Raw genomic sequence first — 56,261 nt, forward strand, 5'->3', positions numbered from 1 at the left:
CTGTCATTCTTCGATCATATAGAATTGCGATGTTCAGCCGGAAAGAATCGGATCGGACTATGGCGGGACGGGATTCGGTGAACGGATTCGCACATTTTGCTGAAGTAATCGCCCTGGTCTCGCAGGGGCAGCCTGGTCACATCGTCGATACCCTGATTGCCGAGCGCGGGCAGCGCATCGTCAAGAGCCCCATGTGGCCGCTGGTGCGACCCTTCCTCTATGCATTGCTGAACTATCGCAAGGCACACGAGTTTGCCGATGCGGTCGCCAACATGCCCGGCTTTCAGGCCTTCGAACATCTGAGTTCGCTTCTGTCGCTGGATGTGCGGGTCGACCGGGCCGAGCGGATTCCGACCAAGGGCGGCTTCCTGCTGGTCAGCAACCATCCGACCGGAATTGCCGACGGGATCGCCGTCTTCGACCTGCTGAAAACACGACGGCCGGACATGATGTTCTTCGCCAATCGCGACGCCATCCGCGTCAATCCGCGTTTCGTCGAAATGGTCATCCCGGTCGAATGGCGCGAAGAGCACAAGAGCAAGCTGAAGGCGCGCGAGACGCTGCAGGTGACCAACCGGGCGATCGGCGAAGGCAAGGCGACGGTGCTCTTTCCGTCCGGGCGCATCGCCTTCTGGGCGGACGGCTGCCTCAACGAGCGACCATGGAAGACGTCCGCGGTGGGGTTTGCACGCAAGTACGGTCTGCCGATCCTGCCTGTGCATTTGAGCGCCCGCAATTCCGGCCTGTTCTACTGGTTCGCCAAGTGGTCGACGGAACTGCGCGACATGACCGTGTTTCATGAGTTGCTCAACAAGAAGGGCGACCACTTCGACTTCCGCATCGGCAACCTGATCTCGCCGGATGCGCTGGAAGGCGAGCCCGGCGAGGTGACGAAGGCACTCGAACGGCACACGGTCTTCGATCTGGCCATGGATGCGGACGCATCGTTCCAGCCCCGGTTGCAGGGGGCGGCCGCGCTCTGACGACCGGCCCGCCATGTCTGCCGGCTTCACGCCGGGCGGCGGATCGGCTAGGTCTTGAGCCATGCAGCTTCAATCCATGTTTGCCGAAAACTACCGTTCGTTGAAGTCGATCCGCATGGATCTGACCGGGGTCAACCTGTTCATCGGCGAGAACGGCGTCGGCAAATCCAATCTCTATCGGGCGCTTCAGCTCGTGCAATCCGCCACGCGCGGGACCTTGGCGCGCGAGATCGCCGAAGAGGGCGGCATGTCGTCGGCGCTCTGGAGTGGCCGCCGTCGCGGCGACAAGCCGGCGCGCATCCGATTGGAAACCGAACTCTTGGACGAGGAACGGGCGATCACCTTTCGCTACCGCATCGAGGCAGGGCTTCGTCCGCCATTGGCTGCCGCCGGCTTTGCCTATGAGCCTCAGGTCAAGGAAGAGGAACTGACGGTCGAAACCGGCAGGCGGCCGGTGACGATGATGAAACGATCCGGGCCAGGCATTTTCGTGCGCGGCGAGCGCGGACGGATGGAGGACTATCCGGAAACGGCGCTGACCTCGGAGACGGCGATTTCGCTGCTCGGCGACGCCGGTCACTATCCGGAGGTCGGAACCTTTCGCCGCGCGGTCGACCAATGGCGGTTCTTCCACGGCTTCCGCACGGATCGCGATTCGCCGCTTCGGCTGCCCTGTCTCGCCGTGACGGCGCCGATGCTCGACGAGACCGGCGTTAACATGGCCGCGGTCTTTGCGACGCTCAGGCACACACGTCAGGATACGGTCGACCTCGACCGTGCTATCGCCGATGCCTTCGGTGGCGCCTATCTCGATGTTCCCGAGCCCGGTCAGTTCGCCGAATTCTCGCTGGTCTTTCCGGATTTTCCCAACCGGCCGTTTTCGCCGCGCGAGCTTTCCGATGGGCAGATGCGCTTCCTGGCGCTGGCGGCCGCCTTGCTGTCCTATCGCCGGCCCCGCTTCATTGCGCTGAACGAGCCGGAGACCAGCCTGCATCCGGACATGCTGCCGGCGCTTGCCGACATGATCGCCAGCGCCTCACGCGAAAGCCAGATCTGGATCGTCACCCATTCGGAAAGGCTGGCGGAGGAAGTGCGCCAGCGCTCAGGCATCCGTCCGCGCCGGGTGATCCGCAAGGACAGTGCCACCTGGATCGACGGCATGCGGCTGACTGGGCTGATGGACGACGACGAGTAGGCAACAAAAAACCCCGCATCGCTGCGGGGTCTTCTTGTTCATTCCCGAAACAATCAGGCGATCTTCTGACCGGTCTTGGCCCAGTCGGCCAGGAAGGTTTCGAGGCCCTTGTCGGTCAGCGGGTGCTTGACCAGAGCCTTCAGCGTGGCCGGCGGCGCGGTGACGACGTCGGCGCCGATGAGGGCGGCTTCCTTGACGTGGTTCACGGTGCGGATCGAGGCAGCAAGGATCTCGGTCTCGTAGCCGTAGTTGTCGTAGATGTGGCGGATCTCGCGGATCAGGTCCATGCCGTCGAAGGCGATGTCGTCGAGACGGCCGACGAAGGGCGAGATGAAGGTGGCGCCGGCCTTGGCGGCAAGCAGCGCCTGGTTGGCCGAGAAGCACAGGGTCACGTTGGTCTCGTGGCCGTCCGAGGTCAGCGCCTTGCAGGCCTTGAGGCCGTCGAGCGTCAACGGCAGCTTGATGCAGATGTTGTCGGCGATCTTCGCGAGAACGGCCGCTTCCTTCATCATCTCGGCGTATTCGGTGGCGGTTACTTCAGCCGAAACCGGGCCGTCGACGATCGAGCAGATTTCCTTGGTGACTTCCGTGATGTCGCGGCCCGACTTCAGAATCAGCGACGGATTGGTGGTGACGCCATCGAGAAGGCCGAGATCGTTCAGCTCGCGGATTTCCTTGACGTCGGCGGTATCAACGAAAAATTTCATGGGGTCACTCCCTTGGGGCACGATTGCCGTTCGGGCGCATATCTACCGGGGAGGAATTCCGTTGGCAGAGATCGCGCGCGTTGAAACTCTGGTGGAACCGTGACAAACCCTGCGGCCTGCAAGGCTGCGGTTCGCAGCGCAGTTTTCTTTAACCGAAACACGTGGCAAGGTCACGGCAAAATGACTCGCGATTCAACCGATTTATTCGGCGATTTGCTCGGGCCCGTTTCGGCCCGTCGCGTCGTGCCGGTCCTGGTGCCCATGCCGGCGCCGAAAGCCTATTCCTATGCGGTTCCCGACACCATGGCGGTCGAGCCGGGCTCGATCGTGCAGGTGCCGCTCGGGCCGCGCCTCGTCGTCGGCGTGGTCTGGGATGGCGACGATGACGGGAGCGTCGATGCCAAGAAACTCAAGACGATCGAGAAGGCTTTCGACTGCCCGCCGCTGACGCGCGACATGCGGACCTTTCTCGATTGGGTTGCCGCCTATACCGTCACGCCGCCTGGGCTGGTTGCGCGGATGGCGCTCCGCGCACCGGCGGCCTTCGATCCGGAACCGATGGTGGAAGCCCTGCGGTTGACGGAGATGCGGCCGGAGCGCATGACGGCGGCGCGCGAGCGCGTGATCGCTGCCGCCAGCGACGGTTTTTCCTGGACGCGCTCAGGGCTGGCGCATGCCGCCGGCACGTCGTCGAGTGTGATCGAAGGGCTGACCCAGCAAGGGGTCTTCGAGACCGTCTTCATGGCGCCGCCGCCCGTCGTCGCCTTGCCCGATCCCGATTTCGTCGCGCCCCGGCTCGAAGGCCCGCAGAAGGATGCGGCGGCCGATCTGCTGGCAGCGGTAGAGGAGGGCGGTTTCTCGGTGTCGCTAATCGACGGCATCACCGGGTCCGGCAAAACCGAGGTGTATTTCGAGGCAATCGCCGCGACCCTTCGGGCGGGCAAGCAGGTGCTGATCCTGTTGCCCGAGATCGCGCTGACGTCGAGCTTTCTCGAACGCTTCCAGGATCGTTTCGGCGCCAAGCCAGCCGAGTGGCATTCGGACCTCGCGCCGCGCACCCGCGAAAAAGTCTGGCGCCAGGTGACGACCGGCACGGTCCGCGTCGTTGCAGGCGCCCGCTCGGCGCTGTTCCTGCCCTTCGAGGAGCTGGGTCTCATCATTGTCGACGAAGAGCACGACCCTGCCTACAAGCAGGAAGATCGCGTCTTCTACAATGCGCGCGACATGGCGGTTGTTCGTGGTCGCATCACCGGCTTTCCCGTCGTGCTCGTCTCGGCGACGCCGTCGCTCGAAAGCCGGGTCAATGGCGAGGTCGGACGCTACAAGCCGATCCACCTGCCGACCCGCTTCGGCGATGCGGCGCTGCCGCGGCTCGGCGTGGTCGATATGCGCCAGCATCCACCGGCGCGCGGTGGCTTCCTTTCGCCGGTTCTCATCAACCAGATCGGCAAGGCGGTCGAGCGTGGCGAACAGGCGCTGCTCTTCCTCAATCGGCGTGGCTACGCACCGCTGACGCTCTGCCGCGTCTGCGGCCATCGCTTCCAGTGCCCGGATTGCTCAAGCTGGCTGGTCGAACACCGCTTCCGCGGGCAGATCCAGTGCCACCAGTGCGGCTATTCCGAACGCACGCCGGAAGCCTGCCCGGAATGCGGCACGCTCGATCATCTGGTCGCCTGCGGCCCGGGTGTCGAGCGGATTGCCGAAGAGGTGGAGCGGCATTTCCCCGAGGCGCGCACCATCGTGCTTTCTTCCGACCTGATGGGCGTCAAACGGCTGAGGCTGGAGCTTGAGGCCATCACGCGTGGTGAAGCCGATATCGTCATCGGCACCCAGCTCGTTGCCAAGGGGCATAACTTCCCCCTGATGACACTGGTCGGCATTGTCGATGCCGACCTCGGTCTGGCGAACGGCGATCCGCGTGCGGCGGAACGGACCTTCCAGCTGCTCTCGCAGGTCACCGGCCGCGCCGGGCGAACCGGCCTCAAGAGCCTGGGGTTGCTGCAGACCTACCAGCCGCAGCACCCGGTGATGCAGGCGATCGTCTCCGGCGATGCCGACGCTTTCTACGACCGCGAGATCGCCGAGCGCGAGAAGGCATTGCTGCCGCCCTTCGGCCGGCTCGCCTCGCTGATCGTCTCGGGCGACACGCGCCAGGATGCCGAAGGCCACGCGCGCGGCCTGCGCATGGCAGCGCCCCGGACCGATGGCATCACCATTCTCGGCCCCGCGGAAGCGCCGCTGGCGCTGATCCGCGGGCGGCACCGCTTCCGCCTGCTGGTGCATGGTCGGCGCAACAGCGACATGCAGGCCTTCGTCAAGGCGATGATCGCCGCCGGCCCCAAAGAGCGCGGCTCGATCAGCGTCCAGCTCGACATCGATCCCCAGAGCTTCCTTTAGGCTCAAGTTTCCTGTGATCGTCGCATTGATGAGGCCGCGGGCGATTCACAACCGCCGCGACATGCGCTAGAGGTCAGGCACGCTTCGTCTCGGCAACAGGATGGGGCGGCATGATAACGGGCTCATCAGCGGGAACGGACATGGAATTCTACATTCCGACGGAAACCGGCGAATTCCTCGCCTTCTGCGCCGCCGCGGCTGCGGCGCTGATCGGCGTCGTCATGCTGTTTGCGCCGCGGCTCGCCTTTCGCGCGGCCGGCATCGGCCTTGCCGAGGGACGGCGCGGCGGCTACGCCGAAGCGCGCTCCACCATGGGCGGCATGCATGTCGGGTTGGGCCTTGCTGCGATCCTGCTGGCGCAGCCGATGGTCTACCTTGCCATGGGGGCAGCTTTCGCCCTTGCCGCTTTCGGCCGAATTCTCTCGATGATGAGTGACAATGGCGGCACGGTCTACAACTGGCTGGCGCTCTTCATCCAGGCGGCACTCGCCATCCTTCCGCTCGCCTACGTCTTCGGCATGATCTGATCGCGCGCGGGTCGTTTCGCGATTCACAACGCAGGAAACGAATTTACGGCAAAATTCGGCCAAAGGTGGCCGACTTATGCCGCATTCCTGCCGTTCGCGTGTTGCGAGTCCAAACATCCTATGCTAGACGAACCGCGAATTGCGGGGGAAGTGGGTCGCCAGGCCTCGATATCCTGCAAGTTATTGCAGCAAATTCAAGATGTTAAGTTGACGGCCCACCGCCAGCTCGGTTCTTGAATGAAATTGAGAGAAGCTTGTGCCCGTGGCAGACACATCCCAGCTTATTTCCGGTGTTGCAGAAAGATATGCGTCCTCGCTTTTTGAACTTGCGCTGAGCGCCGGTTCCATCGAGGCAGTCGGTGCGGATCTTACCCGCGTCCAGGCCCTGATCGATGGCAGCGACGACCTGAAGCGGCTGATCGTAAGCCCGGTCTTTTCTGCAGACGACCAGTTCAAGGCCATTTCGGCAGTTGCCGAAAAGGCCGGTATCTCCGGGCTCGTCGGCAACTTCCTCAAGGTCGTTGCCCGTAACCGCCGCCTCTTCGCGCTGCCGGGCATGATCAAGGCGTTCCGCCTGATCGCCGCGCGCCATCGTGGCGAAATCTCCGCCGACGTAACGTCGGCGCATGCGCTCACCGCAGCGCAGCAAAACGAATTGAAGGCGACGCTGAAGAGCGTCACCGGCAAAGACGTGGCGGTCAACGTCACCGTCGACCCGTCTATTCTTGGAGGTCTGATCGTCAAGGTCGGGTCCCGCCAGATTGACACTTCCCTTCGCACCAAACTCTCTACCCTTAAGCTTGCACTGAAAGAGGTCGGCTGATGGATATCCGCGCCGCGGAAATTTCCGCAATTCTCAAAGATCAGATCAAAAATTTCGGCCAGGAAGCAGAAGTCTCCGAAGTCGGTCAGGTGCTTTCCGTCGGTGACGGTATTGCCCGCGTCTACGGCCTCGACAATGTCCAGGCAGGCGAGATGGTCGAATTCCCGGGTGGAATTCGCGGCATGGCGCTGAACCTCGAAGCCGACAACGTCGGTGTCGTTATTTTCGGTTCGGACCGTGACATCAAGGAAGGCGACACCGTAAAGCGGACTGGCGCCATCGTGGACGTACCGGTTGGTCCGGAGCTGCTCGGCCGCGTCGTTGACGCGCTCGGCAACCCGATCGACGGCAAGGGTCCGATCAACGCCAAGCAGCGCTCGCGCGTTGACGTCAAGGCTCCGGGCATCATTCCGCGCAAGTCGGTGCATGAGCCGATGTCGACCGGCCTCAAGGCTATCGACGCCCTCATCCCGGTTGGCCGTGGCCAGCGCGAGCTTGTCATCGGCGACCGCCAGACCGGCAAGACCGCCATCATCCTCGACACGATCCTCAACCAGAAGGCCATTCACGACAATGGTCCGGAAGGTGACAAGCTGTATTGCGTCTACGTCGCAATTGGCCAGAAGCGTTCGACGGTTGCCCAGTTCGTGAAGGTTCTGGAAGAGCGCGGCGCTCTGCAGTACTCGATCATCGTTGCTGCGACGGCGTCCGATCCGGCTCCGATGCAGTACCTCGCGCCGTTCGCCGGTTGCGCGATGGGTGAATACTTCCGTGACAACGGCAAGCATGCCCTGATCGGCTACGACGACCTGTCCAAGCAGGCCGTTTCCTACCGTCAGATGTCGCTCCTGCTGCGCCGTCCGCCGGGCCGCGAAGCTTACCCGGGCGACGTTTTCTACCTGCACTCCCGCCTGCTCGAGCGCGCTGCAAAGCTCTCGGACGACAATGGCGCCGGTTCGCTGACGGCTCTGCCGGTCATCGAAACGCAGGGCAACGACGTTTCGGCGTTCATCCCGACCAACGTGATCTCGATCACCGACGGCCAGATCTTCCTTGAAACCGACCTGTTCTACCAGGGCATCCGTCCGGCCGTTAACGTCGGTCTGTCGGTTTCGCGCGTTGGCTCGGCCGCTCAGATCAAGGCGATGAAGCAGGTTGCCGGCTCGATCAAGGGCGAACTCGCCCAGTATCGCGAAATGGCCGCCTTCGCGCAGTTCGGCTCGGACCTCGATGCCGCTACGCAGCGCCTCCTGAACCGTGGTGCCCGCCTGACCGAACTCCTGAAGCAGCCGCAGTTCTCGCCGCTGAAGACGGAAGAGCAGGTCGCTGTGATCTTCGCTGGCGTCAACGGCTACCTCGACAAGCTTCCGGTCAACCAGGTCGGCAAGTTCGAGCAGGGCCTGCTTTCCTACATGCGTTCGGAAGGCAAGGACATCCTGGAAACCATCCGCAAGGACAAGGCGATCTCCGACGACGTCAAGGGCAAGCTGAAGGCTGCAATCGACAGCTTCGCCAAGTCTTTCGCCTGAGCGGATTTCATTTAGGACGGATAACGGATGCCTTCACTTAAGGATCTGAAGAACCGGATCGCCTCCGTCAAGGCGACGCAGAAGATCACCAAGGCGATGAAAATGGTCGCCGCGGCGAAGCTTCGGCGTGCGCAGGAGGCGGCCGAGGCCGCCCGGCCTTATTCGCAGCGCATGGCTGCCGTTCTCGCCAACATCGCCCAGGCGGTTGGCGCGGACGACGGCGCGCCGCGTCTGATGACGGGAACCGGCAAGGATGACACGCACCTTCTGGTCGTCTGCACGGCTGAACGCGGTCTTTGCGGCGGCTTCAACTCGCAGATCGCCCGGCATGCCCGCGACCACGTTCGCAAGCTGGTCGCAGCCGGCAAGACGGTCAAGATCATCTGCGTCGGCAAGAAGGGCTTCGATATTCTGCGTCGCGAATTCGCGTCGCTGATCGTCGATCGTGTCGACCTGCGTGAAGTCAAGAAGATCGGCTTTGAAAACGCCGACCAGATTGGCCACAAGATCATCGCGCTCTTCGACAAGGGCGAGTTCGATGTCTGCACGCTGTTCTACTCCGAGTTCAAGTCCGTTATCGCCCAGATTCCGACGGCACAGCAGTTGATCCCCGCCTCGGCCGGCCCGGTCGCAGCGGAAGCATCGGATGCTTCGGCCGTCTACGAATATGAGCCGGACGCGGGCGCGATCCTGAGCGACCTCATTCCGCGTAACATTTCGGTGCAGATCTTCCGGGCCCTGCTCGAGAACGTCGCCGGCGAAATGGGCGCGAAGATGAGCGCGATGGATAACGCGACGCGCAATGCTGGTGAGATGATCAACAAGCTGACGCTTAACTACAACCGTCAGCGCCAGGCTCAGATCACCAAGGAACTCATTGAAATCATCTCGGGCGCGGAAGCGCTCTAAGGTTACGAGAAGAGGGTAAGGATTATGGCTAAGGCAGCTACCCCGAAAGAAACCGTAGCGGAAAAGAAGCCCGCTGCACCGAGGAAGGCAGCTTCCGCCAAGACCGCAGCAGTTGCCGCAACCGGCGCTGTCGGTCGCGTAACGCAGGTCATCGGCGCCGTCGTCGACGTCGCGTTTGACGAAGGCCAGCTTCCGCAGATCCTGAACGCACTGGAAACCGACAACAACGGTAACCGCCTCGTTCTCGAAGTTGCACAGCACCTCGGCGAAAACTCCGTTCGCACGATCGCCATGGACTCGACCGAAGGTCTGGTTCGCGGCCAGTCGGTCACCGACACCGGTGCGCCGATCACGGTTCCGGTCGGCGACGAAACGCTCGGCCGTATCATGAACGTCATCGGCGAGCCGGTCGACGAAGCGGGTCCGCTCGTCACCTCCGGCAAGCGCGCCATCCACCAGGAAGCGCCGTCCTACGTCGAACAGTCGACGGAAGCGCAGATCCTCGTCACCGGCATCAAGGTCGTCGACCTTCTCGCCCCTTATGCAAAGGGCGGTAAGATCGGCCTCTTCGGCGGTGCAGGCGTCGGCAAGACCGTTCTCATCATGGAACTGATCAACAACGTCGCCAAGGCGCACGGTGGTTACTCAGTATTCGCCGGCGTGGGTGAGCGTACCCGCGAAGGCAACGATCTTTACCACGAAATGATCGAGTCCGGCGTTAACAAGCACGGCGGCGGCGCAGGCTCCAAGGCTGCGCTGGTTTACGGCCAGATGAACGAACCGCCGGGCGCACGCGCTCGCGTTGCTCTCACCGGTCTGACGATCGCTGAAGACTTCCGCGACAAGGGCCAGGACGTTCTGTTCTTCGTCGACAACATCTTCCGCTTCACCCAGGCAGGTTCCGAAGTGTCGGCTCTGCTCGGCCGTATTCCTTCGGCCGTGGGCTACCAGCCGACGCTGGCGACCGACATGGGTCAGATGCAGGAACGCATTACCACCACGACCAAGGGCTCGATCACCTCGGTTCAGGCCATCTACGTTCCGGCCGACGACTTGACCGACCCGGCACCGGCAACCTCGTTCGCCCACCTGGACGCAACGACCGTTCTGTCGCGCTCGATCGCTGAAAAGGGCATCTACCCGGCCGTTGACCCGCTCGACTCCACGTCGCGCATGCTCGACCCGATGATCGTTGGCGAAGAGCACTACGAAGTGTCGCGTAAGGTCCAGACGACCCTGCAGCGCTACAAGGCTCTCCAGGACATCATCGCCATCCTGGGCATGGACGAACTGTCTGAAGAAGACAAGCTGGCCGTTGCCCGCGCTCGTAAGATCGAACGCTTCCTGTCGCAGCCGTTCTTCGTCGCCGAAGTCTTCACCGGTTCGCCGGGCAAGCTCGTCGCTCTCGAAGATACGATCAAGGGCTTCAAGGGCCTGGTCAACGGCGAGTACGACCACCTGCCGGAAGCTGCCTTCTACATGGTCGGCTCGATCGAAGAAGCGATCGAAAAGGCCAAGAAGCTGGCTGCAGAAGCCGCTTGATAGCACTGTTAAGCCTCGGCGCGACCGCGCGCCGAGGCTTTCATCCTGCCTTCTGCTAAAGGCAGGGAAGACATGCACAGCCGCCTTCGGGTGGCGCGCCCACGAAGAAGTGAATGGTCATGGCCGATTTCAACTTTGAGCTTGTTTCCCCCGAGCGCCTGCTCGTTTCCGAAAAGGCGACGGAAGTCGTCATCCCGGCGACCGAGGGCGAGATGACCGTGATGGCCAATCACGCTCCGACGATGACGACGGTCAAGCCCGGCGTGGTCACGGTGAAGACGGCCGACGGCAAGATCGAGCGCTTTGCAGTGTTCGGCGGTTTTGCCGATATCCTGCCGACCGGCTGCACGCTGCTTGCCGAATCCGCCGTTCATGTCGACGAACTGGACCGCTCGATCCTCGAAAACCGCATCGACGCGGTTCGTGCCGAGCTGGATGGCGCCGGCGACGAGAAGAAGACTCGCCTGGAGCAGTTCATCGCCGAACTGACCAAGCTTGGCGAAGTCGTGAACCCGGCCTGAAAGCGACACCCGGAAGGGTGACGCGAATGAGAAAGCCCCGCCTTCGAGCGGGGTTTTTTGTTGGCCGCAAGGTCCTTGCGACGCTTGAGATCAGGGTGCTGCAATGGGATACGAGCGGAAAGCCGCGTCCGCCTTTCCTGATGCTGCCCCATCTTTCGTTTTGGCAAACTGCTTGCCCGGATCGGCGCTTTAGCTATTCTTCACGAGAAGCCCTTTAGTGTTCTCCGAAGAATCAACTCAAAGACAAGAGGCGCCGGCATGACGTCGAAGATTGTTCCGGTGATCATGGCAGGCGGACGGGGTACCCGCCTCTGGCCGCTTTCCCGCGCCGCCGCACCGAAGCAATTCCTGCAGATCCTTTCCGATCGTTCGTTGTTTCAGAAAACGCTGGAGCGCGTGCGCGACGCCGGCCAGTTCGAGCCGGCCATCATCGTCACAAACAGCGACTTTCGCTTCATCGTCGCCGAGCAGGCCCGGGCGATCGACGTTCACCTTGGTGACGTCCTGCTGGAGCCGGTAGCGCGCAACACTGCTCCTGCGCTTGCTGCCGCGGCCTTCCAGATTCTCGCCCGCTTCGGCAAGAATGCCGTCATGCAGGTGCTTGCTTCGGATCACGAGATCGATGCCGGCGATGTCTATAGCGATTGTATCCTCAGGGCGCACCAGGCCGCCCGACACGGAGAGCTGGTGACCTTCGGCATCACGCCGACCGAGCCCGCCACCGGCTACGGCTACATCGAGCGTGGCGAGGAATTGACGGCGGGCACGAACCGCGTGGCCCGTTTCGTCGAGAAGCCCGACCGCGCCAAAGCCGAAACGATGCTCGAAACCGGACGCTATCTCTGGAACTCCGGCATGTTCATGCTGCCGGTAAAACCTTTCCTTGACGAGATGAAGCGTCACGCGCCACAGGTCTGGGAAGCCACGAAGCTCTCACTCGACAGGGCGCAGAAGGACCTCGACTTCACGCGGCTGGATGCAGCGAGCTTTGCCGCTGCACCCGATATCTCGGTGGATTATGCGGTCTTTGAAAAGACCGAACGGGCCGCCGTGGTGCCGTCGTCCTTCCTCTGGTCGGATCTCGGCAGCTGGGACGCCGTCTGGAAGACGGGTGAGAAGGACGGCGACGGCAACGTCGTCACCGACAAGGCGACGGTGTCGAACACGCGCAATTCTCTGGTTCTGTCGCGCGATATCCACCTGGCTGTTCAGGGGCTCGATGATGTTGCCGTCATTGCCGGTGAGGATGCCGTCTATGTCGGCCGGCTGGCCGATAGCCAGAGCGTCGGCGCGATCGTCAAGACGCTGGCGAAATCGCCGCAGACGACGGCCCTGACGGAAATCCACCCGACGTCCTATCGCCCCTGGGGCGCGGTTGCCGCGATTTCGGACGGAGAACGCTTCGCGGTCAAGCGGCTGCGCGTGAACCCCGGCAAGAAGATCTCGCTGCAGAAGCATCATCATCGGGCAGAGCATTGGATCGTGGTACGCGGCACGGCGGAGATCACGATGTCCGGGGAAACCCGAATGCTGCACGAAAACGAGTCAGTCTACATTCCGCCGGGGATCGTTCACCGGCTTCATAACCCCGGCAAGATCCCGCTGGAACTGATCGAGGTGCGCACCGGCTCCTATCTCGGCGAAGACGATATCATCCGCATAGAGGACGAATTCGGACGAAGCTAAAGGCTGTTCCGATAGCCAAGCACCTGACGGAAAGAAAAAAGCCCGGGCCAAGACCCGGGCTTTGCTTAGGTGAGAACGGGATGTCTATCCCGCTCCAAATTCCGGCACGTTTCAGCTGACGGATCAGCCGGCGACGCGCGCGGTTTCGCCCTTCTGAGCGTAGTAATGGCCGAAGCGGTTAGCGAGGAAGGTGTCGAGGCCGATGTCTTCCTGGCGGACGAAGCCCTTCGAGGCGATCTTGCCGTCGGCGAGCAGGTCGAGCACGGCGCAGATGCTGCCTGCCGTGGTGATCTGGATACCGCTCTGCATGCGGCCAGCAACGACGCCGCTATAGACCTTGTTGGCGTAGGTTTCCTGGATCAGGCGACCGTCGCGGAAGCCCGAAACCGTTACGAAGATCACGACGACGTCCTGGGTGGTGGTCGGCAGTGCGTTCTCGAAGATGTCCTTGAGGACTTCGCGGCGGTGACGCAGGCCGAGGTCGTTGAGCAGCGCCTTCATGATGGCGGCGTGGCCCGGGTAACGGATGGTCTTGTAGTTGAGCGTCCGAACCTTGCCCTTCAGCGATTCGCAGAGGGTGCCGAGGCCGCCGGAGGTGTTGAAGGCTTCGTAGGTGACGCCGTCGAGCGAGAATTCTTCGCGCTCTTCCATGGCTGGCACTTCGATGAGGTTGCTTTCAACGATCGCTTCGCAGGGCTCGATGTATTCGTTGATKACGCCGTCGGTGCTCCAGGTCAGGTTGTAGTTCAGAGCGTTGGACGGGTACTGCGGCAGGGCGCCGACACGCATGCGCACGCTTTCCAGCGTCTCGAAGCGGCTGGCGAGATCGTTGGCGACGATCGAGATGAAGCCCGGTGCCAGGCCGCACTGCGGAATGAAGGCGGTGTTTGCCTTGGCGGCGATCGCCTTGACCTGGCGGGTGGATTCGACGTCTTCGGTGAGGTCGAGATAGTGGATGCCGGCTTCTGCGGCCGCTTCGGCGATTGCGACCGTCAGGTGGAACGGAGCGGCGCTGAGCACGGCGAACTTGCCGGAGAGAAGGGCGACGAGCGCCTTCTTGTCACCGATGTCGACGGTTGCCGTCGTGATCGCGGCGTGCTTCTCGATCTGCTCCAGCTGCTCGGCGCTGCGGTCGGCGACGCAGACGCTGTAGTCGCCGGTGTGGGCGAGCATGCGAGCGATGGTGGAGCCGATCTTGCCTGCTCCGATGACGACGATATTCTTCATTCTTTCCCCCGGGGTATGAGAACTGTATCTGTGCCTATTGTCCACTCGGTGGCTGTTGATTTGAAGCGCCGAAATGACTAAATCGACTAGTGTTATTCGGCAGATTGCCTAAACGGACGGACGATATGCAAATCACCGACAAGGATCGGGAGCTCTTGGCCATCCTCAGCGAAAATGCCCGGATGCCGACCGCGACGATTGCCCGGCGGCTTGGCCTGTCGCGCACGACCGTGCAGGCGCGAATAGAACGCCTGGAGCGCGAGGGCATCATCGCCGGCTATGGCGTGCGGCTGTCGGAGAGCTATGAGAAGGGGCTGGTCAAGGCGCATGTGCTGATCACCATCGCGCCGCGGGCGCTCTCTCGCGTGACCCCGGAGCTGAGCGCCATCCGCGAAATCCAGACGTTGCATTCGGTCAGCGGCAGCTTCGATCTCATCGCCGTGGTCGCGGCGACATCGATCAGCGAACTCGATCTGCTGATCGACCGCATCGGTGAAATCGACGGCGTCGACCGGACGCTGTCGTCGATCATCCTCTCGACCCGAATCGACCGGTAGACGGTGCTTCCGTTGGCCCGCGGACGGAAGATCGTCATGGTGCCGTGGCGGGTTCCTTCCCATCCGGTACTTTCGCCGGCACGTTCCAGTCCGTCGGGCCCTTGATAAAGCTGCGCAGTTCGGCATCGCCATAGGCGAGCCATTTGCTCCGGTCGAAATAGAGCTCGGCAATGCTCTTCGGTCGCGCCCGCGGCGGCTGATTGGCAAGAAAGTTGAAACGCGGCGTCGCTTCGTCGGATTCACGCTTGAACTGGATGCGGCTGCCGAAGCGCTTGAGGTCGAATTCCTTCAGCGCCTGGATCTGCAGAGTGACGCTTGCAGCATCGGCCCAGCGCACGTGGTCGAGGAATACGGACGCCGCGCGCGCCGCGGCCATGGTCACGGCCTGGCGGTCCTCCGGTCGTTCGATGTTGAGCTTGACGCGGAACGAAGAGATTTCCTCCTCGCCGCTGCCCTTGACGAAGATGAAGATCGATGACGGCTTGCCCTCGCCTGGGCGCGGGAAGGAGACAAGCGACGAACATTCCCATTGGGCACGTTCGCCGGCACCCGCCTTCCATTCGAGGTCACGGAAGCCGGCGTCACGCAACTCGTCGCAGAGCGCCTTCGGGTCGCTGCGGATGACGCGCAGGAACTGCTGCTCCGGCGTCTGCAGATCCTGGAAGGTCCAGGTGGGCAGTGCGATGCGCGGTTGTTCACGCCGTGCCGGCTTGCCGGCCAGCGGTTCGGCGGGCTTGCTCTTGTCAAGGAAGGTCGTCGGCAGGCCCAGCACCACGAGCACTTTCCTGAGGTTGCGCTGTTCGTTGGCGAGCAGGGCCGTCGCGAGAATGGCGGTGACGATCAGGATGAGGGCGATGAGAAAGAACCGAAGTCCCGTTCGCCCAGCACGTTTTGGAGCCGGCGTCTTGCAACGGGTCGCGCTCATGCTGCCCCGCCTGCCCGACGGGGCGCGACGAGGCGCGAGACCTCCAGCAAAAGGTGATCGGTCGGCCGGGCTTCCATGATCTCGGTTATCAACGGGTCTGGACCCTCTTCATCCCCGAAATCCGCAGCGGCGGCAATATGCAACCGTCGATATCGGCGAGTGGCTGTTGCATCCTGGCACAACGCGCCGCTGAAGGAGAGTTTCGCTGAACCAGGAAGTTGAAATCCAGGAGCAATCACATAGTTTCGAGGCCCGACACAGCAGATGGGACATACCATGGCAGAAAATCCGGCCGAACTCGTGATCGATGCGTCGCTGGTACGGCGGCTGATCGCGACACAGCTTCCGCAGTGGTCAGATCTTGAGGTGCGCCCGATCGAGCCCGGCGGCTGGGACAACAGGACGTTCATGCTCGGCGAAGAGATGACCGTGCGCCTGCCGAGCGCCGAACACTACGTGCTGCAGGTGGAGAAGGAGCACCGCTGGCTGCCGCGGCTGGCGCCGCAATTGCCGTTGCCCATACCGGTGCCTCTGGCCAAGGGTGTGCCGGGCGAAGGGTTTCCGTGGGCCTGGTCCGTCTGTCGCTGGCTTCCGGGGGAAACATTGGCGAAGCACCGGGTTGCAGATCTTCGCGAGGGGGCAAAGGATCTCACGCGGTTTCTGCGTGCGTTGCGGCAGGCGGATGCCGCCGGCGGACCCTTGCCCGGCGACCACAATTTCCACCGCGGCGGTCCGCCGGCCTTCTATCATGAGCAGACGCGCCAGGCGCTCACGCTGCTCGACGGGCAGGTCGATACGGCGGCGGCAGGCGAGGTGTGGGACGCAGCACTCGCCCAACCGTTTGAGGGCGCGCCAGTCTGGTTTCACGGTGACATCGCCTGGGGCAATCTTCTGGTCGAGAATGGCCGTTTAAGTGCCGTCATCGATTTTGGCACTTCTGGCGTCGGCGACCCCGCCTGCGACCTCGCGATCGCCTGGACGTTCTTCCATGGCGAAAGCCGTGAAGTCTTCCGCGATGGCATGGCGCTCGATCGCGGCGCCTGGGCCCGCGGCCGTGGCTGGACGCTCTGGAAGGCGCTGATCGTGCTGGCCGGCATGACCGGGGCGGCCGACAACGAGAAGGCGAAGCAAGCTGCGGTGATCGAAGACGTGCTCGCCGATCATCGCCGTTTCGGCTAGCCTGCGTCCGCATGGGCCGGCAAGCGTCGACTTGACCCGACTGCAAATTGCCTCTAGGTCAGGCGCACGCGGGACGACCCGCGTCGGTGCTACGCATGGGGACGGCCCCAGTATCTCGATCGAGATACTTGGAGTCTATCGCATCATGCAGTCCCAAAGCGCGGGACACGTCCGCGCGAGCTTTCCTTTCCCGAAACAGCCTGATCAATCCATTGCAAGCGCGCGCTTCGTGGAACGATCTCGGCCGCCGATCGCYTATCCCACACATTGACGCGTCGGCGGCCACCGACGCGTGCCGCCGATGTTTCGTCACCAACGCACGAGGTTGATGATGGCCGGACCCATCGAACAATTTGAGATCAAGTCGCTCCTTCCGATCGCCGAGGTCGGCGGCCACCAGATCAGCTTTACCAACTCGGCCGCCTATATGGTGCTGACGATTGCGATCGCGAGTCTCTTCTTGATCCTGTCGACGCGAAGACGGGGCCTGGTGCCGAACCGGGCGCAGTCGGCGGCCGAAATCCTCTATGAGTTTGCGGCAAAGACGCTGCGCGACAATGCAGGCGAGAAGGGCATGCGTTTCTTTCCGCTGGTCTTTTCGCTGTTCATGTTCATCCTCACTGCCAACCTCATCGGCATGTTCCCCTATGCCTTCACGGTGACGAGCCACATCGCCGTGACCTTCGCCCTGGCGATGCTCGTGTTCCTGACGGTTACGCTCTATGGCATCCACCGGCACGGCCTCGGCTTTCTGCGGCTGTTCATGCCGTCGGGCGTGCCGCTGATCCTGGCGCCGATCATCATCCCGATCGAGGTGGTCTCCTACCTCTCGCGTCCCGTAAGCCACTCGGTGCGTCTGTTTGCGGTCATGCTGGCCGGCCACATCACGCTCAAGGTATTCGCCGGCTTCGTGGTGGGCCTTAGTGGCTTCGGGGCGCTGGGGATCCTGGCGGCGATCATGCCGTTGCTGATGACGGTGGCGCTGACGGGGCTGGAACTGCTGATGGCACTGATCCAGGCTTACATCTTCACCATGCTGACCTGCATGTATCTCAACGACGCGCTCCATCCGAGCCACTGAGAACAGGTCAAGAGGCTCCCCGCGAGGGGAGCCTCTTTTTCATTCGGCCGCCACGCGCCGGGCTTCGTTGCGATAGGTCCGCCAGGACGACCAGGCGAAGGCGATGAGGAACATCGCGGTCATCAAGAGCACGATGGTCGGCGCCGGTGCGCTGTCGATGAAGAAGGAGAGATATACGCCACAGAAGGAGGCCGTCATCGCGATCAGTACGGCCACGATGAGCATCGCCCCCATGGTACGGGTGATCAGGAAGGCGATGGCGCCCGGCGCAATCAGCATGGCGATGGCAAGGATCAGCCCCACTGCCTTGAGCGCGCCGACGATCGTCAACGACAGGATGGCCAGCAGGCCATAGTGCAGCCAGTTGACCGGCAGGCCGACGGCCTTGGCCTGGGCGGGATCGAAGGCGTGCAGCAGGAAATCGCGCCATTTGACGGCCAGAATGCCGGTGGCGACCAGCGCGATCACGCCGGTCTCGATGATGTCGGGCCAGCCTATGCCGAGCATGTCGCCGAAGAGGATATGGTCGAGGTGCACGTCGCTCTGGATCTTGGTGTAGAGCACGAGGCCGAAACCGAACATGCCGGAGAAGACTACGCCCATGACCGTGTCCTGCTTGATGCGGCTGTTCTCCTTGAGATAGCCGGTCAGAAGCGCGCAGGACATGCCGGCGGCAAAGGCGCCGACGGCGAGCGGCAGGCCGACGATGTAGGAGATGACCACGCCGGGGAAGACCGCGTGCGAGATCGCGTCGCCCATCAGCGACCAGCCCTTCAGCACCAGGAAGCAGGAAAGCATCGCGGTTGGGATCGCCACCAGCACCGAGATCAGAAGCGCATTGCGCATGAACTCGAATTCGAAGACGGCAAGCATCATGTCGAGCGAGATCATCGGCCAGCCTCCGCCGGTTCGGCGCTACGCCGGCGCGCGGCAAGAAGCCCGTGTTTCGGGGCAAAGACAAAGGCCGTCAGGAAGATCAGCGTCTGCAGTACGATGATGATGCCGCCGGTAGCGCCATCGAGGAAATAGCTGAAATAGGCGCCGAAGAAGCTCGTCAGCGTGCCGATGGCGACGCTGATCAGGATCAGCCGCGGGAAACGGTCCGTCAGCAGATAGGCGGTGGCCCCTGGTGTCACCACCATGGCGATGACGAGGAAGGCGCCGACAGTCTGCAGCGCTGCGACCGTACAGGCAGAGAGCAGCGTGAAGAACAGCACCTTGAGGAAGGTGGTGGGAATGCCGATCGAGCGCGCATGGCTCTCGTCGAAGAAGGTGACCATCAGGTCCTTCCACTTGGCCGTCAGGATGAGCAGCGAGACGATGCCGATGATGGCCAGCTGCAGCGTGTCGGCGGGCGTGATCGCCAGGATATTGCCGAGCACGATGGTCTGGATGTTCACCGACGTCGGCGACAGCGAGACCATGAATAGCCCGAGGCCGAAGAAGGAGGTGAAGATCAGGCCGATGATCGTATCTTCCTTGAGCCTGGTGCGCTGGTTGAGAAACAGCATGGCACCGGCGGCAAGCGCGCCGGAGAAGAAGGCGCCGAGCGAAAAGGGCAGGCCGAGCATATAGGCGCCCGCGACACCCGGGACGATCGAGTGCGAGAGCGCGTCACCGATCAGTGACCAGCCCTTCAGCATCAGGTAGGAGGAGAGGAAGGCGCAGACGGCGCCGACCAGTGCGCTCACCCACATGGCGTTGAGCATGTAGCCATAGGTGAAGGGTTCGGAGAGCGTGGCGATCATTTGCCCTTCGTCTCCGAAGTCGTTTCGGGCTTCGCCGGCTGCGCCACCATGCGGTCCTTGTCGCCATACATGACCAGCGGACGCTCGTCGTCGGTGATGACGGCGAGTTGCCGCGGGTCGGCATCATCGTGCAGGTTTTCGCCGCCGAGCACGAAGTGTCTGAGCACGCCGCCGAAGGCGAGCTCCAGGTTTTCGCGGGTGAAGGTGGTTTCGGTCGGGCCGTAGGCGAGGACCGTGTTTTTCAGGAGCACGGTGCGGTCGCAGAACTCCGGGACGCTACCGAGATTGTGGGTCGAGACCAGCATTACCCGGCCCTCGTCGCGAAGCCCGATCAGCAGGCGAATGATCGCGTCCTCGGTCTTGACGTCGACGCCGGTGAAGGGCTCGTCGAGCAGGATGACCTTGCCGTCCTGGGCAAGGGCGCGTGCGAGGAAGACGCGCTTCTTCTGGCCGCCGGAGAGTTCGCCGATCTGGCGCTTGCGGTAGTCGCTCATGCCGACGCGGGCGAGGGCTGCTTCGACCGCTTCGTGATCCGCTTTTTTGGGGATGCGCAGCATGTTCATGTGGCCGTAGCGGCCCATCATCACAACGTCCTCGACCAGGACGGGGAAGTTCCAGTCGACCTCTTCGGCCTGCGGCACATAGGCGACGAGGTTTTTCTTGAGGGCTTCCGGTACCGACAGGCCGAGGATCGCGATCTCGCCGCGCGACAGGCGGGCAAAGCCCATGATCGCCTTGAAGAGCGTCGACTTGCCGCTGCCGTTGACACCGACAAGCGCCGTGATGGTGCCCGTCGGTATTTCGAAGGTCGCGTCGCGCAGGGCGCGCAGCCCGTTGCGATAGGTGACGGTTGCTCCGGTCACACGGATGCCGGTGCCTTGCTCGCCGGATGCCGCTGTCTGGCCGGGACGGGCTTTGACCTGGAGGTTCATTGCGAAAGGCCCTTGGCGATGGTTTCGGATGTCACTCGCAGCAGATCGATATAGGTCGGAACCGGTCCGTCCGCTTCGCTCAAGGAATCAACGTAGAGCACACCGCCGTATTTTGCACCGGTCTCGCGCGCTACCTGCTCGGCCGGGTCCGGCGAGATCGTGCTTTCGGAGAAGACCACCGGGATGTGGTTTGCTCGGACGGCGTCGATCACCTTGCGCACCTGCTGCGGGGTGCCCTGCTGGTCGGCATTGATCGGCCAGAGGTAGAGCTCCTTCATGCCGAAATCGCGGATCAGGTAGCTGAAGGCGCCTTCGCTCGACACCAGCCAGCGCTTGTCTTCGGGGATCTTGGCGATCTCGGTGCGGATCGGCGCGATGGCGGCCTCGATCTTCTGTTTGTAGGCCTCGGCATTGGCCTTGTAGGCCTCGGCATTGGCGGGGTCATATTTCACGAAGGCATCGCGAATGTTGTCGACATAAATCAACGCGGCCGATGGCGACATCCAGGCATGCGGATTGGGCTTGCCGCTGTAGGGGCCATCGGCGATGCCCATCGGCTCGATGCCTGTCGAGACGACGACACCCGGTACATCATCGAAGTTCTGGAAGAACTTCTCGAACCAGCGCTCCAGGTTCAGGCCGTTCCACAGGATCAGCTTTGCATCGTGCGCCTTCAGGATATCGCGCGGGGTCGGCTGGTAGTTGTGGATCTCGGCGCCCGGCTTGGTGATCGATTCGACAATTGCGGCGTCACCCGCGACGTTCTTGGCCATGTCGGCAATGACCGTGAAGGTCGTCACTGCCTTGAACTTCTCCTGCGCCCAGCCGGCGCCGGGAACGAGCGCGATGGTTGCCACGGCAGCGGCCGCTGCCAGGATCGCGCGCTTCGTCTGATCGATCATTCGCTACTCCCAGATGTTGACATCAACAGGAGTAGGGGAATGATTTGCATAAGTCAATGCAAATGAGAAGCATTCGCAACTGGCTATTTTCAAAGGCCGTGCCCTTGGCTAGTGTACGACCATGAAACAGAACAAGAATCGTGTCGAAGAACTGGAAGGCGTTTTGAGGGATGGCGGCGTGCGCGTGACGCGCCAGCGTGCCGCAATTCTGAAGATCCTCGCCACCGCTGAAGACCATCCGGATGCAAACGAATTGCATCGCCGGGCGAAGGAAATCGACGCCACCGTCTCGCTATCGACGGTCTACCGGACGTTGTCAGCGCTTGAGCAACAGGGCGTGGTGCAGCGCCATGCCTTTGAGAGCGCGACCGCTCGTTTCGAGACCGCCGACGCGCCACATCATGACCACCTGATCGATATCGACACCGGCGCGGTGATCGAGTTCCGCTCCGACAAAATCGAGCAGCTGCAGGCGGAGATTGCCGCCGAGCTTGGCTATGATCTGGTGCGCCACCGTCTTGAACTCTACTGCCGCAAGCGCAAGGACTGAGCCGGGTCCGTCAGGACCGTTACGCAATGGCAACGGTCCTTGTTTACTTCATGAGGGAAGCGTGTCAGCCGCGATCCGCAATGGCGGACGGGCGATGGCGCGCCGGCATAGTCATGGCGGCAACGCCGACGATGACGCAGGCGAGGCCGACCCAGGCCGTGTCGGACAGCTTCTCGCCGAGGAACACTGTGCCGATGGCAACCCCGACAGGCACGCGCAGATAGGCCTGGGCCGTGGCGCCGACCGAGCCCAATGTCTGGATCAGCCGGAAATAGATGGCAAAGGCGAGGGCCGTCGAGAAGACGGCGAGGCCGAGGAGTGCCAGCAGCGACTCCACCGACGGCGCAAGCGTCCAGGGCCGGTCGACAATAAGGCTCGTCGGGATCAGCAGCACAGCGCCCGATACCAGCGAGCCGGCAGCGGGCATCATCGGGTCGAGCCCCTTGAAACTGCGCCCGAAGATAGCCGCGCCCGCGTAGCAGACGGTGGCCAGTACCACGGCCAACTGTGGCAGCAATTGCTCGCCGAGACCGCCAAAGGCCTCCATGCCGATGATGAGGCTGATGCCGGTCATGCCGGCGACGACGCCGACGAGTTTGCGCACCGTCACCTGTTCATGGCGGGTGACCAGTGCCGTCATCAGGAAGGCGAAGATGGGGGTCGTTGCATTGAGGATGGAGGCAATGCCGGCATCGATTGTCTGTTCAGCCCAGGCGATCAGCGTGAAGGGCACGACGCTGTTGAGGCAGGCCTGGAACAGGAAGCGCCGCCAGGTTGCGGCGTCGCGCGGCAGCTTGAGGCCGCGCCAGCGCAGAACGGCAAGAAGAAGCATGCCGGCAATCAGCGTGCGCGCGGCGATCAGCGTGACCGGCGGAATGGTGCCGATGCCGATCTTGATGAAGGTATAGGAGGCGCCCCACAGTGTGGCGAGCGCCAGCAGAAGAGAGAGCTCGAGGGTGAGGTTGTTGGTCTTGGCCATGGATCGAAACCTTCGTGTCGTCGTCGTTGCCATCCTTTTAGGACGATGGTGACAGCGAATGCTTCGGCGGCGGTCGAAGTGTCGAGCTTCCTCGAGGTGGCTGAAACGGCAAAGCCCGGCTCTCCTTTCGGAAGGCCGGGGCTTCGGTTTTCTGGTCAGATCAATGGCTGTCGGCGAGCTTCGCGGCGTCGACGCAGGCAGAGTTTTCGATGCGCAGTCCGTTGAAGAAGGCGTTGAGCACCACCGCGGAGATCGAGGCAAGCACGATGCCGGACTCGATGATCGGGTGGATCGCATGTGGCAGCCACATCAGGTAGTTCGGCGCGATCAGCGGGATCAGGCCGAAGCCGACGGAGACGGCGACGACGAAGAGGTTGTTGCGCGACGACTTGAAGTCGACGGTCGACAGGATCCGTACGCCGGTGGCCGCCACCATGCCGAACATCACCAGACCGGCGCCGCCGAGAACGAAGGTGGGGACCGCCTCGACCAGCGCTCCCATCTTCGGGATCAGACCGAGCACGATCATGATCACGCCGCCCATCACGCAGACATAGCGGCTCTTCACGCCGGTGACGCCGACGAGGCCGACATTCTGCGAGAAGCTCGTATAGGGAAAGGTGTTGAACAGGCCGCCGATCATGGTGCCAAGGCCATCGACCCTGAGACCCGCCGTCAATTGCTGTTGCGACACCTCGCGGTTGGTCATTTCACCCAGCGCCAGGAACATGCCTGTTGATTCGATCATGACCACGATCATGACGAGCGACATGGTGGCGATCAGCACCGGATCGAAGATCGGCATGCCGAAGCGCAGCGGCGTGACCACGGCGAACCAGCCGGCATCGGCCACTCGGTCGAAATGCATCATGCCAAGTGCTGCGGCGACGACACAGCCGACGACGACGCCGGTCAGCACTGCGATGTTGCTGATCAGCCCGCGGCCGAAGCGCGCGATCACGAGAATGGAGACAAGCACGAAGGCAGCCAGCGCGATATGGCTTGGCTCCGCATAGAGCGGGTTCGGCACCGTGGCGCCCAGCACCAGGCCATCCGGCACCGCCGGACCACCGGTCGCCGCCACTTTCTTCAATTCAGCCAGCCACTCTGCGTGGGTTGGGTCGACAAGCTTCGGCGCCGTCGGGCCGAAAGGGTTGCCGAAAATCCAGTTCACGCCCACCCGCATCAGCGAAACGCCGATGACGAGGATGATGGTGCCGGTGACGATCGGCGGAAAGAACTTAAGTAGCCTGCCCATCAGCGGCGCGAGCAGCAGCGCCACGAGACCGGCGCCAATGATCGCGCCAAAAATCATGCGTGCCCCCTCCTGCCCGGGTGTCATCGCCGCCATCGAGACCATCGGGCCGACGGAAGCGAAGGTGACGCCCATCATGACGGGAAGGCGGATGCCGATGCTGCGGCCGATGCCGAGCGACTGGATGATGGTGACGAGACCGCAGACGAAAAGGTCGGCGGAGATCAGGAAAGCGACGTCCTGGGGGCTGAGCTGCAGCGCGCGGCCGACGATCAGCGGTACCGCGACGGCGCCGCCATACATGACAAGCACATGCTGGATCCCAAGGGTGGCAAGTCTGCCTACTGGCAGCTTCTCGTCCACCGGGTGTATGCTGGAAACGTCGCTCATGGTTCCTCCTCCCATTACATCGACCAGTCCGGCTCCCCCGTCCTCCAACAGGGGAACCGCCATCTTCGGTTGTCGAGACAGAATGTCGCAAGTGTCGCCGGAGCGAAAACACTTTCCGGAATCCGAGGGAAATTGTCGAGGGACAACTCAAGCGGGAAAACGCCCGAGATCGGTCATGGAGCGGCTATCGCGGCCAGGCATAGCGGGCACTGCCCGCAAACCCGCTGTCGGGGGCGGAATGATGTTAGCGATCATGCAACGTTGCCGCAATGCGAAACAGTAATGGTCCAATGCGCCGGAGCGAAATCCGGTGCCGTTCGTTTGGGATCCTGTTCGATGATTTCTTGGAGATTGACCTTCTACCTGCCCGGTCTGATGCTCATGCTGGCGGTCGTTCTCTGTCCGGCAATCGTCAACGCCAGCAGCGCCAGCTTCCCGGGACAATGGCAGCAGGTTGCCTCAGGCACCGACGGCTGCGAGACCTGCTGGGTCGAAATCAGCCGAAACGGTCCGGTCCTCAAGGTGACGGGCAAGGACGGATGGTTCGCGGTGATGCATCTCGGTCGTGCCGGAGGCGGCTTTAGCGCCGAAGGGATCGGCCGCTGGAGCGAGGGCGGCGACAGCCACTACCGCGGTCAACCCTTCGATATCCGCATCGCGCTTGTCGACAGGCACCTTTACATGGACATGACCGTGAAGATGGAAGACGGCTCGACACGCGCGGTCAGGGCGATCTTCGACAAGCGCAGGTCGGCGAAAACTTCGCGTTTTCCGGTGATCCATTCCTAGCATGTCATGCATTCGGAGGCGCGCTTCGATTTCGGAGCGCCTTTCCGGTTCTTTTGATTGCGCTTGAAAACGGCATGTGTCGGGTCACATCGACAGGTTGGTGTTGTTCCTATTGAGCCGATGGCCGAACCGGGGCGAAGAGGTTTGCGGCCATGAAGTCGACGAAGACGCGCAACTTCGGCGACAGGTGCCGGCTTGACGGCCAAAGAACGCGATAGCTGCCGCACTGGATCAGATGCCCTTCCAGCACCGCCACGAGCGCGCCGGCAGCAAGCTGCTCTCTCACCGTGAAATCCGGAAGGCAGGCAATGCCAAGTCCCTGCTCGGCCATATGGATCAAGGGCTCCAACGCATTGGACACGGCCGTCTTCGGCAGATCGATGTCGAGCGGAGAACCGTCATGCGCGAGCGGCCATGGCTCGAGCTTGCCGGTTGAGGGAAACCGATGGTGCAGGCAGAGGTGATGTGAGAGTTCTTGCGGCGTCCGAGGTGTGCGATGGGTCTCAAAGTAGGCGGGTGAGCCCACCAGAACGGGGTGGTAGGTCCCGATCAGGCGGGTCATCAGTCTGGAATCGCCGATTTCGCCGGTTCGCACCACGGCATCAAATCCTTCATCGATGATGTCGACGAGGCGATCGGAGAAGTCGAGGTCGATCTCGACGTCGGGATAGGCGCGCATGAAGGCCGTCAATGTCGGCATCAGCAACATGCCGGCCATTGGCAGGCTGACGCGCAGCTTTCCTCGCGGCGCTTCCTGGGTCTGCATCAGTTCTGTTTCTGCTGCTTCCACCTCGCAGAAAATACGCCGGCATCGCTCAAGGAAAAGCGAGCCTTCCGGCGTGAGCGTGACGCTGCGCGTGCTGCGATGAAAAAGCCTGACGTTCAATCGGTTCTCGAGGCGGGCAATTGCCTTGCCAACGGCCGAAGGCGAGACGCCGAGTTGCGCGGCAGCCTCGGTGAAACTCCGCGCCTCGGCAGCACGGACGAAGGCATTGAGGGCTCCAAGACTGTCCAATTCAGGTTCCTTACGGGCGCCGGCATTATGGATATTTCTGTCCGGTATCATCGGAGTTGTAGCGCATTTTTCTCCGATTGGGAGCCGGGCATAGTCCTTCGCGCCGCCAATCCGCGTTCGCTACGCGGAAGGTCTGCGGCGACGAAGGAGAAAACATGCAGCAGCCACCTATTGCCGGCTTCAGTGCCGGTCCTCAGCCCACCGTGTTCATCGTCAACGTCATCCACCCGCATCCGGGCAAACAGGAGGAGGCCTTTCGGCTGATCCAGGATGTGGTGCACTACGTGGCCGCGCGGAAGGAAGGCTTCCTCTGGAGCAACCTTTCCAAGAGCACGGATGGCAAGACGGTCGTCAATGTCGAAGCGATCGCCGACGAAGGGAATGTCGGGGAGTTCTTTTCCGACCCGGTCTTCCTGGCGAAATTTCGCGCTCTCGATGCGGTCTCGTCCAGCGAGTTCCACACCTACCGTGTGGATGATCTCGTGCTTCCCCGGCGTGCCGTCGGCAGCGCCGATTCGAAGTAGCGCGGTGCTGCCTTAGCCACCGATGAGACACCAGCCTGGTGGCGCCTCCGCGATCTAGGGAGCCGCGTCGCCGGCCTTTCGAAAGACAGATTCCATGCCATCGACCGACTGCTTGACGCGATCCCGATCGGACGCGATGCGGGCACAAACTGCTGCGACCAGCGCGCGGCTTCCACTCTCCGGGCTGCTCGCGCTGGCAACCGCCGGGTTCATCACGATCCTGACCGAGGCATTGCCGGCTGGCCTGCTCCCGCAAATCGCGGCCGACCTGCGTATCTCACAGGCAATGGCCGGGCAGATGGTGACCATCTATGCCATCGGTTCGCTGGTCGCTGCCATTCCGCTCGTCGAGCTGACCAAGACATGGCGACGGCGACCCCTGCTGATCGCGGCCATTTCAGGATTTGCGATCGTAAATACCGTGACGGCGCTTTCGCCGAATTATGCGGTCACGATGGCTGCCCGTTTCTTCGCAGGCGTTTTTGCCGGCCTGTTGTGGGCTTTGGCTGCAGGCTATGCGAGCCGGATGGTGCAGCCGCATCGGCAGGGTCGGGCGATAGCCATCGCAATGCTCGGCGCACCCGTGGCTCTCTCGATCGGCATCCCCGGCGGAACGTTCCTTGGGGATTTGACCGGCTGGCGATGGGCTTTCGCATTCCTGAGCATCATCACCGTGCTGGTCATTGGCTGGGCGTTGCGAGCCCTGCCCGACTTCCAGGGAGAACGAGCAGAAACGGCAAACAGGCTGTCGTCCGTGTGGCGATTGCCGGGCGTTCGGCCGGCGCTCTTCGTTACCTTCGCCGTCGTCTTCGCCCACAACATCCTCTACACCTACATCGTGCCCTTTCTTAAGCCTGCGGGGCTGAGTGGACGGGCAGACAAGGTCCTGCTTGTTTTCGGAGTCGCATCGCTGGTCGTCATCCCGGTCATCGGTGCGATCGTCGATCGTCATTTGCGGGTGGCGACCCTCGCGAGTATCGCGCTTTTCGCAGCGGCTTCCCTTCTGTTTCTCATTTTCGGGGACCGGCCGGTTGCGATCTACCTCGGTGTCGTCGTCTGGGGATTGGCTTTCGGCGGCGCGCCGACGCTGTTTCAGACCGCCTCGGCAAAGGCTGCAGGGGCGCATGCGGACACCGCCCAAGCGATGATCGTCACGGCCTGGAATGCCGCAATGGCCGGAGGCGGACTGTTTGGCGGCCTGCTTCTTGCCGGCGTCGGCGCGACGATCTTCCCAGCCGCGTTGCTTGCGTGCCTTCTGCCGGCATTGATCGTGGCTTGGGCCGGCCGCCACGGATTTCCTGCACGCCTCCGATAGGCCCTTGCAACGAAAAACCGGGGCCGTTGCCGACCCCGGTGCCGCATCTCCCGAGGAGATGAGGGCCGCCCGTTTTGCAGGCGGCCGTTGGTTTCTTACTTCTGCCAGCTCTTGACCAGATCGTCGTAGTTGACGGTCTGCGGCTTTTCCTTCTCGTTCTCGATCTTCAGCTGCGGAGCGAGGTTGCCCTTGGATACGGCGTCCTTGTTCCAGAATTCGAGATCGTGCTCTTCGGCCAGCTTCGGACCGATGTCGCCCTGAACGCCCGAGCGCTCGAGACGGGAGAGAACCTTCTCCTGCTCGGCGCAGAGCGAGTCCATGGCTTCCTGCGCGGTCTTGGCGCCCGAGGATGCATCGCCGATCGCCTGCCACCACAGCTGAGCCAGCTTCGGATAGTCCGGAACGTTCGTGCCGGTCGGCGACCACTGCAGGCGGGCCGGCGAACGGTAGAACTCGATCAGACCGCCGAGCTTCGGAGCGCGGTCCGTGAAGCTCTTGTGGTCCAGCGTCGACTGGCGGATGAAGGTGAGACCGACATGGCTCTTCTTCACGTCGACGGTCTTCGAGGTCACGAACTGCGCATAGAGCCAGGCGGCCTTGGCGCGGTCGTCAGGCGTGGACTTCAGAAGCGTCCAGGAACCGGCGTCCTGGTAACCGAGCTTCATGCCGTCCTTCCAGTAGACGCCGTGCGGGCTCGGAGCGAAGCGCCACTTCGGCGTGCCGTCCTCGTTGACAACCGGCAGGCCCGGCTTGACGAAGTCGGCCGTAAACGCCGTGTAGGTGAACATCTGCTGGGCGACTTCGCCCTGCGACGGAACCGGGCCAGATTCCGAGAAGGTCATGCCCTGGGCAGCAGCCGGTGCATAGGCCTTCATCCAGTCCAGGTACTTCTGGATGGAGTAGACGGCGGCCGGGCCGTTGGTGTCGCCACCGCGGGCAACGCAGGAGCCGACCGGGCGCGAGTTCTCGTCGACCTTGATGCCCCACTCGTCGACCGGCTTGCCGTTCGGGATGCCCTTGTCGCCGTTGCCGGCCATCGACAGCCAGGCGTCGGTGAAGCGCCAGCCGAGCGACGGGTCCTTCTTGCCGTAGTCCATGTGTCCATAGACCTTCTTGCCGTCGACTTCGCGACCGGTGAAGAACTCGGCAATGTCCTCATAGGCCGACCAGTTGACCGGAACGCCGAGGTCGTAGCCATACTTCGCCTTGAAGTCTGCCTTGTTCTTCTCGTCGTTGAACCAGTCGTAGCGGAACCAGTAGAGGTTCGCGAACTGCTGGTCGGGCAGCTGGTAGAGCTTGCCATCTGGCGCGGTCGTGAAGGACTTGCCGATGAAGTCGTCGATGTCGAGGTTCGGGTTGGTGACGTCCTTGCCTTCATTGGCCATGAAGTCGGTCAGGCTGCGGGCCTGCTGGTAGCGCCAATGGGTGCCGATCAGATCCGAGTCGTTGATGTAGGCGTCATAGACGTTTTCGCCCGACTGCATCTGCGTCTGCAGCTTTTCGACGACGTCGCCTTCGCCGATCAGGTCGTGGGTGATCTTGATGCCGGTGATGTCGGAGAAGGCCTTGGCGAGCACCTTCGATTCGTATTCATGGGTGGTGATCGTTTCGGAGACGACCTTGATTTCCATGCCGGCAAAGGGCTTCGCCGCATCAACGAACCACTGCATTTCGGCTTCCTGGGCCGCGCGGTCGAGCGAGGACATGTCGCCGATCTCGCTGTCGAGGAACTTCTTCGCCTCGTCCATGCCGGCGAATGCCGAACCGGTAAAGGCCAGCAGCATAGCCGCCGTCGTAGTCAAAAGATGCCGTCGCATAATTCCCTCCCTTTAGGTTTGCGAGTGCGGTTCTTTAGCTTTCGAAGGGCCGCTTTCCGGCGGCCCCTCAAATCGGTTCGCCTCAGACGTAGCGGAAGACGCCGACGGCATAGACTAGGGAGAGCGCGAGCGCCCACCACAGGTTCTGCCCGCCGACGAAGCCGAGCCATGCGAGGTGAATGAAGGCGCTGCCGAGCAGCGACACGAAGAGCCGATCGCCCCGTGTCGTCTCGAAGCGCAGGATGCCGACGCGCGGATTGCCGCCCGGCGAGGCATATTCCCAGACCGCCATCATCGACAGCAGTGCGAAGATGGTGAGGAAGAACATGGCCGATGGAAACGACCAGGCCATCCAGCCGCCGGCGACCAGCGGCGCGAACCAGTCGCGCGCGCCGTCCTTGATCGGCAGCATGCTGAACAGCAGCCCCGCCACGGCGGCGTAGACGACGAGAACGGCGGCAAACGGCAGTTGCCAGCGCGCCTTGCGAATGGGTTGAGCGGTCATCATACCCTCCCCAGGGCAAAGCCCTTGGCGATGTAGTTGCGAACGAAATAGATCACGAGCGCGCCCGGAATGATGGTGAGCACGCCGGCAGCCGCCAGCACGCCCCAGTCGAGACCGGAGGCGGAGATCGTACGGGTCATGGTGGCGGCGATCGGTTTGGCGTCCGTGGTCGTCAGCGTGCGGGCAAGCAGCAGTTCGACCCAGGAGAACATGAAGCAGAAGAACGCAGCGACACCGATGCCCGAGGCGATCAGCGGCATGAAGATCTTCACGAAGAAGCGCGGGAACGAGTAACCGTCGATATAGGCGGTTTCGTCGATTTCCTTCGGCACACCGGACATGAAGCCTTCCAGGATCCAGACGGCGAGCGGCACGTTGAACAGGCAGTGGGCGAGTGCCACGGCGATGTGCGTGTCGATCAGGCCGAAGGCCGAATAGAGCTGGAAGAAGGGCAGCGCGAAGACTGCCGGCGGCGCCATGCGGTTGGTGAGCAGCCAGAAGAACAGGTGCTTGTCGCCGAGGAAGCGGTAGCGCGAGAAGGCATAGGCGGCCGGCAGCGCCGCCGTCACCGAGATCACCGTGTTCATGACCACGTAGATGATCGAGTTGATGTAGCCGTTGTACCAGGAGGGATCGGTGAAGATCACCTGGTAGTTCCGGAGCGTCGGGTTGACCGGCCAGAGCGAGAAGGTGCTCAGGATCTCGCTCGTTTCCTTGAAGCTCATGTTGACGAGCCAGTAGATCGGCAGGAGCAGGAAGACGATGTAGATCGTCGGCACCAGCCAGGAGAGGCGTTCGGTAAGCGGTTTTGTCTGCATTTTGTTTCTCCTCCCGCCTTTATCAGCCCTGCGCGTCGCTCGTGGTCATCACGGTGTAGAAGATCCACGAGAGCAGCAGGATGATGAGGAAGTAGATGATCGATAGCGCTGCCGCCGGACCGAGGTCGAACTGGCCGATGGCCGTCTTGACGAGGTCGATCGACAGGAAGGTGGTCGAGTTGCCGGGGCCGCCGCCGGTGACGACGAAGGGCTCGGTGTAGATCATGAAAGAGTCCATGAAGCGCAGCAGGAAGGCGATCAAAAGCACGCGCTTCATCTTCGGCAGTTGGATGTAGCGGAACACCGACCAGCGCGAGGCGCCGTCGATCTTGGCCGCCTGGTAATAGGCGTCCGGGATCGAGACGAGGCCGGCATAGCACAGCAGCACGACGAGGCTCGTCCAGTGCCAGACGTCCATGACGATCAGCGTCACCCAGGCGGCGACCGGGTTCTGTACGTAGTTGTAGTTGATGCCGATCGCCTCGAGCGTGCGGCCGAGCAGGCCGATGTCGACGCGGCCGAAGACCTGCCAGATGGTGCCGACGACGTTCCACGGGATCAGGAGCGGCAGCGCCATCAGGACGAGGCAGACCGGCACGCCGAGACCCTTCTTCGGCATGTTGAGCGCGATGACGATGCCGAGCGGAATTTCAATGGCGAGGATGATCGCCGAGAAGATCAGGTTGCGGGTGAGCGCGTCCCAGAAGCGGTCCGACGTCAGCACCTGGACATACCAGTCGGTGCCGGCCCAGAAGAACTGGTTGTTGCCGAAGGTGTCCTGGATCGAATAGTTGACGACGGTCATCAGCGGGATGACGGCCGAGAAGGCGACCAGCACGAGGACCGGCAGCACCATGAACCAGGCCTTGTTGTTCCAGGTTTTCTCCATGGTCAGGCCTCCTCGCCGACGCGCCAGGAATCGGCGTAGATGTTGATGGCTTTCGGATCGAAGGTGACGCGCGGCTCGGCAGGGATTTCGCCGTCTTCATCGACGATGATCGAGATCGGCTGATCGGCGAAACGGGCGCGCACGATCTTGTGGCGACCGATATCCTCGACCTTGGTGATCGCGACCGGCATGCCTTCGCGGCTAAGCGAAACAAATTCCGGGCGGATGCCGAGCTCGGTCTTGGCGCCGGCCCTGACCTTGGGCTGGAAGGTGAGACCCACCTGCTCGCCGCCAACCGTCGCGGTGCTGCCGTCGAGCTTGACCGGCAGCACGTTCATGCCCGGCGAGCCGATGAAGTAGCCGACGAAGGTATGCCGCGGGCGCTCGAAGAGTTCCGCCGGCGTGCCGATCTGCACGATCTGGCCGTCATACATGACGACGACCTTGTCGGCGAAGGTGAGCGCTTCGGTCTGGTCGTGGGTGACGTAGACCATGGTGAAGCCGAACTGCTTGTGCAGCCGCTTGATCTGCGAGCGCAGCACCCACTTCATTTCCGGATCGATGACGGTCAGCGGCTCGTCAAACAGGATGGCGCTGACGTCGTTGCGCACCAGGCCGCGGCCAAGCGAGATCTTCTGCTTCTGGTCGGCGGTAAGGCCCCGGGCGGTCTTCTTCGCCCAGCCGCCAAGGCCGATCATCTCGATCGTCTCCTTGACCCGGCGATCGACCTCGGCTTCCGGCACATGCCGGTTGCGCAAGGGGAAGGCCAGATTGTCGTAGACCGTCATCGTGTCGTAAATGACCGGGAACTGGAACACCTGGGCGATGTTGCGTTCCTGCGTGGAGAGATGCGTCACGTCCTTGCCGTCGAAGAGGATGCGTCCTTCCGACGGGTTGATCAGGCCCGAGATGATGTTGAGCAGCGTGGTCTTGCCGCAGCCGGACGGACCGAGCAGCGCGTAGGCGCCGCCGTCGTTCCATTCGTGATGCACTTCCTTCAGCGCGTAGTCGTTTTCCGACTTCGGCTTGGCGCCATAGGCGTGGCGGATATGTTCAAGGTCGATGCGTGCCATGTTTTCCTCCCAGCGCCTCCTTTAGGCCGTGCCGCCGATGGCGCGACCATCCGGCCCGAAAGCCATGAGATGGCGGGTATCGACGAAGACCTCGAGGGTCGCGTCGGGTTCGATGTCGTGAATGCCCGGCGCCAGCATGACCCAGCGCGCATTGGCAAAGCCGACGTGAATGAAGCTTTCCGAGCCGGCGATTTCGGAGATCGCCGTCTTGACGGTGAGCGCATCGCCGCCGCCCTGGGGGCGGTCGAAGGAGATGTGATGCGGCTGGAAGGCGACGGTGCAACGACCGTCGGCGATGCCAGCCAGATGCGCCGGAACGGCGAGCACGGACTTGCTGTCGAGCGTGAAGGCGGAGCCTGATTTGACCAGTTCGATGCAGTTCAGCGGCGGGTCGGCGAAGGTGCGGGCGGTGATGAGGTCGACCGGGCGGCGATAGACGTCGATCGTCTTGCCGAACTGGGTGATGCGGCCCTGGCTGAGGGCCGCCGTATTGCCGCCGAGCAGCAATGCCTCCGAAGGTTCGGTCGTCGCATAGACGAAGATGGCGCCGGACGCGGCGAAGATCTTCGGCAGCTCCTCGCGCAGTTCCTCGCGCAGCTTATAGTCGAGGTTGGCGAGCGGTTCGTCGAGCAGCACGAGATCGGCGTTCTTGACGATGGCGCGGGCGAGTGCCGTGCGCTGCTGCTGGCCACCCGAGAGATTGAGCGGTGTGCGATCGAGATAAGGTGTCAGCTTCAGGAGATCGGCAGCCTTGCGCACTTCGCGGTCGATGGTAGCAGCATCCGCGCCGCTGATGCGCATCGGCGAGGCGATGTTCTCATAGACCGTCATCGCCGGATAGTTGATGAACTGCTGGTAGACCATGGCGACCGAACGCTTTTGTACCGGCAAGCCGGTGACGTCGGCACCATCGAAAGTCAGCGAACCGGAAGCGGGCTTGTCGAGACCGGCCATCAGCCGCATCAGCGACGTCTTGCCGGAAAGGGTCGGGCCGAGCAGCACGTTCAGCGACCCCCTCTCCAGCACCAGGTCGGTCGGGTAGATATGCGTCTCCCCGCCCACGACCTTGGATATCTTCTTCATTTCAAGCATTGAATTCTCCACCCAGCCTGTCGGCAGTCCAGAGCGTTTCCACGCCGTGCGGAAACGCTCCATGTCGTCGTATTTCCCATCTCCGGACGCAGAAACCGCTGCGCGATTTCGCTGGAAATGCTTCTGAATGCGAGCGTCCTCAGGCGGCTGCGTTAGCCGMGCCCCGCATGTATTCCTCCAGCGCTGCCGCCTCGCCGGGCGTCAGCTTCAGTCCCAACTTGGTCCGGCGCCACAGCACGTCCTCGGCGTGCCGTGCCCATTCCTGCGTCATCAACCACTGGACCTCGACCTCGTAGAGATCGGCGCCGAAGCGGTGGCCGAGGCCGGCCTCGTTCGAAGCCGAACCCAGAAGCGCCGCGGCGCGTGTGCCGTAAAGGCGCACGAGGCGGCGGGCATGTGCGGGGGCAAGGAAAGAGTATTGTTTCCGCAGCCTTGCCACCTCATCGGCATAGCCTTGAGCCGGAAAATCACCGCCCGGAAGCTTCGATCCGGCCGTCCATTTCGCCCCTTTGACGCCGATCGATTCACCGATCTTGTCCAGCGCGGATTCGCCGAGGCGGCGGTAGGTCGTGAGCTTGCCGCCGAAGACATTGAGCAGGGGTGCTGTGCCCTTGTCGCCCTCGACGCGCAGCACGTAGTCGCGCGTTGCTTCCTGTGCCTTGCTGGCGCCGTCGTCATAAAGCGGGCGCACGGCCGAATAGGTCCAGACGATGTCGTCCTTCCTGACCGGTTCCAGGAAATACTCGCTCGCCGCGCCGCAGAGATAGTCGATCTCGGCGTCGCTGATGCGGACGTCCGAGGGATTGCCCGCGTAATCGCGATCGGTTGTGCCGATCAGCGTGAAATCTTCTTCGTAAGGGATGGCGAACATGATGCGGCCATCCGGGTTCTGGAAGAAATAGGCGCGCGGATCGTCGAACTTCTTCTTCACCACGATGTGGCTGCCCTGCACGAGGCGGACATTGTGGACATCGTTCTTGCCGAGCGCGCCGGAAAGCACCGCATCGACCCAGGGGCCGGCGGCATTGATGAGCATGCGGGCCTTCAGGGTCTTGCGTTCGCCCGTCGCCTGGTTTTCGGTTTCGATCGTCCAGAGCGCGCCGTCGCGGCGCGCGGAGACGACACGGGTGCGCGCCATGATGACGGCGCCGCGGTCTGCTGCGTCGCGGGCGTTCAAAACCACGAGGCGGGCATCATTGACCCAGCCGTCGGAGTATTCGAATGCCTTGTTGAACAGGGGCTTCAGCGGCTGGCCGGCTGGGTCGCGGTTCATGTCCAGCGTCGCCGTCGCCGGCAGCAGCTTTCGGCCGCCGATATGATCGTAAAGGAAGAGGCCAAGGCGGATGAGCCAGGCCGGTCGCAGGCCACCCTTGTGATAGGGCAGCACGAAGCGCATCGGCCAGATGACATGCGGCGCCATCGCCCAGAGCACTTCGCGTTCCATCAGCGCTTCGCGCACCAGCCGGAACTCGTAATGTTCGAGATAGCGCAGGCCGCCGTGAATGAGCTTGGTGGAGCCGGAAGAGGTGCCGGAAGCGAAATCGTTCATTTCGGCCAAGGCGACCGAATATCCGCGGCCGACCGCGTCGCGCGCGATGCCGCATCCGTTGATGCCGCCGCCGATGACGAAGACGTCGTAGATTGCCTGCTCTGACACTGCTGTTTCCCCTCCACGTTTCGCGATGCACAAATTGATGCGTCAGCGAAAGTGAAATCAGTTAAAACGAAAACATATCGAATGTCAAACGAATGCGCCCCGAATCTTTAGGGGTGCCTAATCCTCCCGATTCAGGCGTCGGTTTCGATCAGCCGAACGTCCTGTTCGGCACAGATTTTCCTCACGTTTTCGAGCGTGCAGCGATCGGTGATGAAGGTCTGGACCTGCGAGATATGACCGATGCGCACCGGCGCGGTTCTTTCGAACTTGGTCGAATCGGAAACGAGGATGACGTGGCGTGCATTGGCGATGATCGCCTGCGCGACTTTCACTTCGCGGAAATCGAAATCGAGCAGCGCGCCGTCATGGTCGATCGCCGAGGCGCCGATGACGGCGAAGTCGACCTTGAACTGCTTGATGAAGTCGACGGCCGCCTCGCCGACGATGCCGCCGTCGGAGCCGCGCACGACGCCGCCGGTGATCACCACCTCGATCGAGGGGAAGACGCGTAAGCGGTTGGCGACATTGATGTTGTTGGTGATGACCATCAATTCCTTGTGGTCGAGAAGAGCCTCGCCGACGGCTTCCGTCGTGGTGCCGATATTGATGAAGAGCGACGCATTGTCGGGGATGAGTTCGGCGGCAGCCTTGCCGATTGCCTGTTTCTCCGGCGCCGCGATCTGGCGGCGGGCATCGTATTTGACGTTTTCCTTGCCGCTCGGGAAGATCGCACCGCCGTGAATACGGTTCAGAACCTTGGCGTCGCAGAGATCGTTCAGGTCCTTTCGGATCGTTTGCGGCGTCACGGAAAAGCGCTGCGCCAGCTCTTCCACGAGCACGCGACCTTCGCCTTTTGCCAGCTCCAGGATCTCCGCCTGCCGACCTGTCAGATACATTCCATCCTCCTCATTTTCGTTTTCTTTCATAATATGCGAAAACGAAAGCTGCGCAATTTCCTAAATCGGCGTTTATCGTGAAACCGGTTTCGTCGTGGTTTAAAATATCGGAGCGCGTTGCATTCGTTTCGGCGATGGGCGACGCTGCCCGAGGAATGAAGAGGGGAAAGACATGTTTCATCCGGCCTTGTTCAAAGGCATGACCGTCGTCGTCACCGGGGCCGGGCGCGGCATCGGGCTGGAGGTGGCGCGGCAGTTTCTGGATTGCGGCGCGCACGTGCTGGTTCATGCCGGCCGGTCGATCGGTGAATTGCCCGATTTTCTCGAATCGGCGGCAACGGAAGGCCGGGCGCATGTCGCCACTGCCGACTTCCTGGCACCGGGTGGTGTCGAGGGGCTGGCCGATGTGGTGCGCAGCCGGTTCGACAACGTCGATATCCTCATCAACAATGCCGGCACGATGGTCGGTCGCTTTCCCGCGGCGGAGCTCACTGACGAGCAGTATCAGACCGTCGTCCAGCTCAACCAGACGGCGGTCGTCGAGATGACGCGGGCCATGCTGCCGCTGCTACGCAAGGGCACGCATCCGGCGGTCGTCAACACGGTGTCGATCTCGGCTCTGACCGGGGGCAGTGCCGGCTCTTCGATCTATTCGGCGACCAAGGCTTTCGTTTCCACCTATTCCAAGGCGCTGGCCCGCGAACTCGCGCCCGAGGGGATCCGGGTCAATTGCGTCTCGCCCGGCACGATTACCACCGATTTCCACGAACGCTATTCGTCGCCGGAGAAACTGGAGGCGACCCGCAAGACCATCCCGCTCGGGCGGCTTGGAACGGCGGAGGATTGTGCGCCTGCCTATCTCTTCCTCGCCTCGCATGCGCTGTCGGGCTACATCACGGGGCAGGTGCTCGAGGTCAATGGTGGCCAGTTGATCGTTTGAGCGGTTGATGAAGTCGGCTGCGGCGTCCGCTGGCTTCGTCCACTCCATTCGGGGCTCGCATCCTGAAGGGGCTACCACGCGAAGCGCCACGTCCCCTCGCCCCGCAAGCGGGGAGAGGGTCAGGGTGAGGGGCAGAGCCACAATAACTGAAAGCCGGATATGATCGATAAGCTGGAAATGTTCCTCGTCCTTGCGCGCGAACGGCATTTCGGTCGCGCGGCGGAGGAATGCGGGGTGACGCAGCCGACGCTGTCGGCGGCCATTCGTCAGCTGGAGGGTCAGCTCGGTGTCATGCTCGTTAGCCGTGGTTCGCGTTTCCAGGGGCTGACGCCCGAGGGTCAGCGGGTGCTCGAATGGGCCCGGCGCATTGTCGGCGACACCCGCACCATGCGGGAGGAGATGCGGGCGGCGCGCAAGGGTCTTTCCGGGCATATCCGGCTTGCCGCGGTGCCGACGACGCTCGCCATGGTGCCGATGCTGACGGCGCCGTTCCAGGAAAAGCACCCGGACGTCACCTTTTCCGTGCTGTCGACGACATCGGTGCAGATCCTGGCGCTGCTCGAAAACCTCGAGATCGATGCCGGCTTGACCTATCTGGAGAACGAGCCGCTCGGCCGGGTGACCAGCGTTCCGCTCCAGGTCGAGCGCTACCACCTCGTCACCGCCGCCGGCACGCCGCTTTCGGAGCGGGAAAGCGTGACGTGGAAAGAGGTTAGCGACGTTCGGCTTTGTCTATTGACGGCCGATATGCAGAACCGCCGCATCATTAACCAGCATTTCGCAGAGGCCGGCGCCGTGGCCAAGCCGACGCTCGAATCGAACTCGATGATCGTGCTTTTTTCCCATGTGCGCACCGGTCGCTGGGCCAGCATCATGCCGTTCAACGTCGCGAAATCATTTGGTTTTCACGAGGATATCCGGATGATCCCGATCGTCGATCCGGACGCCCGTCACACGGTCGGCCTGGTTGCGACGCATCGCGAACCGTTTACGCCACTCGTCTCCGCTTTGCTGCACGAGGCGCGTATCCTGGGTGAGCGAAATCAGGCTCGATAGATTTTTTCTATCGATCGACGGAACAGCCTTATTGACCCATGGGGTCATAAGCGCGAAGCTTTTTGATCATGGCCGGAGACCGCCGAGGAACGGCCTTCGCCAGAAGTGAAATGTCGGCTGGGCCGATCGCCCGTTTCGGGTGTCGCCGCCTCGCCACGAGCCGGGAGGGCTCCCGTTGAATATCCATCAGCCGCGCGCCGATATCGCGGATACCACGCTCGCCATCGTCGAGGCGCTGAAGGGGCTCGAAGGGCCCCTGCTGCCGATCCTGCACGAGATCCAGGAAGAATTCGGCTATGTGCCGCAGGAATGTCTGCCGGTGATAGCGCGCGAGCTCAACCTGTCGCGCGCCGAAGTTTACGGGGTCATGACCTTCTACCATGACTTCCGCGAGCTTCCGGCCGGGCGCCACGTGCTGAAGCTCTGTCGGGCCGAAGCCTGCCAGTCGATGGGCGGCGATCAGCTTGCCGAGCGGGCGAAGCGGTTGCTCGGCATCGATTTTCACCAGACGACCCCGGATGGCGCCGTGACGTTGGAGCCGGTCTACTGTCTCGGGCTCTGTTCGTGCGCACCCTCCGCCATGCTCGACGGAGAGGTGCATGCCCGGGTCGATGCCGCTGAGCTCGAAGCGCTCGTTCAGGAGGCCCGGCGATGACGGTCAAGATCTACATCCCGCGCGATGCAGCGGCGATAGCGCTCGGTGCGGAGAAGGTTGCCAAGGCCATGGCCGAGGCGATCGGCGCACGCGGCCTCGACGCCACGATCGTGCGCAACGGTTCGCGCGGCATGCACTGGCTGGAACCCCTGGTCGAGGTGGAAACGGCGGGTGGCCGTGTTGCCTATGGCCCGGTCAAGGCGCGTGACGTGATCTCGCTGCTGGATGCCGGCCTGCTCGACGGCGACGATCATGCGCTCTGTCTCGGCAAGACCGAGGACATCCCCTTCCTCAAGCAGCAGACGAGACTGACCTTTGCCCGCTGCGGCATCATCGATCCACTGTCGCTCGACGACTACCAGGCCCATGGCGGGCTCGCCGGTCTGCGCAATGCCATTGCCATGGCGCCGCAGGACATTGTCGCGCAGGTGACCGAAAGCGGCCTTCGCGGCCGTGGCGGCGCCGGCTTTCCGACCGGCATCAAGTGGAAGACCGTTCTCGACGCCGCGGGCGACCGGAAGTACATCGTCTGCAACGCCGATGAAGGCGATAGCGGCACCTTCGCCGACCGGATGATCATGGAAGGCGATCCCTTCGTACTGATCGAGGGCATGGCGGTCGCCGGCATCGCGACCGGCGCCACCAAGGGCTTCATCTACACCCGGTCAGAATACCCGCATGCGATCGCGGCGATGGCCGAGGCGATCGAGATCGCCCGCAAGGCCGGCGTGCTCGGCACCTCGGTGCTCGGCTCCGGCCGTGCCTTCGACATGGAAGTGCGCACCGGCGCCGGCGCCTATGTCTGCGGCGAGGAAACGGCGCTCCTGAACAGTCTCGAAGGCAAGCGTGGCATCGTGCGGGCCAAGCCGCCGCTTCCGGCCCACAAGGGCCTCTTCGACTGTCCGACCGTGATCAACAACGTCATCTCGCTCGCCTCAGTCCCCATCATCATGGACAAGGGCGCTGCCTACTACCGCGACTTCGGCATGGGCCGGTCGCGCGGCACGATCCCGATCCAGATCGCCGGCAACGTCAAGCATGCCGGCCTCTTTGAGACCGCCTTCGGCCTGGCGCTCGGCGAGATCGTCGATCACATCGGCGGCGGTACGGCAAGCGGCCGGCCGGTGAAGGCCGTGCAGGTCGGCGGCCCGCTCGGCGCCTATTTCCCGCGGGCGCTGTTCGACACGCCGTTCGACTACGAAGCCTTTGCCGCACGTGACGGCCTCATCGGCCATGCCGGAATCGTCGTTTTCGACGATACAGTCGACATGCTGCACCAGGCACGTTTCGCGATGGAGTTCTGCGCGGTCGAAAGCTGCGGCAAGTGCACGCCTTGCCGCATCGGTTCGACGCGCGGTGTCGAGGTCGCCGACAAGATCGCCGCCGGCATCGAGCCGGAGAAGAATCGCGAACTGCTCGCCGATCTCTGCAACACGATGAAGTTCGGTTCGCTCTGTGCGCTGGGCGGCTTTACGCCCTATCCCGTCATGAGCGCCATGACCCATTTCCCGGATGATTTTCAGCCGGCACCGCGCGTTGAAGCGGCGGAGTGAGGAGGAAGACCATGTCTCTCATTCATGAAATCGACTACGGCACTCCTGCTTCGAAGTCCGAAAAGCTGGTGACGCTTACGATCGACGGGCGCGAGGTCACCGTGCCCGAGGGTACCTCGATCATGCGCGCGGCGATGGATGCCGGCATCGAGGTGCCGAAGCTCTGCGCCTCCGACATGATGGATGCCTTCGGCTCCTGCCGCCTCTGTCTCGTCGAGATCAAGGGACGCGCCGGCATGCCGGCCTCCTGCACGACGCCGGTCGCAGCCGGCATCGAAGTCTCCACCCAGACGCCGCGGCTGAAGGATGTGCGGCGCGGGGTTATGGAGCTCTATATCTCCGACCACCCGCTCGACTGTCTGACCTGTGCGGCCAACGGCGATTGCGAACTGCAGGACATGGCCGGTGCCGTCGGCCTGCGCGACGTGCGCTATGGCTATGAGGGCGAGAACCACGTCACGGCGCGCAACAATGGCGAGATCAACGCCAAGTGGATGCCGAAGGACGAGTCCAATCCCTATTTCACCTATGATCCGGCCAAATGCATCGTCTGCTCGCGCTGCGTGCGCGCCTGCGAGGAAGTGCAGGGCACATTTGCGCTGACGATCGGCGGCCGTGGTTTCGACAGCCGCGTTTCGGCCGGCATGGCCGAAGATTTCCTGTCGTCGGAATGCGTGTCCTGCGGCGCCTGCGTGCAGGCCTGTCCGACCGCGACGCTCACCGAGAAGTCGGTGATCGAGATCGGCCAGCCCGAGCATTCGGTCGTGACGACCTGCGCCTATTGCGGCGTCGGCTGCTCGTTCAAGGCGGAAATGCGCGGCGAAGAACTGGTGCGCATGGTGCCGTGGAAGGACGGCCAGGCGAACCGCGGCCATTCCTGCGTCAAGGGTCGCTTCGCCTATGGCTATTCCAACCACAAGGACCGCATCCTCAACCCGATGATCCGCGAGAAGATCTCCGATCCCTGGCGCGAGGTCACCTGGGAGGAGGCCTATGCGCATGTGGCTTCCGAGTTCCGGCGGATCCAATATCAATACGGCCGCGATTCCGTCGGCGGCATCACCTCGTCGCGCTGCACCAATGAAGAGACCTATCTGGTGCAGAAGCTGGTGCGCGCCGGCTTTGGCAACAACAATGTCGACACCTGTGCCCGCGTCTGCCACTCGCCGACCGGATACGGTCTCGGCCAGGCCTTCGGCACGTCGGCCGGCACGCAGAACTTCGACAGCGTCGAATTCACCGATGTCGCGGTCATCATCGGCGCCAACCCGACCGACGGTCATCCGGTCTTCGGCTCGCGGCTGAAGAAGCGGCTGCGCGAAGGCGCCAAGCTGATCGTCATCGATCCGCGCCGCACCGACATCGTGCGCTCGCCGCATGTGGAAGCCGCCTATCACCTGCCGTTGAAACCCGGCACCAACGTCGCGATCCTGACGGCGATCGCGCACGTGATCGTTACCGAAGGCCTCTCGGACGAGAAGTTCATCCGCGAGCGCTGCGACTGGTCGGAATATGAGGACTGGGCAGCCTTCGTTGCCGAACCGCAGCACAGCCCGGAGGCGACGGAAGCCTATACCGGCGTGCCGGCGGATCTCGTGCGTGGCGCGGCAAGGCTCTACGCCACGGGCGGCAACGGCGCGATCTATTACGGTCTCGGCGTTACCGAGCACAGCCAGGGCTCGACCACCGTCATGGCGATCGCCAACCTCGCCATGGTCACCGGCAACATCGGCCGGCCGGGCGTCGGCGTGAACCCGCTGCGCGGCCAGAACAACGTGCAAGGCTCCTGCGACATGGGCTCGTTCCCGCACGAGCTGCCGGGCTATCGCCACATCTCCGACGATGCTACCCGCGAGACTTTCGAGAAGCTCTGGGGCGTCGAGATCTCCAACGAGCCCGGCTTGCGCATCCCCAACATGCTCGATGCCGCGGTCGACGGCACCTTCAAGGCCCTTTACATCCAGGGCGAGGACATCCTGCAGTCGGACCCTGACACCAAGCATGTGGCCGCCGGCCTCGCCGCGATGGAATGCGTCGTCGTGCACGACCTGTTCCTGAACGAGACAGCCAACTACGCCCACGTGTTTCTGCCGGGCTCGACCTTCCTCGAAAAGGACGGCACCTTCACCAATGCGGAGCGCCGCATCAACCGGGTGCGCAAGGTGATGACGCCGAAGAACGGCTATGCCGACTGGGAAGTCACGCAGAAGCTCGCCCAGGCCATGGGCCTCAACTGGAACTACCGCCACCCCTCCGAAATCATGGACGAGATCGCCGCGACGACACCGAGCTTCGCGCTGGTTTCCTACGACTATCTCGAGAAGATGGGTTCCGTGCAGTGGCCCTGCAACGAGGCGCATCCCGAGGGATCGCCGATCATGCATGTCGATGGCTTCGTGCGCGGCAAGGGCAAGTTCATCCGCACCGAATATGTTGCGACGGACGAACGCACCGGCCCGCGCTTCCCGTTGCTGCTGACGACAGGCCGTATCCTCAGCCAGTACAATGTCGGCGCCCAGACGCGGCGCACAGACAACGTCGTCTGGCATGCGGAAGACCGCCTGGAAATCCATCCGCACGATGCCGAACAGCGCGGCATCCGTGACGGCGACTGGATCAGGCTGACCAGCCGTGCGGGAGAAACGACCCTTCGCTCGCTGATCACCGATCGCGTCGCGCCCGGCGTCGTCTACACGACCTTCCACCATCCGACGACGCAGGCGAACGTCATCACCACCGACTTCTCCGACTGGGCGACGAACTGCCCGGAATACAAGGTGACCGCGGTGCAGGTGATGCCGTCGAACGGGCCGTCCGACTGGCAACAGGATTACGACGAGCAAGCCCGCCAGTCGCGCCGGATTTCCGGCAAGCTGGAGGCGGCGGAGTGACGGCTCGCACCGCGATCGATCATGGCGACGTTTAAAACATCCAAGACCGTACCCGAGGCCGCTCGCCGCAACGGCGCGCTTCGGGACGGCGCGCGTGCCGTGCCCGAGGAGACGCCGATTGCCTTCAGCTATGGTGGTTCGACCCATGCGGTGATGATGGCGACACCCGGTGATCTCGAGGATTTCGCCGTCGGCTTCAGCCTGACCGAGGGCATCATTACCGATCCCGGTCAGATCGAAACGGTCGAGGTCGTCGCCGAGACGGTCGCCGGCAATCTCGGCATCGACTTGCAGATCGTGCTTCAGGACGAAGAGAACGACATGCTGCGCAAGCGCCGCCGCCACATGGCGGGGCCGGTCGGCTGCGGCCTTTGCGGTATCGAATCGATCGAGCAGGCGGTGCGGCCGACGCCGGATGTTTCCCGCTCGAAGCTGACGCTGTCGCAAGAGGATGTGGTTTCGGCCGTGTCGCTGCTCAACGGCCAGCAGCCGCTGCATTTCGAGACGCGCGCCGTGCACGGTGCCGCTTTCTACGTCCCGGGCCGCGGGCTCATCGCAGTCCGTGAGGATGTCGGTCGCCACAATGCCCTCGACAAGCTGGTGGGTGCTGCCGCGCGCGCCGGCTTCAAGGGGAGCGAGGGCGCCGTCGTCGTCACCAGCCGCGTGTCCGTCGAGATGGTGCAGAAGACGGCCGTCGTCGGCAGCCCCGTCATCATCGCCATTTCGGCACCGACGGCGCTTGCCATCCGCACGGCCGAAGCCGCGGGCATGACGCTGATTGCGCTCGTGCGCGGCGATGAATTCGAGATTTTCACCCATGCCGAACGTATCAAGTCCGGAGCTGTCGCCGATGTCGCATGACAACACCAACGCCAAGCTGATCTACATGGCGAACCAGATCGCCACTTTCTTCAAAAGCCAGCCGCAGAGCGAGGCGGCCCAAGGCGTCGCAACCCATATCAACAAATATTGGGAGCCGCGCATGCGGCGCAAATTGTTCGAGCACATCGACAAGGGCGGCGAGGGGCTGACGCCGCTGGTGCTGGAAGCGGCGCCGAAGATCAAACGTCCGGAAGCCGCCTAACCCGCCTTCACCACCGCGGCAGGCTCTACGCGCTCAGCCGATAGAGCGCTTTTCCAAACGGGCACTTCTCCTGAAAAGATTTAAGGGAAGGCGACGACCGGTCGCCGCCTTCCCCATTCCCGAGCGCGGGGTGCAGGGATGTGCGCTCAGAAATTCTGCCAGCCATCCGCGGCCGGTGCCGCGGCAAGGCTTGTTCTTTGGCCGCCGCGCATGGCGCGGGCGGTTGAATGCAGCCGGGTCGGCTGCGCGCGATCGTCGAAGTGGCGGTTCGCGTCGATGATCTGGGCTTCGTGGCCGTAGCGGAACTGCCTCAGGAGTTCGTGCAAGGCTTCGGCTTCGCGGGCCATGGCGTGGCTTGCGGCCGTGCTTTCCTCGACCATCGCGGCGTTCTGCTGGGTCGCCTGGTCCATCGAGTTGACCGCCTGGTTGATTTCCTTGAGGCCGGTCGATTGTTCGCGGGCAGCCTCGACGATCGCCGAGACGTTGGCGTTGATTTCCTGGACCTGGGTCAGGATTTCTTCGAGGGCCGTGCCGGTCTGGCCGACGAGCGACACGCCGTTTTTGACGTGTTCGGTCGAGGCGCCGATCAGCGCCTTGATGTCCTTGGCCGCACTGGCTGATCGTTGCGCCAGTTCGCGCACCTCCTGGGCGACGACTGCAAAACCCTTGCCGGCTTCTCCGGCCCGCGCTGCCTCGACGCCGGCATTGAGCGCCAGGAGGTTGGTCTGGAAGGCAATGTCGTCGATGACGCCGATGATGTTGGAGATTTCGCGGGACGATTGTTCGATCTGACCCATTGCGCCGATGGCGCTCTTGACCACGTTGCCGGAGCGCTCGGCGCCGGCCTTGGTCTTGGCGACCAGCCCGCCCGCCTCTTCAGCGCGGCGGCTGGAGTCGGCGACCGTCGTGGTGATCTCGTCGAGCGCTGCGGCGGTCTCCTCGACGGAGGCCGCCTGCTGTTCCGTGCGTTTTGACAGGTCGTCGGCGGCGGCGCGGATCTCGCGGGCACCGGAAGCGATCGCGCTGGCGTTGTCGCCGACGGTGCGCATTGCCTCGCGCAGCTTGGCGGTCGCATCGTTGAAGTCAGTCCGCACCGTTTCCATGCTGGGCACGAAGGGCGTGTCGAGGCTGCGGGTCAGATCGCCTTCGGCGAGCGCTCTCAGGCCGGCGCCGAGGCTGTTGATCGCGCTCATGCGCTCACTGACGTCGGTCGCGAACTTGACCACTTTGTAGACCTTGCCGCTGAAGTCGCGGATCGGATTGTAAGCGGCCTGGATCCAGATTTCCTTGCCGCCCTTGCCGTAACGCACGAACTCGTTGGAGAAGAACTCGCCGGCGGCGAGACGCTTCCAGAAGTCGGCATATTCAGCGGTGCGGGCGTAGTTCGGCTCGCAGAACATACTGTGATGCTTGCCCTGGATTTCCTGGAGGTTGTAGCCGAGGGCGGCGCAGAAGTTTTCGTTGGCGGTCAGGATCTCGCCCGATGGCGTGAACTCGATCACCGCCTGCGAGCGGGAGATCGCGTCGAGCTTGCCGGCGTCCTCGGTCGCCCGCGCCTTGGCTGCGGTGATGTCGGTCGCGAGCTTCACGACCTTGTAGGGTTTGCCGTTGCGGAAAACCGGGTTGTAGGTCGCCTGGATCCAGATTTCGCGGCCGCCCTTGGTGATGCGCTTGTAGGCATTGGCGTCGAATTCGCCGCGGCCGAGCCGGGCCCAGAAGTCGCGGTATTCCGGCGTCTGGGCGTATTCTGCAGAGCAGAACATGCGATGGTGCTGGCCGACGATTTCCTGGAGGCTGTAGCCGAGCGCCTGGCAGAAGTTTTCGTTGGCGGTCAGGATCTTGCCGGTCAGGTCGAACTGGATGATCGCTTGCGATTTTGAAAGTGCGGCGACGATCTGGTTCGCATCCGCGATTTTCCCGAGAGTGAACATGATAACCCTCTGATCTGGTTCGTGGTTCAGACCGGTGTTCGTGCGTGCTGTCGACAGGGCTTGCGGGGCCAAAGCGGCGCAACTCTCTGGACAAGGACAAAGGCCGGCTTGCCGAAAATGTCTGGTCCGTTCTACGGCCGGCCCTTCCGGGTCAGCGGCTTCGTGCTTCGTTGGGAGAGTTCGAACTACCGGGCTTCATGCCCAAGGCGCCGTGTTTATGCAATCTAGGTTAGTAACAGGACTATTAAGCGGATGTTAAAATAGCAACTATCAAATTTCAGTTGCAAAAACTCACATGCCGCATCTGAGTTGAATTAGTAGATTCTTTATTTCTAATTCTCAATGATTGCCGAGTCGGCAATGCGAAAAAACAAAGGCCACCCTGCGGTGCAGGATGGCCTTGACATAGCTTGTGGCTGGCTGATGCGAAATCAGGCGGCCATTTCTTCGACCTCACGTTCCTTGAACATGCGTGCCAGATTGAGGAAGCAGATCATGCCGTTCTCATTGGCGATGATGCCTTCGGCGAAGCTCTTGTCGAAGGACGCGGTCACTTCCGGTACGGGCTGCACCTGGCTGCCCTGAACGGTGAGGATGTCGGAGACGCGATCGACGACGAGGCCGATCACCATGTTGTGCACTTCGGCAACGACGATAGCGCTGCGCTCGTTGGCGGTCGTCGATTTCATGCCGAGCTTGTGGGCGAGGTCGATGATCGGGATCACCGTGCCACGCAGGTTCATGACACCGATTACTTCCGGCGGCGAATGCGGAATGGGGGTCGACGGCGCCCAACCGCGGATTTCGCGGATCGTCGTGGTCTTGACGCAGAATTCCTGATCGTGGAGGCGGAACGCAATGATCTCCAGCGTCTCGCCGTCGAACCCGGCCGTCCTGAGTGTGCTTGTCATCGAAGGTCCTTCCAGCTTTCCGGTCGACGCCCGTGGGCGCGACATCGCCAAACTCGAGATGTCTCCGCATGGCTGCCGGCGCAAGGGAACGCGGCGATGTTCCGTCGGGGAGAAATCCTTACAGTCCGCCGATCACATCCGGCGGGGCGCAGCTGCATCATGCGCGGAGGAACCGCTTTGCGCTTTGGGAAGGGACTATAGGCCGGGATTCGTTAAGACTTGCTTTTGCAAGCGTTTACGAACGATCTGCCCCGCAAACGATCGGGGCAGATCGGAACTGATATCAGGCGGAGGCGAGGACGGCCGCGAAGTGCTCGATCGCCCAATCCACCTGATCGGCGGTAATGACGAGCGGCGGGGCGATGCGGATGGTGTCGCCGTGGGTGTCCTTGGCAAGGATGCCGCGTTCCTTCAGCGCTTCGCAATATCTGCGGGCGCCGCCGGCTTCCGGGACCAGTTCCACCGCGAGCATCAGGCCGCGACCGCGCACGTCCTTGATGATGTTGGAGCGGATGTCGGTGAGGCCCTTCTGGAAGCGCTCGCCCATCTGTGCCGAGTTTTCGATCATGCCTTCTTCGGTCAGCGCCTTCAGCGCCGCGCGGGCGATGGCGCAGGCGAGTGGGTTTCCGCCGAAGGTGGAGCCGTGCTGGCCCGGCTTCAACACGCCGAGTACTTCGGAGTTCGAAAGCACGGCCGAGACCGGGTAGAAGCCGCCGGACAACGCCTTGCCGATCAGCGTCACGTCGGCCTCGATGCCTTCGTGCTCCTCGGCAAGCAGCTTGCCGGTGCGGCCGAGGCCGGTCTGGATTTCGTCGAGGATCAGCGTGATGCCGTGCCTGGTGCAGAGCTCGCGCACCGTCGTGAAGTAGCCGACCGGCGGGACGATGACGCCGGCTTCGCCCTGGATCGGCTCGACCAGGAAAGCGACGGTGTTTTCGTTGATCGCAGCGCGGAAGGCCTCGATGTCACCGAAGGGCACGACCTTGAAGCCCGGTGCGAACGGGCCGAAGCCGGTGCGGGCATCCGGATCGGTCGAGAAGCCGACGATGCCCATGGTGCGGCCATGGAAGTTATTGGAGCAGACGATGATCTCGGCGCGGTTCTCGGCCACACCCTTGATCTCGTAACCCCACTTGCGCACGGCCTTGACCGCGGTCTCGACGGCTTCGGCGCCCGAGTTCATCGGCAGCACCTTGTGCGAGCCGGTCAGCGCTGCGATTTCTTCGTAGAAATGCGCGAGCTGGTCATTGCGGAAAGCGCGGGAGGTGAGCGTCAGCTTCTGCGCCTGCTCCATCATCGCCTGCAGAATCTTCGGATGGCAGTGGCCCTGGTTGACGGCGGAATAGGCCGAGAGGCAATCGAGGTAGCGATTGCCCTCCATATCCCAGACATAGACGCCTTCGCCGCGCGAGAGCACCACGTCGAGCGGCTTGTAGTTATGCGCGCCTAGCCGGTATTCGGTTTCAATCAGGGCTGCCGTCGTACTCATGCATTGTCCTCCGTTCTTATCTCAGGCGCTGCGGGTCGGCCGGTCGAGCACGCGGCGGCCGAAGAGGCTCGCCGTCAGTTCGACCAGGATGCGCGCGCTCTTGCCGCGGTCATCGAGGAAAGGGTTGAGCTCGACGACGTCGAGCGAGGAAACGAGCCCGCTTTCCCAAAGCATTTCCATGATCAGGTGCGCTTCGCGGAAGGTGGCGCCGCCGGGAACGGTGGTGCCGACGCCGGGCGCGAGTTCCGGGTCCATGAAGTCGACGTCAAGGCTGACATGCAGCAGGCCGTTAGCGGCGCGAACCTCTTCGAGGATCTGGCGCATGATGTGGGCCATGCCGAGCTCGTCGACGGCGCGCATGTCAAAGACGCGTACGCCATGCTCGGTGATCTCTTCGCGCTCGCGGTCGTCGACCGAGCGAATACCGACCTGGAAGACGTTCTTCGGGTCGACCAACGGGCGGTCTGCCGGGAGAATCGGTGCGAATTCCGCTTCACCGCAGAAATAGGCGACCGGCATGCCGTGCATGTTGCCGGAGGGGGAGGTCGACGGCGAATTGAAGTCGGCATGGGCGTCAAGCCACAACACGAACATCGGCCGGCCGACTTCGGCGGCATAACGGGCCATGCCGGAGACGCTGCCCATGGAGAGCGCGTGGTCGCCGCCCAGAATGATCGGGAAATGGCCCTTGCGAACCGTGTCGTGCACGGAATCATGAAGCGCACGCGCAAAGGCGGCGACGATCTGCAGGTTGTTGGCGCCGGGGTGGTTGGCGAGGTCACGGGCCGGCAGCGGCTTGACGTCGCCTTCGTCAAGAACCGTGTGGCCGAGGTCGCGCAGCACCGTGTCGATGCCGGCGATGCGCAGTGCCGCTGGCCCCATGGCCGCGCCGCGTCGTCCAGAACCTTCCTCGATGGGTGCGCCGATCAGCGTGATGGTCGTCATATCCGCCCGATTCCTTCTCAAGATATTTCCGTGTGTTCCCGGTTGGGATCGCGCGGATTATGGCCAAAATGCATGTCGGCAAAAAGATGGAAAACTGCCGATTAGTGAGGTAAAATCGACAGATTGATTAGTACCATATTGCAAAGTGTCAGGTATGGATGATCTCGATCAGGCGCTCATCAGCGCGCTCCGCCAGAATGCGCGCATTCCCGTTTCCACGCTATCGGAAATGACGGGCGTATCGCGGGCGACCGTCGCTGCCCGCATCGACAGGCTCGTCGCCAACGGCACGATTGCCGCTTTCACCATCCGCACCGGTGCCGAAATTCCCACCTCCGGCGTCCGTGCCGTCGTCATGATCGAGGTGCATGGCAAGATGGCCGATCGCGTTGCCGAGCAATTGCGGGGGCTGCCGCAGGTGCGGGCGCTGCACAGCACCAATGGCCGCTGGGACTTCATTGCCGAATTGCAGGACCGGGATCTCGTCTCCTTCGACGAGACGCTGCGGCGCATCCGCCTGATCGATGGGATCACCGTCACGGAGACGAATATCCTGTTGAAAACCAGCAAGATGACCGGCGCATCCTGAGTGTTTCTGGTGCTTCAAACCGACGGTAGAAACGCTGTTTCGAGTCGAATTGTTCTTGATTTGTTCTATTGTTCCGCTATGATGTGCGCCTCACCCAAGATGGAGGATGTCATGGTTGCCAATGGCGGCAGGCTTGCCGATCGGCAGATCTGTGTGAAGCTGTTTGTCAGGCATGGCGACGAGGATCGCGCCATCGCCTTTTACCGCGAGGCGCTCGGCGCCGAACTTTTGCAGCGGCACGAATGGCCGAGCGGGATTCTGACGAGTGCGGACTTGAGGATTGGGGAATCGGTCTTTCGGATCGCCGGGGCCAACCCGCGCCGCGATGCGGAGCCCAAGCTCGGCGGACCGCGCTCGCCGCATGCCCTCGGCACGACGGCGGTCATCCTGGAATTGCACGTGCGCGATGTCGATCGCGTCATCGGCCGGGCGATCGGTGCCGGAGCGAGCCTGCGGAATGCGGCCGAAACCTTGTCGACCGGCGATCGCGTCGGCGCCTTCATCGATCCCTTCGGCCATATCTGGGCGCTGTTCAACGCGATCGAGGATGCCGACATCGTCGATCTGAGCATCGAGGCCCGCAACGCCGCCTGAGGGCGTTTGCGGGCCTTTCGCTGAATGGACGTGTGCTCGTCGAGTGGTGATCAGAAGAACTCGTCGAGCAGGCAGTAGAAGTCGCGCTTCTCCGCATCGTCCTTGTCGATGCCGTAGCGCGCCAGAAACGGCTGGATCCATTCCTCGCCGAGATTGTAGGCGATGCTGCGGCAGGCGAGTGAAATATCCTGGTAGGGATCGGCGACGCCGAGCCGGCTACAATCGATGAAACCGGAAAATCGGCCATTCTTCTCGATAATGTTCGGCAGGCAGGCGTCCCCGTGGGTGACGACGAGCTTGCCAATCTTGGGCATTCGGGCCTGAAGTTCGGCAAAGAGATCCGCCGCCGTGCGGCCGAGCCGCGCTTCGTCGAAATCGCTTTCATCGATCACGCCGGCCTGGATGCGTGCTTTCGCGAGGGCGATGCGCTTTTCGATCCGGTGATCGAAGGGGCAGTCCGCGATATCCAACCCATGCAAGTGTTTCAGGCCGTCCGCGAGGATGACGATCTGGTCCTTTGGCGACAGCGTCGTGGACGCAAGGTCCGTGCCTTCGACGGCCTGCAGCAGCAGCCAGTTCGTTTCTTCATCGAAGGTGCGGGCAATCACTCGTGGACAGGGCACGCCTCTAGACGTCAGCCAATCAAGCCGCTCTGTCTCGTCGACGAGTTCGCTGAACGGGCCGGCAGCCTCGACCTTCAGCACCAGCATCGGGCGGTCCGGCGCCTTCAAGAGAAAGATGCTCGAGGCCGACTGGCCGAGCAGGTCGCGGTTCCAGTGGTAGCCGGCGACAAGCGGAAGGAATTGTTTGGGCAATTCGGGATGCGGAAAGTGAGAGGACAAGGAAACCACCTGAAAAGGACTGAAACAAATAGTGGCACGCGGGCGGCCAGATGCCGATGTAGGTTAGGCAATTCCACGCAGCGGCACACAAGTTTCGCCTCGTCCTCCGCGCCGCGCCGTCCTTCTTGGTCAAATCTCCGCCAAAACTTCGCAAATACCGCTTGAGCCGGACCCAAGGTCATATCTTACAAGACGTTTCAAGGAGGCCTCATGGGCGCGAACCAGAATGAACTCTTGTCGGCCGCCGAATGCGCCGGACGCCTCGGTCTCACGATCCGGGCCCTTCGCGTTTATGAGGACCGAGGCCTGATTGCGCCCCGGCGGACGGAGAAGAACTGGCGGCTCTACGGTGCCGCCGATATTGAACGGCTCACCGAGATCCTGGCATTGAAGCGGCTCGGTCTCAGTCTCACCCGGATTACCGAATTGCTCGCGGGCACCGCGCCCGATCTCGGGCAAACGCTTGCCGTCCAGCAATCGGCGCTCTTGGATCTGCGCGACCGTGTCGAACACGGCCTGTCGCTGATCGGTGCTGCTCTTGCGAAGATTGCCGAGGGCGACGCCGTCTCGATCAACGAACTCATTGCACTCGCCAAGGAGACAGGGATGACCGATCTGTCGCCCGATGCCGCCGCATTGCGCCGCTACGAGCAGGCACGCCGCGAGGTTCCCTTCGATCCCGAGAATGGCTACGCCTCATCGTAGAGAATTTGTCGCCAGGACGACAAAGCCCGCGGATCGCAATCGATCCGCGGGCTTTGTTCAATCCGTTGCATGGGGCGGAGGAGGTGCCTTTCCGGGTCGACCGTCGCTCAATATTCCTTTTCGAAGAAGATGCCGCCCGCCGCCGAACCGTCGCCGGCGGCCGAGCCCTTGAGCTTCACGCCCTTGCCGACATCGAGATTGATGACCGCCTTGCTGGAGGACGAATCGGACCCCTGCTGCAATTCGATATAGGTCCGGTCGTTGAGATACTTGCCGGCGCGTACTGAGGCGCCGCCGTTCTCGTCGGTGGTGACGTCGAGGTCGTCGACGCCGAGCTTGTTGCGCAGGCCGTCGAGCAGCGACGTCGAGCCGCCGCCGGCAAGCTGGCTGACGGCAGATGCGAGCTGGGCGATCTGAAACGCAGAGAGGTTCGACAGCGACCGGTTGAAGATGAGCTGCGCCAGGATCTCGTCCTGCGGCAGTGCGGGCGAGGACGAGAAGGTAATCTGCGGATTGTTGGCGAGGCCCACGACCGAGACGGTAATGGTCGTCGCGCCGACGCTGGAGGTCGCCTTGAGGTCGAGCGTCGGGATCAGGTCGCCGCCGAAGCCGATGTTGCCGTCGGTAAAGGTGAGGCGCTTGCCGAGGATTTCGAGGCGCCCGCGCCGCATCTCGAAGCCGCCGGAAACGGACGGCTGCACGGCCGTACCTCGGATCGTCAGGTCGCCGCCGAGTTCTGCGTCGATGCCGCGGCCGCGCACGAAGACCTGCTGAGCGTTGACGGCAAGGTCGAAGGCAATGACGCCACTGGCATTGGCGCCGGCAGCCGGCACGTCTTCCTTGCGCAGGTCCTTGACCATCTTCTGCACCTTGGGCGGCGCATTCTTGTGCTTGATGTCGATCGCCGAGAGCGAGGTCGGCAACTTCTCGGGAATGGTGATCGAGGCCTTGCGGATCGTGACCTTGCCGCCGAGCGTCGGGGTCGCAACCAATGGGCCGGTCAGCGTCATCTCGCCGGCGAGATTGGCGTTGAACAGCGTGCCGTCGACGTAAGTTGCATTGTTCAGGCGGATCGTCAGATTGGCCGGGAAGCCGGAGCCGGGGACCGTGCCGACGGTGCCGGTCGCCTCGATCGAACCGCCCGTCGCGAGATTGGCCGAGAGCTTCGAGATCGTCGCCTGCTTGCCGTCGAGTGCGACATTGGCCGTGAGGTCGTTGAGTGCCAGGTTACGGCGCACGTCGACGAGCCGGCCGCCTGAGGTGGTAAGGGTGCCGGCGATCTGAGGCGCCTTGGCGGAGCCGGATATGGTCAGGTCGATGCCCGCCTGGCCTGTCAGCGTGAAGCCTTTTTCCGCCATCAGGTTGGCGATGAGGGCAAAGGGCAGGTTGCCGTTGAATTTCATTGCGATCGGCATGTTGCCGCCGATATCGACATTGCCGCCGCCCTTGAAAGAAAGGCCACCGGCGCCTGACAAGGTCGTGTCGAGCGTCACCTTGTTGTTGGCAAACTTGCCGTCGGCCGCGATATCGAAGGCGCTGACCCCGGCAGTGCGGGCTGCGGCGAGCGAGGCACCAGACCATCGGAGGTCGTAGGCGACGATCGGCGCCGACGCTGCGCCACTCACGTTGACCGTGCCGGCGATCGTGCCCTCGGCGCCGAGATCAGGCGCAAAGGCATTGACCAGCGCTGCGGGCAGGGCATTGAGCTTTGCGGCGATGTCGAGCTTTTCGCCGGCGCTGCCGTTGACGGTGATGGTGCCGTTCGAGGCCTGGATCGTCAGCGCATTGAGGCGGACGGTGCCGTTTTCGATGGCGATCACCGTCGGCTGCGCGAGCTTGAGCGCGACGCCCTTCGGCGTCGCGCCGAAGGATGCGAGCCGGATTTCCGTGCGCCCCTTCGCGCTCGTAAGATCGCCCTTGGCGGTGAGCGGTCCGCCATCATATTTGCCGTCGATCGAAAACCCGGTGCGTCCCGCCTGCTGCTGGAAGTCGACGGCGAGCCCGGCGACACGGTTGGCCCCCTGCGCAACCGTCTCAGCGCGCACGCTGCCCTTGATGGCAAGGGCCGCGACATCGGAGATCGTGATATCGGCGGTCGGCTTGGCAATCGTCAATTCATCGCGCTTGATGCCGCTGCCGCCGGCCTTGACGACGACGGAGGTGATGCCGTTGGCGGTCTTGATTGCGGCCGAGCCGTTGAGATCACCCGAAGCCTTCTGCCCGGCCATGGCGGCGAGCAGGCCGAGATCGGGCAGGTTGAAATCGATCGTGCCGTCCGGCTTGAAATCGGGGGTGAAGCTGATCGTCCCGGTCAGCTTGTTCTCCCCGATCCTGGCTTCGAGCACAGGGATCGCGGTGCGGCCGTCCTTGGAAACGACGTCCGCCTTCACGTCGATCACCTGGCCGTCGAGCGCACCGGTTGCAGTCAGGCTCGCTTGCGGGCTTGATGGGTTGGCTTTGGCATCAGCATTGATCGTAAGGTCGCTGAGCGTACGTCCGGCAAGCGTCGCGCCGCTCGAGGTCAGTTCGGCCTTGATGCCGAGTTCGGCAAGCGGGCCGGTCACCGCTGCCGTGAACTCAGCTTCGCCCTTGGCATCCGCCAGCAGCCTGCCCAGATTGGGCAGCTTTCCTTTGAGATCGGTGGTGAGCTGGCCCTGAGCCAGGGCGACAGTGCCGGCAGCCTCGATCGTGCTCGATTTGAGTTCGAGCCCCTCGACGGTCACGCTGCCGTCGTTTGCCGTCTTCACCTCGCCGGCGAGCGCAATGGTGCCATCGAACTTCGCTGCTGCGGCCGGCGGCAGAGCCCCCGGCACGGCAAAGAGCTTGAACGCGGCGGCAACCGTGTTCTCTTCGCGTGAGAAAGTGGCATTGATCGAACCGCCGATGCCCGGGCTTTCGATCGTCACCGGATCGAAGCTGATGCTTTCCTTGGTCACCGCGAGACTGGCATCCACCTTCATCGGCGCCTGCACCAGGCGGGCGAGATTGGCGTCGTCGAAGCCGGCTTCGCCCACTTCGAGCACGGTTTTCACCGGACCGGACTGGGCCTGGAGATTGAAGCCGTCGCTGCGCGCCGAAAGCTTGACCGAACCGAGTGCGACGTCCGGAAGCGCGACCGAGGCGACGTCGGCGGCGAGATCGA

General features: G+C 62.8%; 51 protein-coding genes (1 of these 51 running past the window's edge). 27 read left to right on the plus strand and 24 right to left on the minus strand.

Annotated features, from left to right (window positions below; genetic code table 11):
* Positions 1-59: 59 nt before the first annotated feature.
* Together AB4Z53_RS09120 and AB4Z53_RS09125 are read left to right on the plus strand one after the other, a co-directional pair.
* Positions 60-983 (plus strand): GNAT family N-acetyltransferase, encoded by a 924-nt coding sequence (locus AB4Z53_RS09120; RefSeq protein ID WP_441595594.1) that lies wholly within the window; start codon positions 60-62, stop codon positions 981-983.
* Positions 984-1,044: 61 nt separating this feature from the next.
* Entirely contained in the window at positions 1,045-2,178 is a 1,134-nt protein-coding gene (locus AB4Z53_RS09125) for an AAA family ATPase (RefSeq protein WP_441595595.1), read from the plus strand.
* 53 nt (positions 2,179-2,231) lie between these two features.
* On the opposite strand, the gene fsa is transcribed toward AB4Z53_RS09125, so the two are convergent.
* Complete coding sequence (fsa, locus tag AB4Z53_RS09130; protein WP_043613920.1) at positions 2,232-2,885, minus strand: fructose-6-phosphate aldolase; 654 nt, start codon at positions 2,883-2,885, stop codon at positions 2,232-2,234.
* A 180-nt stretch (positions 2,886-3,065) separates the two neighbouring features.
* Here fsa and AB4Z53_RS09135 point away from each other — a divergent pair, with 180 nt between their 5' ends.
* The 8 genes from AB4Z53_RS09135 (at position 3,066) to AB4Z53_RS09170 (ending at position 12,819) form a co-directional block, all read left to right on the plus strand.
* The gene (locus tag AB4Z53_RS09135) at positions 3,066-5,282 is read left to right on the plus strand and encodes a primosomal protein N' (RefSeq protein WP_441595596.1); all 2,217 of its coding nucleotides are present in this window, start codon (positions 3,066-3,068) and stop codon (positions 5,280-5,282) included.
* 140 nt (positions 5,283-5,422) lie between these two features.
* Positions 5,423-5,809 (plus strand): AGROH133_08824 family phage infection protein, encoded by a 387-nt coding sequence (locus tag AB4Z53_RS09140; protein ID WP_291153233.1) that lies wholly within the window; start codon positions 5,423-5,425, stop codon positions 5,807-5,809.
* Positions 5,810-6,071: 262 nt separating this feature from the next.
* A complete protein-coding gene (locus tag AB4Z53_RS09145) occupies positions 6,072-6,632 on the plus strand; it encodes a F0F1 ATP synthase subunit delta (protein WP_441595597.1) in 561 nt (186 codons plus the stop codon).
* Complete coding sequence (gene atpA / locus AB4Z53_RS09150) at positions 6,632-8,161, plus strand: F0F1 ATP synthase subunit alpha (protein ID WP_057255020.1); 1,530 nt, start codon at positions 6,632-6,634, stop codon at positions 8,159-8,161. Before AB4Z53_RS09145 ends, atpA begins: the two co-directional genes overlap by 1 nt.
* Before the next feature lie 27 nt (positions 8,162-8,188).
* A complete protein-coding gene (locus tag AB4Z53_RS09155; protein ID WP_441595598.1) occupies positions 8,189-9,070 on the plus strand; it encodes a F0F1 ATP synthase subunit gamma in 882 nt (293 codons plus the stop codon).
* Between the two features lie 24 nt (positions 9,071-9,094).
* Entirely contained in the window at positions 9,095-10,612 is a 1,518-nt protein-coding gene (atpD, locus tag AB4Z53_RS09160; protein ID WP_113535244.1) for a F0F1 ATP synthase subunit beta, read from the plus strand.
* 119 nt (positions 10,613-10,731) lie between these two features.
* On the plus strand, positions 10,732-11,133 hold the full coding sequence (locus AB4Z53_RS09165) for a F0F1 ATP synthase subunit epsilon (protein ID WP_113535425.1): 402 nt from the start codon (positions 10,732-10,734) through the stop codon (positions 11,131-11,133).
* A 258-nt stretch (positions 11,134-11,391) separates the two neighbouring features.
* On the plus strand, positions 11,392-12,819 hold the full coding sequence (locus AB4Z53_RS09170) for a mannose-1-phosphate guanylyltransferase/mannose-6-phosphate isomerase (RefSeq protein ID WP_441595599.1): 1,428 nt from the start codon (positions 11,392-11,394) through the stop codon (positions 12,817-12,819).
* 123 nt (positions 12,820-12,942) lie between these two features.
* Here AB4Z53_RS09170 and AB4Z53_RS09175 read toward each other — a convergent pair whose 3' ends face one another.
* Positions 12,943-14,046, minus strand: coding sequence for a saccharopine dehydrogenase family protein (locus AB4Z53_RS09175; RefSeq protein WP_113535242.1), 1,104 nt, complete (start codon positions 14,044-14,046; stop codon positions 12,943-12,945).
* A 125-nt stretch (positions 14,047-14,171) separates the two neighbouring features.
* Between AB4Z53_RS09175 and AB4Z53_RS09180 the strand changes: the two genes are divergently transcribed.
* Complete coding sequence (locus tag AB4Z53_RS09180; RefSeq protein WP_043619168.1) at positions 14,172-14,603, plus strand: Lrp/AsnC family transcriptional regulator; 432 nt, start codon at positions 14,172-14,174, stop codon at positions 14,601-14,603.
* Between the two features lie 34 nt (positions 14,604-14,637).
* On the opposite strand, the gene AB4Z53_RS09185 is transcribed toward AB4Z53_RS09180, so the two are convergent.
* Entirely contained in the window at positions 14,638-15,528 is an 891-nt protein-coding gene (locus AB4Z53_RS09185; RefSeq protein WP_441595600.1) for a DUF6030 family protein, read from the minus strand.
* 276 nt (positions 15,529-15,804) lie between these two features.
* Between AB4Z53_RS09185 and AB4Z53_RS09190 the strand changes: the two genes are divergently transcribed.
* Together AB4Z53_RS09190 and AB4Z53_RS09195 are read left to right on the plus strand one after the other, a co-directional pair.
* Positions 15,805-16,707, plus strand: a complete 903-nt coding sequence (locus AB4Z53_RS09190) for an aminoglycoside phosphotransferase family protein (RefSeq protein ID WP_441595601.1) — start codon at positions 15,805-15,807, stop codon at positions 16,705-16,707.
* A 331-nt stretch (positions 16,708-17,038) separates the two neighbouring features.
* A complete protein-coding gene (locus tag AB4Z53_RS09195) occupies positions 17,039-17,788 on the plus strand; it encodes a F0F1 ATP synthase subunit A (protein WP_113540989.1) in 750 nt (249 codons plus the stop codon).
* 39 nt (positions 17,789-17,827) lie between these two features.
* Here the strand turns inward: AB4Z53_RS09195 and AB4Z53_RS09200 are convergent, their stop codons facing one another.
* Genes AB4Z53_RS09200 through AB4Z53_RS09215 form a run of 4 tightly spaced genes read right to left on the minus strand, consistent with a single transcriptional unit; the run spans position 17,828 to position 21,370 of the window.
* On the minus strand, positions 17,828-18,679 hold the full coding sequence (locus AB4Z53_RS09200) for a metal ABC transporter permease (protein WP_113540990.1): 852 nt from the start codon (positions 18,677-18,679) through the stop codon (positions 17,828-17,830).
* The gene (locus AB4Z53_RS09205; RefSeq protein ID WP_113540991.1) at positions 18,676-19,536 is read right to left on the minus strand and encodes a metal ABC transporter permease; all 861 of its coding nucleotides are present in this window, start codon (positions 19,534-19,536) and stop codon (positions 18,676-18,678) included. The genes AB4Z53_RS09200 and AB4Z53_RS09205 overlap by 4 nt, the downstream gene beginning before the upstream one ends.
* Positions 19,533-20,468, minus strand: a complete 936-nt coding sequence (locus tag AB4Z53_RS09210) for a manganese/iron ABC transporter ATP-binding protein (protein ID WP_113540992.1) — start codon at positions 20,466-20,468, stop codon at positions 19,533-19,535. Before AB4Z53_RS09210 ends, AB4Z53_RS09205 begins: the two co-directional genes overlap by 4 nt.
* Positions 20,465-21,370, minus strand: coding sequence for a metal ABC transporter substrate-binding protein (locus AB4Z53_RS09215; RefSeq protein WP_441595602.1), 906 nt, complete (start codon positions 21,368-21,370; stop codon positions 20,465-20,467). The genes AB4Z53_RS09210 and AB4Z53_RS09215 overlap by 4 nt, the downstream gene beginning before the upstream one ends.
* A gap of 121 nt (positions 21,371-21,491) precedes the next feature.
* Here AB4Z53_RS09215 and AB4Z53_RS09220 point away from each other — a divergent pair, with 121 nt between their 5' ends.
* Positions 21,492-21,920, plus strand: a complete 429-nt coding sequence (locus AB4Z53_RS09220; RefSeq protein WP_034802472.1) for a Fur family transcriptional regulator — start codon at positions 21,492-21,494, stop codon at positions 21,918-21,920.
* Positions 21,921-21,984: 64 nt separating this feature from the next.
* On the opposite strand, the gene AB4Z53_RS09225 is transcribed toward AB4Z53_RS09220, so the two are convergent.
* Entirely contained in the window at positions 21,985-22,899 is a 915-nt protein-coding gene (locus tag AB4Z53_RS09225; protein ID WP_441595603.1) for a DMT family transporter, read from the minus strand.
* Between the two features lie 160 nt (positions 22,900-23,059).
* Positions 23,060-24,544 (minus strand): nucleobase:cation symporter-2 family protein, encoded by a 1,485-nt coding sequence (locus AB4Z53_RS09230; protein WP_113540994.1) that lies wholly within the window; start codon positions 24,542-24,544, stop codon positions 23,060-23,062.
* Between the two features lie 336 nt (positions 24,545-24,880).
* On the opposite strand from AB4Z53_RS09230, the gene AB4Z53_RS09235 reads away from it, so the two are divergent.
* Entirely contained in the window at positions 24,881-25,333 is a 453-nt protein-coding gene (locus tag AB4Z53_RS09235; RefSeq protein ID WP_441595604.1) for a hypothetical protein, read from the plus strand.
* A 109-nt stretch (positions 25,334-25,442) separates the two neighbouring features.
* Here AB4Z53_RS09235 and AB4Z53_RS09240 read toward each other — a convergent pair whose 3' ends face one another.
* A complete protein-coding gene (locus tag AB4Z53_RS09240) occupies positions 25,443-26,348 on the minus strand; it encodes a LysR family transcriptional regulator (protein ID WP_441595605.1) in 906 nt (301 codons plus the stop codon).
* Positions 26,349-26,503: 155 nt separating this feature from the next.
* Between AB4Z53_RS09240 and AB4Z53_RS09245 the strand changes: the two genes are divergently transcribed.
* Both AB4Z53_RS09245 and AB4Z53_RS09250 read left to right on the plus strand, forming a co-directional pair.
* On the plus strand, positions 26,504-26,872 hold the full coding sequence (locus AB4Z53_RS09245; RefSeq protein WP_113540996.1) for an antibiotic biosynthesis monooxygenase: 369 nt from the start codon (positions 26,504-26,506) through the stop codon (positions 26,870-26,872).
* Between the two features lie 136 nt (positions 26,873-27,008).
* Positions 27,009-28,187 (plus strand): MFS transporter, encoded by a 1,179-nt coding sequence (locus AB4Z53_RS09250; protein WP_441595606.1) that lies wholly within the window; start codon positions 27,009-27,011, stop codon positions 28,185-28,187.
* A 95-nt stretch (positions 28,188-28,282) separates the two neighbouring features.
* Here AB4Z53_RS09250 and AB4Z53_RS09255 read toward each other — a convergent pair whose 3' ends face one another.
* The 8 genes from AB4Z53_RS09255 to AB4Z53_RS09290 all read right to left on the minus strand — a co-directional run bounded on the left by AB4Z53_RS09255 (position 28,283) and on the right by AB4Z53_RS09290 (position 36,934).
* A complete protein-coding gene (locus AB4Z53_RS09255) occupies positions 28,283-30,004 on the minus strand; it encodes an ABC transporter substrate-binding protein (RefSeq protein WP_441595607.1) in 1,722 nt (573 codons plus the stop codon).
* A gap of 82 nt (positions 30,005-30,086) precedes the next feature.
* Complete coding sequence (locus AB4Z53_RS09260; RefSeq protein WP_113540998.1) at positions 30,087-30,509, minus strand: DUF2160 domain-containing protein; 423 nt, start codon at positions 30,507-30,509, stop codon at positions 30,087-30,089.
* On the minus strand, positions 30,509-31,327 hold the full coding sequence (locus AB4Z53_RS09265) for a carbohydrate ABC transporter permease (protein WP_441595608.1): 819 nt from the start codon (positions 31,325-31,327) through the stop codon (positions 30,509-30,511). Before AB4Z53_RS09265 ends, AB4Z53_RS09260 begins: the two co-directional genes overlap by 1 nt.
* Before the next feature lie 22 nt (positions 31,328-31,349).
* Complete coding sequence (locus AB4Z53_RS09270; RefSeq protein WP_223725756.1) at positions 31,350-32,216, minus strand: carbohydrate ABC transporter permease; 867 nt, start codon at positions 32,214-32,216, stop codon at positions 31,350-31,352.
* 2 nt (positions 32,217-32,218) lie between these two features.
* Positions 32,219-33,289: an ABC transporter ATP-binding protein gene (locus AB4Z53_RS09275; protein WP_223725755.1), complete on the minus strand. Its 1,071-nt coding sequence runs from the start codon at positions 33,287-33,289 to the stop codon at positions 32,219-32,221.
* A 21-nt stretch (positions 33,290-33,310) separates the two neighbouring features.
* Complete coding sequence (locus tag AB4Z53_RS09280; protein ID WP_223725754.1) at positions 33,311-34,381, minus strand: ABC transporter ATP-binding protein; 1,071 nt, start codon at positions 34,379-34,381, stop codon at positions 33,311-33,313.
* Positions 34,382-34,520: 139 nt separating this feature from the next.
* Positions 34,521-36,038: a glycerol-3-phosphate dehydrogenase gene (gene glpD, locus AB4Z53_RS09285; protein WP_441595609.1), complete on the minus strand. Its 1,518-nt coding sequence runs from the start codon at positions 36,036-36,038 to the stop codon at positions 34,521-34,523.
* Positions 36,039-36,169: 131 nt separating this feature from the next.
* The gene (locus AB4Z53_RS09290; protein ID WP_113541004.1) at positions 36,170-36,934 is read right to left on the minus strand and encodes a DeoR/GlpR family DNA-binding transcription regulator; all 765 of its coding nucleotides are present in this window, start codon (positions 36,932-36,934) and stop codon (positions 36,170-36,172) included.
* 172 nt (positions 36,935-37,106) lie between these two features.
* On the opposite strand from AB4Z53_RS09290, the gene AB4Z53_RS09295 reads away from it, so the two are divergent.
* The 7 genes from AB4Z53_RS09295 to AB4Z53_RS09325 all read left to right on the plus strand — a co-directional run bounded on the left by AB4Z53_RS09295 (position 37,107) and on the right by AB4Z53_RS09325 (position 45,113).
* Entirely contained in the window at positions 37,107-37,874 is a 768-nt protein-coding gene (locus AB4Z53_RS09295) for an SDR family NAD(P)-dependent oxidoreductase (RefSeq protein WP_441595610.1), read from the plus strand.
* A gap of 159 nt (positions 37,875-38,033) precedes the next feature.
* Positions 38,034-38,930 carry a LysR family transcriptional regulator gene (locus AB4Z53_RS09300; protein ID WP_441595611.1) on the plus strand — a complete coding sequence of 299 codons (897 nt, stop codon included), beginning with the start codon at positions 38,034-38,036 and terminating at the stop codon, positions 38,928-38,930.
* A 175-nt stretch (positions 38,931-39,105) separates the two neighbouring features.
* Positions 39,106-39,585: a formate dehydrogenase subunit gamma gene (locus tag AB4Z53_RS09305; protein WP_441595612.1), complete on the plus strand. Its 480-nt coding sequence runs from the start codon at positions 39,106-39,108 to the stop codon at positions 39,583-39,585.
* Positions 39,582-41,138 carry a formate dehydrogenase beta subunit gene (locus AB4Z53_RS09310; protein WP_113541008.1) on the plus strand — a complete coding sequence of 519 codons (1,557 nt, stop codon included), beginning with the start codon at positions 39,582-39,584 and terminating at the stop codon, positions 41,136-41,138. Before AB4Z53_RS09305 ends, AB4Z53_RS09310 begins: the two co-directional genes overlap by 4 nt.
* 11 nt (positions 41,139-41,149) lie before the next feature.
* On the plus strand, positions 41,150-44,029 hold the full coding sequence (gene fdhF / locus AB4Z53_RS09315) for a formate dehydrogenase subunit alpha (protein ID WP_441595613.1): 2,880 nt from the start codon (positions 41,150-41,152) through the stop codon (positions 44,027-44,029).
* A gap of 21 nt (positions 44,030-44,050) precedes the next feature.
* On the plus strand, positions 44,051-44,890 hold the full coding sequence (fdhD, locus tag AB4Z53_RS09320; RefSeq protein ID WP_223725747.1) for a formate dehydrogenase accessory sulfurtransferase FdhD: 840 nt from the start codon (positions 44,051-44,053) through the stop codon (positions 44,888-44,890).
* Positions 44,880-45,113, plus strand: a complete 234-nt coding sequence (locus AB4Z53_RS09325; RefSeq protein WP_113541011.1) for a formate dehydrogenase subunit delta — start codon at positions 44,880-44,882, stop codon at positions 45,111-45,113. The genes fdhD and AB4Z53_RS09325 overlap by 11 nt, the downstream gene beginning before the upstream one ends.
* Positions 45,114-45,259: 146 nt before the next feature.
* Here AB4Z53_RS09325 and AB4Z53_RS09330 read toward each other — a convergent pair whose 3' ends face one another.
* From AB4Z53_RS09330 to rocF, 4 genes are all read right to left on the minus strand, one after another.
* Positions 45,260-47,044, minus strand: coding sequence for a methyl-accepting chemotaxis protein (locus tag AB4Z53_RS09330; protein ID WP_441595614.1), 1,785 nt, complete (start codon positions 47,042-47,044; stop codon positions 45,260-45,262).
* Positions 47,045-47,475: 431 nt separating this feature from the next.
* Complete coding sequence (locus AB4Z53_RS09335; RefSeq protein ID WP_113541013.1) at positions 47,476-47,955, minus strand: chemotaxis protein CheW; 480 nt, start codon at positions 47,953-47,955, stop codon at positions 47,476-47,478.
* A 283-nt stretch (positions 47,956-48,238) separates the two neighbouring features.
* The gene (gene rocD / locus AB4Z53_RS09340) at positions 48,239-49,444 is read right to left on the minus strand and encodes an ornithine--oxo-acid transaminase (RefSeq protein ID WP_441595615.1); all 1,206 of its coding nucleotides are present in this window, start codon (positions 49,442-49,444) and stop codon (positions 48,239-48,241) included.
* Between the two features lie 21 nt (positions 49,445-49,465).
* Positions 49,466-50,389 carry an arginase gene (gene rocF, locus AB4Z53_RS09345; RefSeq protein WP_441595616.1) on the minus strand — a complete coding sequence of 308 codons (924 nt, stop codon included), beginning with the start codon at positions 50,387-50,389 and terminating at the stop codon, positions 49,466-49,468.
* A 154-nt stretch (positions 50,390-50,543) separates the two neighbouring features.
* Between rocF and AB4Z53_RS09350 the strand changes: the two genes are divergently transcribed.
* Positions 50,544-50,978, plus strand: a complete 435-nt coding sequence (locus tag AB4Z53_RS09350) for an Lrp/AsnC family transcriptional regulator (RefSeq protein ID WP_113541016.1) — start codon at positions 50,544-50,546, stop codon at positions 50,976-50,978.
* Between the two features lie 111 nt (positions 50,979-51,089).
* On the plus strand, positions 51,090-51,572 hold the full coding sequence (locus AB4Z53_RS09355) for a VOC family protein (RefSeq protein WP_104665588.1): 483 nt from the start codon (positions 51,090-51,092) through the stop codon (positions 51,570-51,572).
* A 50-nt stretch (positions 51,573-51,622) separates the two neighbouring features.
* On the opposite strand, the gene AB4Z53_RS09360 is transcribed toward AB4Z53_RS09355, so the two are convergent.
* Entirely contained in the window at positions 51,623-52,414 is a 792-nt protein-coding gene (locus AB4Z53_RS09360; protein WP_441595617.1) for an APH(3') family aminoglycoside O-phosphotransferase, read from the minus strand.
* 210 nt (positions 52,415-52,624) lie between these two features.
* Between AB4Z53_RS09360 and AB4Z53_RS09365 the strand changes: the two genes are divergently transcribed.
* On the plus strand, positions 52,625-53,119 hold the full coding sequence (locus tag AB4Z53_RS09365) for a MerR family transcriptional regulator (protein ID WP_441595618.1): 495 nt from the start codon (positions 52,625-52,627) through the stop codon (positions 53,117-53,119).
* 107 nt (positions 53,120-53,226) lie between these two features.
* Here the strand turns inward: AB4Z53_RS09365 and AB4Z53_RS09370 are convergent, their stop codons facing one another.
* A protein-coding gene (locus tag AB4Z53_RS09370; protein WP_441595619.1) for a translocation/assembly module TamB domain-containing protein crosses the window boundary here: on the minus strand, positions 53,227-56,261 show its 3' portion. Its footprint extends 1,144 nt past the window's final position; 3,035 of the gene's 4,179 nt are visible here — the last part of the coding sequence; the start codon falls outside the window, past its right edge; it ends in the stop codon at positions 53,227-53,229.

The sequence above is a fragment of the Ensifer sp. 2TAB8 genome, from assembly GCF_052115125.1.
In the GTDB taxonomy this organism is placed as follows: domain Bacteria; phylum Pseudomonadota; class Alphaproteobacteria; order Rhizobiales; family Rhizobiaceae; genus Ensifer.

Bases quoted from the DNA above. Each gene is read 5' to 3' on its own strand.
- AB4Z53_RS09120 (WP_441595594.1), top strand. From the start codon at position 60: ATGGCGGGACGGGATTCGGTGAACGGATTCGCACATTTTGCTGAAGTA.
- AB4Z53_RS09125 (WP_441595595.1), top strand. From the start codon at position 1,045: ATGCAGCTTCAATCCATGTTTGCCGAAAACTACCGTTCGTTGAAGTCG.
- fsa (WP_043613920.1), bottom strand. From the start codon at position 2,885: ATGAAATTTTTCGTTGATACCGCCGACGTCAAGGAAATCCGCGAGCTG.
- AB4Z53_RS09135 (WP_441595596.1), top strand. From the start codon at position 3,066: ATGACTCGCGATTCAACCGATTTATTCGGCGATTTGCTCGGGCCCGTT.
- AB4Z53_RS09140 (WP_291153233.1), top strand. From the start codon at position 5,423: ATGGAATTCTACATTCCGACGGAAACCGGCGAATTCCTCGCCTTCTGC.
- atpA (WP_057255020.1), top strand. From the start codon at position 6,632: ATGGATATCCGCGCCGCGGAAATTTCCGCAATTCTCAAAGATCAGATC.
- AB4Z53_RS09155 (WP_441595598.1), top strand. From the start codon at position 8,189: ATGCCTTCACTTAAGGATCTGAAGAACCGGATCGCCTCCGTCAAGGCG.
- atpD (WP_113535244.1), top strand. From the start codon at position 9,095: ATGGCTAAGGCAGCTACCCCGAAAGAAACCGTAGCGGAAAAGAAGCCC.
- AB4Z53_RS09165 (WP_113535425.1), top strand. From the start codon at position 10,732: ATGGCCGATTTCAACTTTGAGCTTGTTTCCCCCGAGCGCCTGCTCGTT.
- AB4Z53_RS09170 (WP_441595599.1), top strand. From the start codon at position 11,392: ATGACGTCGAAGATTGTTCCGGTGATCATGGCAGGCGGACGGGGTACC.
- AB4Z53_RS09180 (WP_043619168.1), top strand. From the start codon at position 14,172: ATGCAAATCACCGACAAGGATCGGGAGCTCTTGGCCATCCTCAGCGAA.
- AB4Z53_RS09185 (WP_441595600.1), bottom strand. From the start codon at position 15,528: ATGAGCGCGACCCGTTGCAAGACGCCGGCTCCAAAACGTGCTGGGCGA.
- AB4Z53_RS09190 (WP_441595601.1), top strand. From the start codon at position 15,805: ATGGCAGAAAATCCGGCCGAACTCGTGATCGATGCGTCGCTGGTACGG.
- AB4Z53_RS09195 (WP_113540989.1), top strand. From the start codon at position 17,039: ATGGCCGGACCCATCGAACAATTTGAGATCAAGTCGCTCCTTCCGATC.
- AB4Z53_RS09200 (WP_113540990.1), bottom strand. From the start codon at position 18,679: ATGATCTCGCTCGACATGATGCTTGCCGTCTTCGAATTCGAGTTCATG.
- AB4Z53_RS09205 (WP_113540991.1), bottom strand. From the start codon at position 19,536: ATGATCGCCACGCTCTCCGAACCCTTCACCTATGGCTACATGCTCAAC.
- AB4Z53_RS09210 (WP_113540992.1), bottom strand. From the start codon at position 20,468: ATGAACCTCCAGGTCAAAGCCCGTCCCGGCCAGACAGCGGCATCCGGC.
- AB4Z53_RS09215 (WP_441595602.1), bottom strand. From the start codon at position 21,370: ATGATCGATCAGACGAAGCGCGCGATCCTGGCAGCGGCCGCTGCCGTG.
- AB4Z53_RS09220 (WP_034802472.1), top strand. From the start codon at position 21,492: ATGAAACAGAACAAGAATCGTGTCGAAGAACTGGAAGGCGTTTTGAGG.
- AB4Z53_RS09225 (WP_441595603.1), bottom strand. From the start codon at position 22,899: ATGGCCAAGACCAACAACCTCACCCTCGAGCTCTCTCTTCTGCTGGCG.
- AB4Z53_RS09230 (WP_113540994.1), bottom strand. From the start codon at position 24,544: ATGAGCGACGTTTCCAGCATACACCCGGTGGACGAGAAGCTGCCAGTA.
- AB4Z53_RS09235 (WP_441595604.1), top strand. From the start codon at position 24,881: ATGATTTCTTGGAGATTGACCTTCTACCTGCCCGGTCTGATGCTCATG.
- AB4Z53_RS09245 (WP_113540996.1), top strand. From the start codon at position 26,504: ATGCAGCAGCCACCTATTGCCGGCTTCAGTGCCGGTCCTCAGCCCACC.
- AB4Z53_RS09250 (WP_441595606.1), top strand. From the start codon at position 27,009: ATGCGGGCACAAACTGCTGCGACCAGCGCGCGGCTTCCACTCTCCGGG.
- AB4Z53_RS09255 (WP_441595607.1), bottom strand. From the start codon at position 30,004: ATGCGACGGCATCTTTTGACTACGACGGCGGCTATGCTGCTGGCCTTT.
- AB4Z53_RS09260 (WP_113540998.1), bottom strand. From the start codon at position 30,509: ATGACCGCTCAACCCATTCGCAAGGCGCGCTGGCAACTGCCGTTTGCC.
- AB4Z53_RS09265 (WP_441595608.1), bottom strand. From the start codon at position 31,327: ATGCAGACAAAACCGCTTACCGAACGCCTCTCCTGGCTGGTGCCGACG.
- AB4Z53_RS09270 (WP_223725756.1), bottom strand. From the start codon at position 32,216: ATGGAGAAAACCTGGAACAACAAGGCCTGGTTCATGGTGCTGCCGGTC.
- AB4Z53_RS09275 (WP_223725755.1), bottom strand. From the start codon at position 33,289: ATGGCACGCATCGACCTTGAACATATCCGCCACGCCTATGGCGCCAAG.
- AB4Z53_RS09280 (WP_223725754.1), bottom strand. From the start codon at position 34,381: ATGCTTGAAATGAAGAAGATATCCAAGGTCGTGGGCGGGGAGACGCAT.
- AB4Z53_RS09290 (WP_113541004.1), bottom strand. From the start codon at position 36,934: ATGTATCTGACAGGTCGGCAGGCGGAGATCCTGGAGCTGGCAAAAGGC.
- AB4Z53_RS09295 (WP_441595610.1), top strand. From the start codon at position 37,107: ATGTTTCATCCGGCCTTGTTCAAAGGCATGACCGTCGTCGTCACCGGG.
- AB4Z53_RS09300 (WP_441595611.1), top strand. From the start codon at position 38,034: ATGATCGATAAGCTGGAAATGTTCCTCGTCCTTGCGCGCGAACGGCAT.
- AB4Z53_RS09310 (WP_113541008.1), top strand. From the start codon at position 39,582: ATGACGGTCAAGATCTACATCCCGCGCGATGCAGCGGCGATAGCGCTC.
- fdhF (WP_441595613.1), top strand. From the start codon at position 41,150: ATGTCTCTCATTCATGAAATCGACTACGGCACTCCTGCTTCGAAGTCC.
- fdhD (WP_223725747.1), top strand. From the start codon at position 44,051: ATGGCGACGTTTAAAACATCCAAGACCGTACCCGAGGCCGCTCGCCGC.
- AB4Z53_RS09325 (WP_113541011.1), top strand. From the start codon at position 44,880: ATGTCGCATGACAACACCAACGCCAAGCTGATCTACATGGCGAACCAG.
- AB4Z53_RS09330 (WP_441595614.1), bottom strand. From the start codon at position 47,044: ATGTTCACTCTCGGGAAAATCGCGGATGCGAACCAGATCGTCGCCGCA.
- AB4Z53_RS09335 (WP_113541013.1), bottom strand. From the start codon at position 47,955: ATGACAAGCACACTCAGGACGGCCGGGTTCGACGGCGAGACGCTGGAG.
- rocD (WP_441595615.1), bottom strand. From the start codon at position 49,444: ATGAGTACGACGGCAGCCCTGATTGAAACCGAATACCGGCTAGGCGCG.
- rocF (WP_441595616.1), bottom strand. From the start codon at position 50,389: ATGACGACCATCACGCTGATCGGCGCACCCATCGAGGAAGGTTCTGGA.
- AB4Z53_RS09350 (WP_113541016.1), top strand. From the start codon at position 50,544: ATGGATGATCTCGATCAGGCGCTCATCAGCGCGCTCCGCCAGAATGCG.
- AB4Z53_RS09355 (WP_104665588.1), top strand. From the start codon at position 51,090: ATGGTTGCCAATGGCGGCAGGCTTGCCGATCGGCAGATCTGTGTGAAG.
- AB4Z53_RS09365 (WP_441595618.1), top strand. From the start codon at position 52,625: ATGGGCGCGAACCAGAATGAACTCTTGTCGGCCGCCGAATGCGCCGGA.